The sequence below is a fragment of the Campylobacter concisus genome (genome assembly GCF_015229965.1).
Lineage (GTDB): Bacteria > Campylobacterota > Campylobacteria > Campylobacterales > Campylobacteraceae > Campylobacter_A > Campylobacter_A concisus_BD.
Genome location: NZ_JAAKZB010000009.1, coordinates 1 through 57,671 on the forward strand (window position 1 = coordinate 1; position 57,671 = coordinate 57,671).

Consider the following 57,671-nt stretch of genomic DNA (forward strand, 5'->3'; position numbering starts at 1 on the left):
TATCGATGTTTTCATTTATCGCTTTACTCATCTCGCCAAATTCATCATTTGATCTTACCTCTAGCTTGCTTGGTGCTTTTGCTTCGTAAGTTACAAATTTAAATAGATCATCAAGCTTAGACTGGATGGTTTTTATAGGGTTAAGAGACTTTTTAAGTAAGAAATAGACAAATGCTGAGAGGATAACGATAAATAGCACTGCTAGGATTAGTTGGATCTTTAGGAGGGGCATAGTATTTGTGGTAAATACATCTTTTTGCATAGCAGATATAGCCAGCCAGCCACGATCGTTTAGCTCTATAAAGTCAGCATATCTATCCTCGCCCTTTGTGTTTTTATAGGCAATTAATCCATTTTCATTAAATTCTTTATTTTTATATCTAGCGACTAGCTTGCTTGTGGTTGGATTGTCTTTGCCGACTAGTTCTTTGTCGGGGTGGATGATGATCTTGCCATCTTTATCTATCACGTAAGCATAACTATAATCAGTCTTGCTGATACTCATGATCTCTTCACTGAGGCTTGAAATATCAGCATTCATGGCAGCGACACCTTTATTGCCGATAGGTGCTGAGAACGCTATCATCATGGCATTTGAGCTTGATGATTTGTAAGGATCAGAAAAAGTTGCTTTTGCGCCTTTTGCGATCTTATACCAGTCTCTTGTTCTTGGATCATAGCCATTGTCTTTTGGCATCTCATTCTTGCCATTTGAGCGGTACATCGCACCATCGCTCTCGTATCCCACAAAAATTCTCTCTATCTCAGGCGATACGATAAGCTTGCCTGTGCTTAAAATTTCATTTATCTGACTTCTGTCCTCTAACTTTTCTAGCCTTTGGGCGATGCCATTTGCGGCATGTGTATTCTCGTCAAAAAATGTATTCATAGCGTTTTTTACATCTTTTAGAATTTGACGTTGAGATTGGATGACTAGCTCGATGGTTTTGTTTTGGGCAGTGTAGTAACTAGCGGCCGACATAGCCACAAACGAAATACATAGAGCAACTATTAGCATTAGTGCTATTTTATTGGTGATTGACTTCACACGAATTCCTTTACATATGATTTACATTGTCGCAATATCGGCTAGTTTAAAAAGAATTGTATAGCTGTTTAAGAAGTTTTTCTTTAAAAGTAAGAAATTTTGATCTAAAAGATAAATTTATGGTCTATCTTTTATCAAATTTAAAAGATTTTCTCTGATATTTTCGCTAGTTAAATTTGAAATTTCGCCGTAGAAATTTCCCTCTTTATCCAGCAGATAGATAGCAGAGCTGTGAGCGACAGAGTAGCCCATAGCAGAGTTTTTAAGATGCACTTTTTGGTATTTTACGCCGTAGTTTTTAGTGGCTTTTGGCAGATCATTCATCTTTAGTCCGTCTGCATCTTTGTAGAAATTTTTTGCCATTAGGGTTAAATTTTCAGGCGTGTCACGCTCAGGATCAAGAGTGATGAAAAGTAGCTCAAAGTCGTCTCTTTTTAGTTTATTTAGCTCATCGCCCACAAGAGAGAGCGTAGTAGGGCAGACATCGGGGCAGTAAAGATAACCAAAATATATCGCTTTATACTTGCCGTTATAATTTTTAAGGCTCACTTCGCCATGCTCTGAAAGCGCCTTAAAATCATACTTGTTTGGCTTTATAAAAAGCATCGCAAGACCAGCACATATTAAGATTATTATCAAGCCCCAAAGTGTCTTTTTCATCATTTGCCCTTACATTTTTAGATCAAGATCGACAAAAAATCCAGTATCCTTTTCGCCATCAAGCAGCTTAAATCTATACCTCATAAGATCGACCACACAAGCACTTAGCACGACTTGTGCTATTAGATTATCGCCTCTTTGATCAAGCCTTGCCTTTATAGAACCCATGTTCATGTTTATGCCATCGATTACAAGGTTTGGATCTTTTAGCCCTAAATTTTTGCCATTAATGATCTTAAAGCTAAACGGCCTCATCGCAAAGATCGGTCTTGGTGAGATCTCTATCTTTAGCTTAACGCCATTAAATTTTACCTCGCAAGCATCTTTGTTTAGATCGCATTTTAGAGGATCAAGCGATGTATTTACATCGGCAAATTCAGGCGGATCCTCTTTGCTGACCATAAATTTATGACCTATCCAAAAAGCGCCTGCTACGATAAAGATGAGTGAAAAAAGGATTAGAATTTTTTTCATTATTTAAAGTTTTTAGTTACTCCGATATTATCAAGCTTGATGCTTTCGCCGTTGCTAAATTTAAGCTCCAAATCAACATTATCGCCATCTTTTATAGGCCTATTTAGATCCATAAGCATGATGTGAAGACCGCCAGGTGCTAGCTTTGTCTCGCCATTTTTTGGGATAATGGCGTCTTCAACCTGGACCATAGCCATCATGCCATTTTCCATCTTGTGAGTGTGAATTTCAGTGCTTTTACAAACACTTGAATGAACGCCAACTAGCTTTACATCGGCATTTGAAGCATTTTTGATATTCATGAAAATAGCGCTGTTGTTTGTGCCAGGCTTTGTGTCTCTTGCTCTGACATTTTCTAGGCTGATGTCAGCCGCCATAAGAGTAGAAGCTGCAAGCAATGCACCAAAAACAAGTTTTTTCATATTTTTCCTTTATGGTAAATTAATAATGGTTTTCAGATTATACATATAAAGAAACTAAAATTCCCTTTAAAATTTAAAAATTGAAATTTTTTAGGTTATAATTACGCACTAAATTTTACTTTTTGGGACACTTCACTTGAAAAAGATACTATTTTTCTTCATCGCGTTAGCGCCTTGTCTTTTTGCCCAAAATTACGAAGAAATTTACTTAAAAAATGGCCCATCTGCCGTCATAGAAGCCATTGAAAAGAACATTTTAAGTAAGGACTACTGGCTAAACAAGCTCAAAGACAAGGACGTTAGATACGGATATTACGACAACGAGATACTTCTAAGCGTGGTTGATAAGACTGACAAAGAGCTTGAGGTCATCTCTTATAAAGACGGAGTTACAAAAAAACTCTTTAGCTCAAGCGTCATCGTTGGCAAAAATGGCGACAAACTGCTTGAGGGCGACCTAAAAACGCCAGTTGGTGTCTATCAGCTCACACGTAGATTTACGCCAAATGACAGATATCTTGGCCCACTTGCTTTTTCTCTTTCATATCCAAATTTACTTGATAAACTTGCCAAACGTAATGGCAGCGGCATCTGGATACATGGCTATCCGCTCGATGGTCAAAGGACAGATGAGCTAAAGACAAAAGGCTGCGTGGCTATGCAAAATGACATCTTGATGAAATTTGACGAAGTTATAGACCACAAAAAAACGCTCGCTTTTATCTACGAGGACAAGCGCCCAGAAGCAAGCGTGAACGACATAGCGGTGATCATCTCTGGAATTCTTAACTGGAAAAAGACTTGGAGCGAGAGCGACATCGATAGCTATTTGAAATTTTATGATAAAGATTTTGAGCGATATGACGGTATGAGCTTAGAAAATTTTAAAAATATGAAACGAGCGATCTTTTCTAAAAAAGAGAAAAAACATATCGCTTTTTCAAATTTTCTCATCACACCTTATCCAAATCTTAAAAACGACAAGCTCTTTCGCGTGAGTTTTTATGAGGATTACGCTGCTGATACACATAAATTTGCAGGTCAAAAGACCCTTTATGTCAAGCTTTATGGCGATGAGATGAAAATTTTTATAGAGGAGTAGAAGTGGAAAAATCTCAAGAAGTAAAAGAGAAGATAGAGAAAATTTTAGAGGCTAGGTCTGCGTTTTTTGCTGAGCTTGACCGCCAAGTGCCAAAGAAAAATGGCACTGATGTCTTTGACTTTAGCAAGGCTAAAGAAGCCGATCTAAAAGAAATTTACGCTAAATTTTATGCATTTGACTACAACGTAAGAAAGCTCTTGCCTGATGTTTATAAAGCTTATGATGTGAATTTCAATGTCTGAGATACGCCTAAACAAAGCAGCTTACATCCACAATCTAACTAAAATTTGTGATAAAGCTGGCGGAAAAGAAAATGTTATCGTCGTGTTAAAAGATAACGCTTATGGGCACGGCGCAAGGCTCATAGCTAGCGAGGCTAAGAAATTTGGCATAAAAAACTGCGCTGTAAAGAGCGAGTGTGAAGCAAATGAGATCGCTGATATCTTTGAAAATATCTTGATCCTCTCGCACATCCCAACAGGCGATGAGAGCGCTAAATTTACCTATGCCATAAACGACATAGACGCACTTTTAAAGATAAAAGAAAATACAAAAATCAACCTCGCCATCGACACTGGCATGCATAGAAATGGGCTTGATATAAACGAGCTTGATTATGCATTTGAAATTTTAGCCAGAAGAAATTTAGAGCTTCTTGGCGCTTATACGCACTTTCGCGCAAGTGATGAGCTAAATGCTGATTATTTCGTGCAAAGAGAGAATTTTAGCGCCGCAAAAGCGAAAATTTTAGTTCTTTGTGATGAGTTTGGTATAAAAAAACCGATCTTTCACTCTCACAACTCAGCCGCCCTTGAAAGAGCGAGTGAGATAAAAGATGAGATGGTGCGCGTAGGCATCGCTCAGTATGGATATGCTCAGTTTAATTGCTCTTTAAATTTAAAGCCAGTGCTTTCACTTTGGGCAAAGCGCGTTAGCAGGCGGGTCTTAAAAAGTGGTCAAAGCGTGGGATATGGGGCTAAATTTATAGCAAAAGATGATATAAACGTCGCTACTTATGATCTTGGATATGGCGACGGACTGCTAAGATACAATGGACTTGGTGAGCTAAGGCTTGCAAATGGCGAGCTGATACTTGGCAAAATTTCGATGGATAGCTTTAGCTGCAAAGATAGTGGCGAGTGGGTCTGTGTCTTTGAGGACGCAAATGTCTGGGCGGAGTTTTTTGGCACGATAAACTACGACATCTTAGTCAAACTCTCGCCAAATATCACTAGAAAATTTATATAAAGGTAATATGTGAAAAAGATCGTTTTATTAGCTCTTGCAAGCCTTGCTTTTGGTGTGCAAGAGAGTGAGTTTAAAGTTTATGAGCAGATACTAAATCAGCTTGATACAAAGCAGATCCCAGCCTTTGTCGTCCAAACCGCAAAGCCAAATTTGCCAAGCAGGGTCGATGAGATGATCACGCTAAAAGATGTAAGCAGCGATGGGCTAAACATACATGGCGAGTTTGTCTTAAACGAGACCAAGACAAAGAAGCTAAAAGGCTACAACAATGCTCAAATTTTGGCTTTAAAAGATGAATTTTATCAAAACGGAAAAGAGGCGCTTTGCAACTCAGGCATGGCAAGAGCTGCGCTAAATCGTGGCATCACGCTAAGTGGTAGCTACGGCTTTGAGGGCAGGCATCTTTTTGATTTGAAGCTGGATAAGAGTAGTTGCGAGTAGCCATTTTTGCGCTGTTTTTTTGCTCGCTAGCTCTGGCTCTTACACCAGATATGGCAGCGAAAAATCACGCAACATACTACAAAAAAAAGCTCCCATTTATCTGCACACCGACGCTAACGCTTAACGATATCTTAAACGTGGGCGATACGCTTATCTATAGATACGCCGTCAAACACGCAAGAAAGCAAGAGATCAAAAGGCTTGAAGAAAAAGAACTTTTGGAATTTATCGAGGCCATAAAAAAAGAGAATTTAAGAACCGCCTGCAAGGATAAAGAAATTTTAAATATGCTAAGCATCGGCGTTAGCTTGGATGAAATTTTCTACTCAGAAAACGGCGAACTAATCTTTGAATACATGATAAAAGATGAAGATTGCAAGAGACTGCAGTGAAATTTGGGGTTAAATTTCAGTTTTTGGGTTTTAAATTTTATTAGATTGCTTTGCAAATTTTAAAATCCTGCTCACTTACCTTAATAAAACACCAAATTTAGAGCTGAGATATGAACATTTGCAAATTTTAAAATTCCATTCACTCGCAAGAATTGACTACTGATTTTAGGTCTCGCAAAGCTTGCCACTAAAATCAGAGCCGAAATTACTCGTTCATGAAAATTTAAAATTTATCTGAGTTTGTCTGGCATAAAAATACATGCGGCACGATAGTGCTATCGCATGCACCTCTAACGTTGTCGGGGTTAGGGGATTGTTAAGGGGGAAGAGAGCGACTTCGTAATTCAAGCCTCTTCCCCCTTAACAAAGAAACAAACATTTAAATTTGATTAGATTGCTTTACAAATTTTAAAACTTTCATTCACTCGCAAGAATTGACTACTGATTTTAGGTCTCGCAAAGCTTGCCACTAAAATTAGAGCCGAAATTACTCGTTCATGAAATTTTAAAATTTACTAGAGTGTTTAACTGCATGCAGTGCGAAGCACAATTGCATGTCCCTCTAACGTGCGAGGGGTTTAGGGGATTTAAAAAGGGGGGATAAGGGGACGGCCTCGTAACTCGAGCCCCCTTGTCTCCCTTTTGATAAATAAAATTTATAAATTTCATTAGATTGCTTTGCAAATTTTAAAATTTACTCGACACCTTACTTGAGTTAATAAAGCAAATTTGCAAATTTTAAAATCTCACTCACTCGCAAGAATTGACTACTAAAATTTGGCTTCGATTAACGCTTAGCTCAAATTTTAGAGCTGAAATTACTCGTTCATGAAATTTTAAAATTTGACTATCTATATTTAAAATTTAAACCAAAAAACGAAAAATTTTGCCCAAATTTACTAAGGGCTAAATTTTTACATACCTCTTTTTATATCTTGCTCTAGTCTTTGAAGCTCAGCGATCCTGTCGCTAGTGCTAGGGTGCGTTCTAAAAAGCACACCAAGCTTGCTAGTTAGCGAGCCAAATGGATTTACGATAAACATATGAGCGCTTTGCTCGCTTGCATTTTGCATGACGTAAGAATTTGAGTAGTTTTCAAGCTTTCTTAGCGCGCTGGCTAGCCACTCTGGGTGTCCTGTGAGATAGGCTGCGCCTTTGTCTGCCTTGTACTCGCGCTCCCTTGAGATCGCCATTTGGATGATAGTAGCAGCTAGAGGCATCACAACGGCGATGATTAGCATAATTACTGGGTTGGCGTTTCTTTGTGAGTTTTGATTTTGACCAGCTACGGTGCCTATCTTGGCGAAATTTGCGACCATTGCGATAGCCCCAGCTAGTATGGCTGCGACTGAGCCAGTTAGGATGTCATAGTGCCTTACGTGGCTTAGCTCGTGAGCTAGCACGCCCTCGATCTCGTTTTCATTTAAAATTTTTAAAAGCCCCTCGGTTACTGCGACGGCTGCGTGGCTTGGGTTGCGGCCTGTGGCAAAGGCATTTGGCACCTCTTCTGGGATGATGTAAATTTTTGGCATCGGCAAATTCGCCTTTTGTGTGAGGCGAGAGACGATCTCGTAAAGGCCGTGAGCGTTGCTCTCATCGACTGGGATGGCGTTATATCTTTTTAGCACGAGCTTGTCGCTGAAAAAGTATGAAAATAGGTTCATGCCAGCTGCCATCAAAAAGGCGATCATCATGCCTTGCTCGCCGCCCACGTAGCCGCCAACAGCGATAAAAACTAGCATCAAAGCAACCATTAAAAAAGCGGTTTTGAAAATTTCCATTTTTGTCCTTATTCTTTTATAGCATTTGGCAGGATCGCCGCGTCGATCTCAAATTTTGCAAGCTCGCAAAGGCTTGTTTCACTTTCTATCAAAACAGCGATAAGTGCGTCAAATAGGTAGTTTTGCGCAACTTTTGCCAGATCTTTTGCTAGCGTAATATCGGCAATAATAAATTTTGCTCCAGCGGCGTTTGCGATGATAGCTTCGTTTATGTCATTTGCGATGATGCTAAAGCTTGCTCCAGCCTCTAACGCTCTTTTTATTAAATTTCTATCAAATTTAAAGAGATTTTGCCTGCCGCTTGAAATCTCATATTCGCTTTTGCAAAGATATAATGGCTCAAATTTGATCAACTCATCACCTAAAATTTTCATCTCTCACCCTTTATGCACTCTTTACAGATGTATTTTCCGTCCCTTAGCACCATTTGGTCGATGTCACTAAAGACACCGCATTTGCTGCACTCCTCGAAGTTGCTGGTGCTTATCTTGTCGTTTTTTTTTCTATTTTTAAAAAATATGATGTAAATCGCAACCAAAATCGCTACAAAAAGCAAGTATTTCAACGTATCTCCCTTCGGTTTTTGAGATTAAAATATATGTAGTTTCTATTTTTTTCATTATAAATTTGCGCATCTATGCCTGAAATTTCATCCATGACGCTAGAGCCCTTGTAGATGAGAAATTTAGTATTTTCATCGTAAAAACCCTCACAAATTTTTATAAGCTCTTTTGTCTTGCTAAGCGCCCTTGAGGTGATGAGATCAGCTGTAAATTTATCTGCAAGCTCGATCTTTTGGCTATGAACTTCTAAATTTTGCAAACCAAGCTCGATCTTAGCGTAGCTTAGAAATGATGACTTTTTGGCTATCGGCTCAAAAAGGTGCCACTTAGTGCGCGGCATCGCAAGCGCTAAAAATATCGCTGGAAAGCCAGCTCCACTGCCTATATCGATCGCCGTTTTGGCGCTTAGGTCAAAAATCTCAAGCGGTTTTATGCTATCAAGCACCTGTTCGCTTATATCTTTATAGTTGCTTAAGCTATGAACCTTGTTAAATTTAGAAAAGATTTGAGCGTAAGCCTTTACTTTTTCGTCAAATTCTGCTGGCAAGCAAAGCTCATTTTTTATCACAAGATGTGCCCCATTTGCTCTTTTTTGACCTTTAAGTAGCCTTCGTTAAATTTATTTGGTTTGATGACGATAGGCACGCGTTTTACGATCTTTGCTGAGCTTAGTCCGTGAAGTTTTAAAGGGTTATTTGTGAGTAAATTTACCTCTTTTATGCCGTAGTGATTTAGGATAAAATCAACCACTTCGTAAGTCCTCTCATCAGCCTTAAAACCTAGCTGGTGATTGGCTTCTATCGTGTCAAGGCCCTTGTCTTGGAGGCTATAAGCGTTTATCTTGTTTAAAAGTCCGATATTTCTGCCCTCTTGACGCAGGTAGATGACCATACCGCCATTTTCTTCGATATATTTTAGGCTCGCTTCAAGCTGGTCGCGGCAGTCGCATTTTAGGCTCCCTATAGCATCGCCAGTTAGGCACTCAGAGTGAATTCTAAGATTTACTACTTCGCTTAGAGGCTCTTTGTAGATCACGAGGTGCTCTTTTGTCCCTTCTTTGAAGGCTTGAACCTTATAAGTGCCAAATCTTGAGGGTAGATTTGCGGCGTTTGAAATTTCTATTTTCATTTTAAATTTACTCCAACTGTGCTAAACTAGCTAAAAATCACGCATTTTAACAAAGAAAAGGCAAAAATATGTTTAAACGTTTTAGAAGATTAAGAATAAATCCAGCTTTAAGAGACATGGTAAGAGAGACTAGCCTTAGCGTAAATGACTTCATCTATCCGCTCTTTGTGGTCGAGGGCAAAGGCGTTAAAAACGAGATCGCTTCGATGCCAGGCGTCTATCAAATGAGTATCGATGAAATTTTAAAAGAGTGCGAAGAGATAGTAAATTTAGGCATAAAATCGATCATTTTATTTGGCATACCAAGCCTAAAAGATAGCGTTGGCAGCGACGCACTAAGTAGCGACGGCATCATCGCAACTGCGCTTCGTGCCATAAAAGATAAATTTCCAAATTTAGTAGTCGTCACCGATCTTTGCTTTTGTGAATACACAGACCACGGCCACTGCGGCATAATCGATCACGTGCATAACACCATCGACAACGACGCAACGCTTGAAATTTCAGCTAAGCAAGCCTTGATACACGCTCAAAATGGCTCTGATATGATCGCACCAAGCGGCATGATGGATGGCATCATCGCAACGCTAAGAGAAGCGCTTGATAGCAATGGCTTTGAAAATTTGCCAGTGATGGCTTACTCAACCAAATTTGCCTCAGCATACTACGGACCATTTCGCGACGTGGCGCAAAGTGCACCAAGCTTTGGCGATAGAAAGAGCTATCAAATGGACAGCGCAAACCGCTTGGAGGCGATCAACGAGAGCTTGCAAGACGAGGCGCAAGGCGCTGATATCTTGATGGTAAAGCCAGCGCTTGCTTATCTTGACATCGTTAGAGAGCTTAGAAATTTGACACTTCTGCCACTTTGCGTCTATAACGTAAGCGGTGAGTACGCACTGCTAAAAGCTGGCGCAAAAGCTGGCATCATCGACTATGATCGCGTCATGATGGAGACATTAATCGGCTTTAAAAGAGCAGGGGCAAATTTGATCATCACCTATCACGCAAAAGAAGCGGCTAAAATTTTAAGGGGCTAAGATGAGGCACTTTTTGACGCTAAATGACTTTAGCAAAGATGAAATCGAGCAGATGATAAATTTAGCCCGCAAGATCAAAAAAGAGGCGAAGGCTAGAGAATTTAAGCCATATCTTAAAGATCAAAAGCTTGCGATGATATTTGAAAAAAGCTCAACCAGAACTAGAGTAAGCTTTGACGTGGGCATGCATGAGCTTGGCGGATATGCGCTATTTTTAAGTAAAAATGATATACAAATAGGCCGTGGCGAGCCTATACGTGACACCGCTAGAGTGATAAGCAGGATGTGCGACATGGCTATGCTAAGGGTTGATAGGCACGAGACACTAGAAGAATTTGCTAAATTTTCAAGCGTGCCAGTGATAAATGGCTTAAGCGATAAATTTCACCCAGTGCAGCTCATGGCGGACTATCTTACCATGCTTGAATTTAGCGCAGGTGAAAAGGTCGCATACGTAGGGGACGGCAATAATATGACTCACTCGTGGCTCATGCTAGCAAGCAAACTAGGACTTGAGCTAAGAGTAGCCACGCCAAAAGGCTACGAGGTGGATGCTGAAATTTTAAAAATGGCCAATGAAAACGCGAAAATTTCAGGTGCGAAAATTTTTATCACAAATGATATAAAAGAAGCGGTAAATGGTGCCGATGTAGTGACTACGGACACTTGGGTATCGATGGGTCAAGAGGCCGAGAAAGAAAAGAGGCTAAAAGACTTTGCTGGATACTGCGTGGATGAAAATTTGATGAGTTTAGCTAAAAAAGACGCGATATTTTTGCACTGCTTGCCAGCTTACAGAGGCTACGAGGTGAGCGAGGCGGTCTTTGAAAGGCACGCGGATGAAATTTTTAGCGAGGCGGAAAATAGACTTCATGCACAAAAGGGCGTGATGGTCTGGTTAGATGAGAGAAGAAGATGAGTGAAGAGAAAAATATATATGATGAGATAGATGAGATCGGTAATAACCTTGGGCTAAGCGAGCCTGAAAAAACGGTCTTTGAGATAGTTTCAACGAAAAATCCAAACGAGCACATTTTAAATTTAAAAAGTGGCTCTTGGGACTCGAAAGAGCCGTGGTTTGGTATTGATGAAAATCAAAATTTACACACGGTCATTTCTGTACAATCGTTCTCAGCTTTGATAGAGGCCTTAAAAGAGTCGCAAAAAGAGAATTTTGACCTAAGGCTTGAAAAGACGATCTGGCAAAATATCCCGGTTGATTTTAGCGATGTTTGGGTGGTTGCGATGGATGAGATCAAAAAGATCGCTCACGATAAAAAGAGCAGGCAGTTTAACATCGACCTTGATAAGCTGGTAAAAAATATCAAAAAAGAGCATCCAAATTTATTTGTAGATATAAAAGAGATGATCCAAATGGCAAGGAGCAGGGCAGATGATTGATTTTAGTGCGTATGTGAAGTATTCAAGGCCAGGGCCAAGATATACGAGCTATCCGACAGCACCGGAGTTTAGTGATAAATTTAGCTATGAGGCTTACGTAAAAGAGCTTGAAAACCGCGATAAAAAAAGGCCGCTTTCGCTTTATTTGCACTTGCCATTTTGCAGGAGTGCTTGCTATTTTTGTGGCTGTAACGTCATCTACACGAGCAAAGAGGACCGCAAAGAGAGATATATAAGATATATAGAAAAAGAGCTTGAAATTTTGGCTCGCCACCTAGATACAAGCACCGAGGTCTTGCAGATGCACTTTGGTGGCGGCACTCCGACATTTTATAACGCGGCTCAACTTGATGAGATTATCAAACTTATCAAGGCTAAATTTAAAAATTTCTCAAAAGAGGCTGAGATAAGCTGCGAGATAGATCCGAGATTTTTGACAAATGAGCAGCTTGATGTGCTCATATCTCACGGCTTTAACCGCATAAGCTACGGCGTGCAAGACTTTGATGAGAAAGTGCAAAAGGAAATTCATAGAATTCAGCCCTATGAGATCACTCAAAATGCCGTAAAAATGGCTAGGCAAAAGGGCATAAAATCAATAAATATGGACCTAATATACGGTCTGCCATATCAAAGCCTAGAGAGCTTTAAAAAGACGCTTGAGCTTGCTCTTACGCTTGATCCTGATAGGCTTGCAGTATTTAACTACGCTCACGTGCCGTGGATAAAAAAGTCGATGCGTAAATTTGATGAGACAACCTTGCCAAATCCAGAAGTAAAGCTTGAAATTTTAAAATTTACAGCTGAGTTTTTAACTAAAAATGGCTACAAAATGATAGGAATGGATCACTTTGCAAAGCCAAATGATGAGCTTTTTGCAGCTCTTGCAAATGGCACTTTGCATAGAAATTTCCAAGGCTATACGACAAAAGGTGGTGCTGATCTTATCGGTATAGGCATCACAAGTATCGGTGAGTGTAAAAGACACTATGCGCAAAATCATAAAGATATGGATGAGTATGAAAAAGCGATCGATAGTGGAAAGTTGCCATACGCAAAGGGAATTTATCTAAGCGATGAAGACTTGCTTAGAAAAAGTGTGATCATGAGTTTGATGAGTAATTTTGGGCTTAATATCAAGGCAGTCGAGGATGAATTTCATATAAATTTCTTTGAACATTTCAAAAATGAGCTTGAAGAGCTAAAGAATTTAAGTGAATTTGTCGATGTTGCGACAGATAAAATCAGCGTAAATGAGACTGGAACGCTGATAATACGAAATATTGCAATGTGTTTTGATGAGTATCTTAAGAAAATTCCAGAGAATTTAAGGCGATTTTCTAAGACGATATAAAAATTATTTTTTTGTCATAAGGTATTTAAAATACGTTTAATATTTCTTGGTGTATAATTCGCACTAAAAGTCGAGCCAAAGCTTGACAATAAAAAGGTAAAAGGATCTAGTTATGAAAAAGATGTTAGCAATTAGTGCTTTGGCCGCAGCAACGTTGCTGTCTGCTCAAGATGTCCCTTATAGGATTTTTCTAGCTTCATTCGCTCAAGATGATAGCGCTGCTAGAATCGATAGTGCTGTTAGCAAAGTAAACAGCAAAATATCAGATAGCAGACTAACTACTGGCGTTTATGAAGTTGGTGGAAGAAAGTTTTTATATGTTGATACAACTCCAGTTTCTGAAAATGAAGCTAATGAGTTGTTAGCTAAAGTTCAAAATGAGTCAGGTTATAAAGATGCTTTAATGAGAGCTAAGTCACCTGTAACAAATGCTCAGTCAGCTAAAAAATCTAATATAGAACAAACTATATCAGCAGAGCCTAAAGCAGCAGCTACAGCACAAGCTGATGATAGTGTATTGACTTTGGATCAAGTTGTAAAAACTATTTTAAATGAAAACCCAAGCTTAAAAGCTACAGAATTTAACTACTTACAAGTTGGTAAAGATCTAAAAATAGCTAAAAATGCCTACTATCCAACACTTGATGCAGCTGCTAGAGTAGGATATGAGAGAAAACGTCTTGATGATGGCATCTCAACAAGAAGAGGCGATGGCAGAGTATCTGGCGCATCTTTAACTTTAGTTGAAAACCTTTATAATGGTGGTGCTGATAAAAACAGAATCAACTCTCAAAGTGCAAGACTTGACTCAGCTGCTTACACAGTAGCTCAAGCTGCAGATAGACTAACACTAAGCGCAGCAAATGCTTACCTACAAGTTCTTCAAACAAAGAGAATTCTTGACATTGAAGAAGAAAACGTAAAAAGCCATGAAGAAATTTATAGCCAAATCAAAGATAGAGCAAGATCAGGTTACGGCGTAGCTTCTGAAGAGAGACAAGCTGGATCACGCTATACTTTGGCTCAATCAAACTATATAGCTGCAAAAAATAACTATGAAGATGCACTTTCTACATTTGAAAAACTATATGGAAGAAAAGTTGCAGCTAAAAACCTAGTAATGCCTGAATTTAACCTGCCATTACCAAGCACTAAAGAGGCCGTTTATGACAAAGCTGTTCTTTGTAACCCAACACTTCTAGTTCAAAGATCAAACATCGCTATGGCAGAGTCTGTTGTAAAAGAGAAAAATGCACCATTCTTACCAAAACTAGATCTTGTTGTGTCAGGTGCTTATGATCACTCAAATGTTTTATATGATGATTATGAAGAACAAACATTTGATGCTCTTTTAAGACTAAACTATAACCTTTACAACAAAGGTAATGATAAGCTTGATAAAGAGAAGAGCCAACTTGCTGTTCAACAAGAGCAACAAACTATGGATAACCTTGTAAGAGAGCTTAAAGAGTCTTTAGAATTCTCATGGCAAAACTATGTTCTTAACCAAGAGAAAATGGGATATCTAAATCAACACGTTGAATATGCAAAAGCTACTCTTGATGCATACCAAGATGAGTTTAGAATCGGTCGCCGTGACCTTATCAACCTACTTGATGCAGAAAACGAGTACAACACAGCTTTAAAAGAGATCGCTACAACTGAGACCGCACTATCTTATGCAAAATATAGATTGCTAGATAACATGGGTATGGTTTCAGATAGTTTTGAGCCAGGCTTTGCTAAGAGATATATTCAAGGCGCTTGCAGTATTCAAAACGACTTAAGATAAAAATTTAAAAAGTGATGACCATGAGGGTCAAAGCAAAATTCTGGACGCTTACTTTAAGCGTCCTTTTTTCGTTATTAGCATTAAATGCTGTCGGGGATTTTATAAAACAAACAACGATAGCAAAGGTGGCTAAAATTTATGGAGAAGATGCAAGAAGAAGGGCATCGGCATTAAATTCTTTAATGACTTCATTGCAAGATGCAACCGAACAAGAGAAATTAATAAAAGTAAATGATTTTTTTAACTCTTTTAGGTGGGTTGATGATATGCAACTTTGGCACAAAAAAGATTACTGGGCTACCAGAATGGAATTTGTAGGAAAAGGCGCTGGTGACTGCGAAGACTACGTTATCGCAAAGTATTTCACTCTAAAGCAACTTGGAATTCCAACTCAAAAATTATACTTCACATACGTTAAAGCCTTAAGATACAACCAAGCACATATGGTTTTGGCATATTATGATACACCAAAGTCTATTCCATTAATTTTAGACAACATAAATGGTAAAATAAAAATCGCAACTCAAAGAACAGACCTTGTGCCAGTTTATAGTTTCAACGGTGATTCGCTATACTTGGCAAAACAAGAAGGTCTTGGTCAGGCAATACCAGGTGGAAATAAAAAACAAAATCCTAAGTGGATGGAACTAATAGATAGGATAGGAAAAGAGGATTTATGACGCTATTTAAACAGATTATGATCGCTGTGATAGCTTTTGGCATCGTGATTTTTATGGCTGTTGGCTACTTAAATTTTAAGAGCCTAAATGGATACATCAACGACCAGCTCGGTGAAAACGCAAGGCACACAGCAAACTCACTTGGACTTGCTTTAAAGCCGATTGTTGATCCTGAGGATATGTCTTTGGCACAAACGATGATAAATTCTATGTTTGATAGCGGCAGATACAAGCTCATTAAACTTGAAGATGTCGATGGTAAGGTGCTTATAGAAAATTCTCAACAAACTATCGTTAAAGATATCCCTGAGTGGTTTTATAAGATCGCTAAATTTGAAGCTCCTGTTGCAACTAGCGAGATCATGACTGGCTGGGCTAAATTTGGCACACTCTATGTTCAAGGCAGCACAGCACTTGCCTACAATGAGCTTTACTCAAACTCAAAAAATATTTTTAACTTTCTAGCTTTAATGATCATCATCGCTCTTGTCGTGGCGTTTTTCGCCCTTAAGGCGATATTTAGACCACTTGCTAAGGTGCAAGATCAAGCTGAAGCGATACTTGATAATAAATTTATCATCCAAAAGAGAATTCCATTCACAACCGACCTTAAAAAGATGGTGCTCGCCATGAACTCGATGGTTAGCAAGGTTCAAGACATATTTGAAAGAGAGGCGGCTACGCTTAGCAAGTATCAAGAGCTTTTATATAAAGACTCTATGAGTGGTACTTACAATAGAAGATTTTTTCAAACTAAATTTAGCGAGTATTTAGCGAGTGAAGAGTATTCAAGCGGTGTTGCATCACTTGTTAGCTTTAAAGATCTAGCTGGGTTAAAAGGCATTCTTGGCTTTGAAAAATGGCAAAGTGTCATCATAAAAATAGCTCAAATTTTACAAGAAAAATCTACCGAAAATGACCAAAATGCGATCGTTGCAAGGCTAAATGACAACGACTTTATCTTGCTTTCTTACGGTAAAAACTCATCAAATTTCTCAGCTTTAGACGATAAGATCATGGCTGAGTTTAAAAAACTCTATGCAAATTTCTCTATAAATGATAGCGAATGCCCAGTCAATGCTGCTATTGTCGAGTACTCGCCAAGCACTGATATGAGGACACTACTTACATCAGCTGACGTCACTTTGGCTAGTGCAAGACTGGCTGGCTGCTTTACTTGCAAAGAATTTAATGCAAATCAAAACACCTTAGTCATCGGCAAAGAGAAATACAAAGAGCTTATCTTTGACTCTATAAAAGAGGATAAATTTAAATTTGCAGCTCAAAAAGTAGTTGGTTTTGACTCAAACTTTGAGCAGTATGAACTTTATCTAAGGCTCGTTGATAGCGAGGGCAAATGGCGCATGGCATCATACTTTATGCCAATGGTAAATGAGCTAAATTTAGGTGCGATGCTCGATCTTCACATCCTAAATAGAATCGCTAGAATTTTGCCTGAAAATGTCTTGCCTCATGGAAGCTTGGCGATAAATTTGGGTAAAGAGATATTAAGCTCGGACGAAAATTTCTCAAAACTTGAGGCCACACTTAAAAAAATCGCTCAAATTTCAAAATCTAAAAACTATATAGAAATTCCAAACAAAGACGATATTAGTATCGAAAGTATAGTTAGACTTACTAAAAAATTAAAAGAACTCGGCTTTGGTTTTGGATTTGACCACTTTGAACTCAGCGCAAAAGGCATTGAGAAGCTAAAAGAATTTAATCCAGACTACGTAAAGATCCAGTCAAGCGTCTTAATCGACTTTTTAAGTGATAAATCAGGAGCAAACACAAAACAATCACTAGATGTTGTTTTAAGCTCAAAAGATATCATTTTGATTGCGATCGGTGTTGAGAGCGAAGAGCAAAAGAGTAAGCTAATTGAGCTTGGCATTAAAAACATGCAAGGAATTTACATAGATGAAATCAAAAATATTGGATGATAGATGCATAGCGATAAGATAAAAGACGAACTGCTTCAATGTTTGGTGATCTTTACCAAACTTCATAACAACCCATATAGTGCCGATGCTTTGACTATCGGTCTGCCTGTAAAAGATGGCGAAGAGATCGAGCTTTTTTCACTAAAGAGCTCGAAGTCTTTATTTTCTCGTGCAGCTTCACGTGCTGGCTTTGCATCGACGCTTGTCAGAAAAGACCTTGATCAAATTTCGCCTTTAGTTTTGCCTTGTATCTTGATGCTTAGAGGCAAAAAAGCGTGCATCTTGCAATCTTTCAGCGAAGACAAAAAGATGGCAAACATCATCACGCCTGATCTTTCAACTGGCACTAGCACGATAGAAACAAGCAAGCTAAAAGATGAGTATCTAGGCTATGCTTACTACCTAAAACGTGAATTTGTCCCAGAAGATACAAGCTCGACAAAGCTTATCGACGCTGGTAATGACCACTGGTTTTGGGGCACTTTAAAGCGCTCTAAGAAAATTTACTTTGACGTCGTGATAGCAAGCTTTATCATAAACTTATTTGTCCTTGCAAGCCCGCTCTTTACGATGAACGTCTATGACCGCGTTGTGCCAAATAATGCAGTTGAGACACTTTGGGTTCTAGCGCTTGGCGTGAGCGTCGTTTATGGTATCGATCTATTTTTAAAATTTGTTCGTTCATATTTTCTTGAGATCGCAGGCAAGAAGAGCGATATCATTATGAGCTCGATCCTTTTTGAGCGTGTAATGGATATGAAATTTAGCAATAAGCCAAAGTCAGTTGGTTCATTTGCTAGCAACTTGAAAGAATTTGACACAGTTAGAAATTTCTTCTCATCTGCGTCGCTTGCTGCCATTGTGGATCTGCCATTTGCGTTAATCTTCTTGATAGTTACCTACTTTATAGGAAGCTACCTTGTGCTTGTGCCTATTGTTATCATGATAGCTATTTTGTGCTACACATTTTTTATAAAAGATCCGCTTCAAAACGCGATCAAGAGCACATTTGAGGCATCAGCTATGAAAAATGGAATTTTGATAGAGAGCCTTAGCAGCTTAGAGACCATTAAAACTCTTGGTGCTAGCGGTCACGTGCAGTGGAACTGGGAAGAGGCGACTGGCGAGATAGCAAACAGAAGTATCAAATCAAAGATCATCACTACTTCAATCACGACCGTGACTTCATTTTTAGTTCAGTTAAATACTATTGCCATCATCGTTCTTGGTGTTTATATGATACAAGATACGCATCTTACAATGGGTGGTTTGATCGCTGCTGTTATGCTTAGCTCTCGTGCGATCGCTCCTATGGGTCAAGTAGCCTCACTAGCTGCAAATTTCGAGCAGACAAAGACAGCTTATCAAAGCCTTAGCAAGATCATGCAGATGCCAGTTGAAAGACCTGAGGGTAAGAAATTTGTTAGAAGAAATTCTTTTGACGGCAAGATAGAGTTTAAAAATGTGAGCTTTACATATCCAGACACTACAAAAGGCTCACTTGATAGGATAAATTTTGTCATCCAGCCAGGTGAGAAAGTAGGCATCATCGGTAGAAATGGCTCTGGTAAGACAACCTTACAAAAGATAATCTTAGGCCTTTATGCACCGACTGAAGGCTCAGTGCTAATTGATGGTATAGATATCAACCAGATAGACCCAGCTGACCTTAGAAGAAATATCGGCTACGTGCCACAGGATGTTGTGTTATTTAAAGGAACGGTTAGAGAAAATATCGTTCAAAAAGCACCATATGTCGATGATATGCAGATAATTAAAGCTGCTAAGGTAAGTGGCGTAGATGAATATGTCAATGCTCACCCACTTGGATTTGATATGCCAGTATTTGAAAGAGGTGATGGCATTAGCGGCGGTCAGCGTCAAAGTATAGCCGTGGCTAGAGCATTTTTGCTTGACAGTCCTATCATCTTGCTTGACGAGCCTACAAATTCATTAGACAACACAGTTGAGAGCAAGCTAAAAGCAAATTTAAAGGTAAATACCGTAAATAAAACTATGATCTTAGTAACTCATAGAACATCGATGCTTGATCTTGTTGATAGGCTCATAGTGATGGATAACGGCAAAATTTTACTAGATGGTCCAAGAGACGAAGTTTTAGCTAGACTTAGTGGGAAGTGATTATGCACGAAGATATAAAAAATCAACAAAATGAAAATTTAAAGCCAGACGAAAAGCCAGTTCAAAAAAGCGACATAAAAGAGCAAGAGAGCGCTGGAGATCAAATTTTAAATAGCGTAGATGGCATCAAGTCAAACATCCAAGCTAAAAATTACGATGCCTATGACTTAAAATTTATGTCAAGCCTCTCAGAAGCGGTTTTGGCAAAGGCTCCATCAACCTCAAAAAAGATACTTTATGCAGTTAGTATAACTGTATTTTGGCTACTTTTGTGGGCTTCGTGGGCACAGATAGACGAGATAACAAGAGGTAGCGGCAAGATCATCCCATCAGGTAAAAACCAAGCGATACAAAATCTTGAGGGCGGTATCGTAGATCAAATTTTTGTAAAAGAGGGCGATGAGGTTAAAAAAGATCAGATCCTCATCAGGCTTGATAATAAAAACTTTACAAGTAGCTACGGCGAGTCAAAGCTAAGACTTGATGAGCTTCAGGCTAAATTTATGAGGCTTGATGCTGAAGCAAATGATAAAGAATTTGACTACAACGAAACAAGAGATGCGAACAATAGCAAAGCTGTAAGATACGAGATAAGTTTGCATAACTCAAACATCGATCACCTAAACGAGCAAATAGGAATTTTAACAGAGCAAATTCACCAGCGCCAAAGTGAGCTAACCGAGCTTAGAAACAAAATTTCTCAAACTCAAAATAGCTACAACCTTGTCTTAAAAGAAAAAGCGATCATGGAGCCTATCTTTAAAAAAGGTCTTGTTAGTGAGGTCGAGTATATCCAGCTTCAAAGACGTGTAAATGACCTAAAGGGCGAGCTTGACGCATCTGTGCTTGCCGTGCCAAGGGTCGAATCAACCATAAAAGAGGCGAAAAATAAGATAGAAGAGGCAAAGCTGGCGTTTAAAAATAATGCAAAAAAAGAGCTAAACGAAGTCTCTGCTGAGATCGCAAGGATAAACGAGTCGCAAATCAGCCTAAGTGATAGGGTTGAAAGAACTTATGTAAGATCTCCGGTAAATGGTATCGTTAGTAAAATGATGGTGCATACCGTCTCGGGCGTTATCAAGCCTGGTGAAAATATCGCAGAGATCGTCCCGCTTGAAGATAAGCTCATCGCAGAGGTAAAGGTTAAGCCAGCTGATGTTGCGTTCTTGAGACCTGGACTTGATACGATGGTTAAATTTACGGCGTATGATTTTAGTATTTATGGCGGTTTAAAAGGCAAAGTAACGCAGATCAGTGCCGATACTGAGACAAATGAAAAAACAGGCGAGAGCTACTATCTAGTCAGGATAGAAACTGAGAAAAACTATCTTGGTAGCGAAGAGAAGCCGCTTAGGATAAAGGTTGGTATGATAGTTTCAGCCGATATCATCACCGGTAAAAAGACGATACTTGACTATCTGTTAAAACCTATCTTAAAAGCAAAACAAAACGCTTTAACGGAGCGATAATGCAAAAGTCAGCTAGCTTTGAGCGAAATTTTAGTGAATATCAAATTTCAAGAGCAAAGCTGGCTGATGAATTTGTCATTGTAAATGATGGCAAAATATGCGATCTAATCGGAAGAGAGGTCGTTAAATTTCTCTTTAAAGACTGTGAAAAAAGCTTTGATGAGATGATAAATTTAAAAAAAGAAGAGCATGTCAGCTTAGCTGGGCTAAAGATAGAAGATGAGCTAGTAAGCAGCATTAAAATATCAATTAGTGGCTACGATGAAAGCAGCGATAGCTTGGATTTTGATCTAAATTTACTATCTCTTAGTGTGCCATATAGATACGCTATATCAAATGGTTGTTTTGAGATGAGTATCTTTTTAAAAGAAGACAAAGAAGTGGTTGAGAAATTCTTATCCACTTTTAGTTATAAATTTGAGGCAAATAGTGGCAAGGAGCGCTACTTGATCGTTTTCGTAAATGAGTCAAAAATTTACGAGCAAACCTATATGTGATATAAGGAAATATGGTTATGAATGTGGTTTTTTTTACTCAAAATGGTTCGCTTAATAATCTTTGGCGAGGGTACTTTTCAGATGAAGATGTGAAATTTACTCACAATAAAAAGGATTTTTTTGCAAATTTAAACGATGAGGTTGATATCGTTGGTATCGATACAAATGCTTTTAAAGATAGTCTTGATGAAAATATTAAAACCATTCATGAAAGTTTTCCAAATATAAAATGTCTAATCCTTGCAAACGAACCAAAATTTAGTGAAGGCAAACATTTGCTGGCTCTTGGTGTCAAAGGATATGCAAACTCACATATGAGAAAGACACACTTTGAAGATGCCTTTGAAACGATTTTAAATGGCAAAGTTTGGCTTTATCCAGAATTTATCCAAGCGATGATCGGAGAACTAACTGGCTCATATATAAATAATGAAAGTGAAACTTTAGAGAAAAAGTCTGATCTAAGCGAGCTTAGCTCACGCGAAAAAGAGATCGCAAACTTAATCTACCAAGGTCTAACAAACAATGAAATTTCAGAGCAAACAGGCATTACTTTAAGGACGGTAAAGGCGCACACTACGTCGATTTACAGCAAGCTAAATGTGAAAGATAGAATAGGTCTTGTGCTTTTGATGAAGCAGCTGCATGCGTAAAATTTTGCTTCTTTTCTTTTTTGTCTCTTCACTTTTTGCAAATAATTTTGAAATTTCTCCAAAAAATATATCTCAATGTAAAAATCAAATTTGCAAAAATATTTTAAATCACTATGCAAATTTTATGAAAAAAATAGAACACGAAAGCTTTATAAGAAAGCTAGAGCTCATAAATTCATACCTAAATTCTTTGATGCCAAGATATGATGATTTTTACAATACAAATGTCGATGTGTGGAGCACTAGGAGCGAGTTTTTAAGGCGAGGTGGTGGAGACTGCGAGGAGTACGCGATATCAAAGCGTGATAGCCTAAAAGATCTTGGTGTGGATAATCAAAAATGTCTTCTAGTCGTTCAGGAAAAAAATACGAAAAAATATCATATGGTGCTCGCTGTTTGGGAAAATTTACACAAAGAGCCTTTGATACTGGATAATCTAAGCTTTAGAGTTTTGCCGCTTTCGAAGCGCTACGACTTAGTGCCAGAGTATTGCTTGATGGATGGAAAATATTTTAAGATAAAAAAAGATGGCATAAATTTAGAGCCAGTAAATATAAGAATGCAAACTTACGAAAATTTGATAAAAAAGGAAAAAGAAGAGAAATTTTGGAAGAATTAATCTTCCAAGTCAATGTCTATTTTTTCAACATTTGTTGTAATATCTTTAGTATTTTTCTCAATGTTATGTTTATTTTTCTCGATTAGTGATCTGTTTTGACCTATAAGGTCTCTATTTTCTTTGATACCATCACTGTTTTGCTCGATCATTTTGCTTAGCGTCGCTATCTTTTTTTCATAGCGGATCATTAAGAAGTAGATCACATAAATTAGCAGTAAAATTACCGCCCAAGGTAAAAATTGCATATTAAATCCTTTGTAATTTTTCGTAATTATAGAAATTTTAGCTTTTAAAAAAAATAAAACTATGAAAATATGAAATTTTATATATGTAAAATTTATCTTTGTTTTTTGGTAAAAGCGGCTTAGTCTAGCGGGTGTTTTTGAAATTTTTTATAAATTCTATAGATTTTTGATTACAAAAAAATTAGATAAAATATTTTTCAAAATCTCCTTGACTTTTATTTTATTTTGGGCTATAATTGCCACTTCACAAAACAGGTGCTGGTGTAGCTCAGTTGGTAGAGCTACTGCCTTGTAAGCAGTGGGTCGGCGGTTCAAGTCCGTTCACCAGCTCCATTTTGTAACAGTGTTTGACCAGAAAATACCAAAATAACTTATTAATGTTTAAGGTGAGATACTCAAGCGGCCAACGAGGGCAGACTGTAAATCTGCTGACTATGTCTTCCGTGGTTCGAATCCACGTCTCACCACCATTGTTATGCGGGAGTAGCTCAGTTGGCTAGAGCATCAGCCTTCCAAGCTGAGGGTCGCGGGTTCGAGCCCCGTTTCCCGCTCCAAAATTTGGGAAAGTAAACTGGGAGCTGTATCTAGATTTTACTAAACACAGTTATTCCATCTTTATTTTCATGAATTTTTAGTTGTTTGTATGTTGATTAAAATCATCTCAGCCAAGCGTTTTTCGCTCATATGGCTCAGAGGTAGAGCACTTCCTTGGTAAGGAAGAGGTCGCGGGTTCAAGTCCCGCTATGAGCTCCACTGGTTTATATGATTTTATATTACTATACGAATTTGAATTAGATAAGACACATATCATAACGGAGGAAAAGATGGCTAAAGAAAAATTTTCACGCAACAAGCCACACGTAAACATAGGCACTATCGGTCACGTTGACCATGGTAAAACTACTTTAACAGCTGCAATATCTGCTGTTCTTTCACGCAAAGGTCTTGCTGAGCTAAAAGATTATGATAATATTGATAATGCTCCAGAAGAGAAAGAGCGTGGTATTACAATTGCTACTTCACACATTGAGTATGAGACAGAAAAACGTCACTATGCTCACGTTGACTGCCCAGGCCACGCCGACTATGTAAAAAACATGATTACAGGTGCTGCTCAAATGGACGGTGCTATTCTAGTTGTTTCTGCAGCAGACGGCCCAATGCCACAAACTAGAGAGCATATCTTGCTATCTCGCCAAGTTGGTGTTCCTTATATCGTTGTTTTCATGAACAAAGCAGATATGGTTGATGACGCTGAGCTACTTGAACTAGTTGAAATGGAAATTCGCGAACTACTTAACGAGTACAACTTCCCAGGTGATGATACTCCAATAGTTTCTGGTTCAGCACTTAAAGCTCTTGAAGAGGCAAAAGCTGGACAAGATGGCGAATGGTCAGCAAAAATTATGGAACTAATGGATGCAGTTGATAGCTATATCCCAACTCCAGTTCGTGCTACAGATAAAGATCTTCTTATGCCAATCGAAGACGTTTTCTCAATTTCAGGTCGTGGTACAGTTGTAACAGGTAGAATTGAGAAAGGTGTTGTAAAAGTTGGTGACACAATAGAAATCGTTGGTATCAAACCTACGCAAACAACAACAGTTACTGGTGTTGAGATGTTTAGAAAAGAGATGGATCAAGGTGAAGCTGGCGATAACGTTGGTGTTCTTCTTCGTGGTACTAAAAAAGAAGACGTTGAACGTGGTATGGTTCTTTGCAAACCTAAATCAATTACTCCTCATACAAAATTTGAGGGTGAGGTTTATATTCTAACTAAAGAAGAGGGCGGTCGCCATACTCCTTTCTTTAACAACTATAGACCACAATTCTACGTAAGAACAACTGACGTTACTGGTTCTATTACATTACCAGAAGGCACAGAGATGGTTATGCCAGGTGATAACGTAAGAATTTCTGTTGAGCTTATAGCTCCAGTTGCACTTGAAGAAGGTACTCGTTTTGCTATCCGTGAAGGTGGTAGAACTGTTGGTTCAGGTGTTGTTTCAAAAATACTTGGTTAATTTATAAAATTATGCCAAAGGGGAAACCCTTTGGCTTTCTATAAGGAATATATATGAGAATTAAAATTGGTTTAAAATGCTCTGAGTGTGGTGATATTAATTATACTACTACAAAAAACAGTAAAACCACTACAGATAAGGTTGAGCTCAAAAAATATTGCCCAAGATTAAAAAAACATACTGTGCATAAAGAAGTTAAGTTAAAAAGTTAATTAAGAATAAGTAGCTATTAGGGCAATAGCTCCAACGGTAGAGCGCTGGATTCCAAATCCAATGGTTGGGGGTTCGAATCCCTCTTGCCCTGCCACAATTAAGGTTAAGATTATGGAAAAATTTATAAATTATATAAAGCTATCTAAATTGGAAATAATGAAGGTTATCTTTCCTACCAAAGAACAAATTAGAAATGCTTTTATTGCAGTTTTTATCGTGGTCGCTGTTGTTTCACTTTTTTTAGCTCTTGTTGATGTTATTATGTCCTTTGTTCTTTCTAAAGTTATATAGGATGAGGAAAAAATAATGTCGCATAAATGGTATGCTATACAAACTTATGCTGGTAGCGAAATGGCAGTAAAAAGAGGAATTGAAAATTTAGTTAGAGATCACGGTATTGAAGATCAACTAAAAGAAGTTATAGTTCCTACAGAAGACGTAATAGAGATAAAAAACGGTAAGCAAAAAATTAATGAAAGAACTCTTTATCCTGGATATGCTTTTGCATGTTTAGATCTTGATACAGCTCTTTGGCATAAGATTCAGTCTTTACCAAAGGTTGGACGTTTTATCGGTGAGGCTAAAAAGCCTACGCCACTGACTGAAAAAGATATAAATACTATCTTGGAGAAAGTTCAAAAAAGAGCGGCACCAAAACCTAAAATATTTTTTGAGGATGGTGAAAGCGTTCGCATAACAGAAGGTCCTTTTGCTAACTTTACAGGTATCGTTGAAGAATACGATATGATACATGGCAAGCTTAGACTCAATGTTTCTATTTTTGGTAGAAGTACCCCTGTTGATATTTTGTATTCACAAGTTGAGAAGATAATTTAAGGAGCAAGAAATGGCTAAAAAAGTTATAGGTGAAATAAAATTACAAATTGCCGCAACAAAAGCAAATCCTAGCCCGCCAGTTGGTCCAGCATTAGGACAAAAAGGCGTTAATATTATGGAATTTTGTAAAGCCTTTAATGAAAAAACAAAAGATATGGTTGGATTTAATATCCCAGTTGTTATTACTGTTTATGCTGATAAAAGTTTTACATTTATCACAAAACAACCACCTGCTACGGACCTTATCAAAAAGGCTGCAGGTATAACAAAAGGAACAGATAATCCTTTAAAAAATAAAGTAGGTAAATTAACAAAAGCTCAAGTTTTAGAAATAGTTGAGAAAAAACTTGTTGATTTAAATACAAATGATAAAGAGCAAGCAGCTAAGATTATTGCTGGTTCAGCTCGTTCAATGGGTGTCGAAGTAATAGACTAAAACCTTTACCGTCAGGTTGATTTTCAAAAGACGGAAGCAATTTATATGCGGAGAAATTTATGGGAAAAACTAGTAAGAGATTTCAAGAATTGCTCAAAAAAGTAGAGCAAGATAAAATTTATAACCTTAGCGAGGCTATCGATACAGTTAAAACTCTAGCTTCTGCTAAATTTAATGAGACAGTTGAGATTGCGTTAAAATTAAATGTTGATCCAAGACATGCTGATCAAATGGTTCGTGGTTCTGTTGTTTTACCAGCTGGTACAGGCAAAGTTGTAAGAGTTGCAGTTATAGCAAAAGATGCTAAAGCTGATGAGGCAAAAGCTGCTGGTGCTGATATAGTTGGCGCTGATGATCTAGTTGAGGATATCCAAAAAGGTATAATGAACTTTGATGTTCTTATAGCTACTCCAAATTTAATGGGTCTTGTAGGTAAAGTTGGTAGAATTTTAGGACCTAAAGGTTTAATGCCAAATCCAAAAACTGGAACAGTTACAATGGATGTTGCGCAAGCTGTTAATAATGCAAAAAGTGGTCAGGTAAATTTCCGTGTTGATAAGCAAGGAAATATACATGCAGGTCTTGGTAAGGTCAATTTTACTAAAGAACAATTAAATGAAAATATTTCAACATTTATTAAAGCTATTAATAAACATAAACCTGCGACTGCAAAAGGTAGATATGTAAAAAATGCTTCATTGTCTTTAACAATGAGCCCTTCTGTAACTCTTGATACTCAAGAAGTTATGGATTTAAAATAAGAATTTAAAGAAAATTATATCTTAGATTGGAGATAGCCGAGGCCATTGGGCTTAATTGATTCGACCCGCTCTGCTTGAAATTACCGGTCGGAAAGGAGAAAAAGTGACACGTAACGAAAAAACTGAAGTTGTTGCAAAATTAGAGAGTGAATTTAAAACTGCTGAAGCTATTGTAGTTTGTGACTATCGTGGTCTTTCAGTTAAAAAACTTGAAGTTTTAAGAAATTCTGCTAAAGAACAAAATGTAAAAGTTCAAGTTATTAAAAATACTCTTGCAAATATTGCTCTTAAAAATTCTGATAAAGTCGGAATGGAACTCAAAGATACAAATATCTATCTTTGGAGTGAAGATCAATTAGCAGTAACTAAAGTAGCCGCAAAATTTGAAGAGTCAAATTCTGATCTTTTCAAAATTAAAACAGCTTATATTGATGGCGAAGTTGCAAGCGTTGATAAAGTTAAAGCTCTATCTAAAATGCCTAGCCGTGATGAGCTTATTGCGATGCTTTTGCAAGTTTGGAATGCGCCAATTCAAAATTTCACAATTGGTTTGAATGCGCTTAAAGAGAAAAAAGAACAATCAGCTTAATTAAATTAAAAAAATAATAAGGATAAAAAATGGCAATTACAAAAGAAGACGTATTAGAGTTTATATCTAATCTTTCTGTACTTGAACTTAGCGAACTTGTAAAAGAGTTTGAAGAGAAATTTGGTGTTAGCGCAGCTCCTGTAATGGTAGCTGGTGGTGCAGTTGCTGCTGGTGGTGCAGCTGCTGCTGAAGAAAAAACAGAATTTAACATCGTTCTTGTTGATTCTGGTGATAAGAAAATTAACGTTATTAAAGTTGTTAGAGCACTTACTGGTCTTGGTCTTAAAGAGGCTAAAGACGCAGTTGAAGGAACTCCATCTGTTCTTAAAGAAGGCGTTAGCAAAGACGAAGCTGAAGCAGCTAAAAAAGAGCTTGAAGAGGCTGGTGCTAAGGTTGAACTTAAATAATTTTTTATTATTTAGGCTTAATATTTCAAGAGAGAGCAGAGGCTCTCTCTTTTTTAAATTTTAGATGCCTTGTTAAAAGGCTATACTTTTCTTTCAAAATTACCACGAGGTAGATGCAATGTTAAATAGCTTATACTCAGGAAATCGTCTTAGAGTTGACTTCTCTAATGTCGTTAAAGAGATAGACGTTCCGAACCTACTACAACTACAAAAAAAGAGCTTTGATAATTTTTTAAATCTAAATAACAATCAGACAGAAAGCGGTATCGAAAAAGTTTTTAAGTCGATTTTCCCTATACATGATCCGCAAAATCGTTTGACTTTAGAATATGTTAGCTCAGAGATTGGAAAACCAAAATATACAATCAGAGAGTGCATAGAAAGAGGTCTTACATACTCTGTAAATTTAAAAATGAAAATACGCCTTATCGTTCATGAAAAAGATGATAAGACTGGTGATAAAGTTGGCGTTAAAGATATAAAAGAGCAAGAAATTTTCATACGTGAAATTCCGTTGATGACAGATAGAATTTCATTTATTATAAATGGTGTTGAGCGTGTTGTTGTAAACCAACTTCATAGAAGCCCTGGTGTTATCTTTAAACAAGAAGAGAGTGCAACTGTTGCAAATAAACTTATCTATACAGCTCAAATAATCCCAGATCGCGGATCTTGGTTGCACTTTGAATATGATACAAAAGATATTTTATATGTTAGGATAAATAAGCGCAGAAAAGTGCCTGTAACTATCTTGTTTAGGGCATTAGGATATAAAAAACAAGACATTATTAAGCTATTTTATCCGATACAAAATTTAGTTATTAAAAATAATAAATTTTTAACTCTTTTCAATCCAGAGGATTATCTAGGAAGAGTTGAGTATGATATAAAAAATGAAGAGGGCGATGTTCTTCATCAAGCTGGCAAGCGTCTAACAAAGAAAAAAGCTGATAAATTAATCGAAGATGGCGTTAAATTTGTCGAGTATCCGATCGAAGCACTTATAGGTAGATATTTGGCAAACCCTGTGATAAACACAGAAAGCGGCGAAATTTTATATGACACACTATCTGCTCTTGATGAGAATAAACTTGCAAAAATTTTAGCTGAGCATGAAAGTATTGATATTATAAACAACTCTGCTGCTGGCGTTGATGACGCTATCATAAATTCATTTATAGCTGATAATGATATGCTTAAGGTTTTAAAACAAACTGAGGGCGTTGATGATGAAAATGACCTTGCTGCGATTAGAATTTACAAGGTCATGAGACCTGGCGAGCCGGTAGTTAAAGAGGCTGCAAAAAGCTTTGTAAATGATATATTGTTTAACCCTGAAAGATATGACCTAACAAAAGTTGGTCGTATGAAGATGAACCACAAGCTCTCGCTTGATGTGCCAGAGTATGTTACTTTGCTAACTAGCGAAGATATCATCAAAACTGCAAAATATCTTATAAAAGTTAAAAATGGACAAGGCCACATTGACGACCGCGATCACCTTGGCAATCGCCGTATAAGATCGATCGGTGAGTTACTTGCTAGTGAGCTTCACCTTGGTTTTGTTAAGATGCAAAAGGCTATCCGTGATAAATTTACAAGTCTAAGCAACAATACTGACGAGATCATGCCTTATGATCTTATCAATCCAAAAATGATCACAGCGACAATTATGGAATTTTTCACAGGCGGTCAGTTAAGCCAGTTTATGGATCAGACAAACCCACTTAGTGAGGTTACTCATAAGCGCCGTCTATCTGCGCTTGGCGAGGGTGGCTTGGTAAAAGAGCGTGCTGGCTTTGAGGTGCGTGACGTTCACCCAACTCACTACGGCAGAATTTGTCCGGTTGAGACTCCAGAAGGTCAAAATATCGGTCTTATTAACACCCTTTCAACTTATGCAAAAGTAAATGAGCTTGGCTTTGTTGAGGCGCCTTATAAAAAGGTCGTCGATGGCAAAGTGACTGATGAGATAGTCTATCTAACAGCGACACAAGAAGAGGGTAATGTTATCGCTCCAGCATCAACTAAGCTTGATGAAAATGGACATATTGTTGAGGATTTGATCGAGGTTAGAAAAGAGGGCGAGATGATGCTTGCTCGTAGAGAAGATGTTACCTTGATCGACCTTTGCTCTGGTATGATAGCTGGCGTTGCAGCTTCGCTTATTCCATTCCTAGAGCACGACGACGCTAACCGTGCGCTTATGGGTTCAAATATGCAACGTCAAGCAGTGCCACTACTTCGTTCAACTGCTCCTATCGTTGGAACAGGTATGGAAAGTGTTATCGCAAGAGATGCTTGGGAGAGTGTAAAAGCAAAACGAGGCGGCGTAGTTGAAAAGGTTGATAATAAAAACATCTTTATCCTTGGTGAAGATGAAGCTGGTCCATATATCGATCACTACTCTTTAGAGAAAAATTTAAGAACAAACCAAAATACGACATTTTCACAACATCCGATCGTTAAAAAAGGCGACGAGATCGAGGCTAATCAAATCATAGCTGATGGTCCAAGTATGGAAAAAGGCGAGCTAGCTATCGGTAAAAACGCACTAATCGCATTTATGCCTTGGAATGGCTACAACTACGAGGATGCGATCGTTATTAGTGAAAAAATGATACGTGAAGATGCCTTTACGAGCGTTCATATCTATGAAAAAGAGATCGAGGCTCGTGAGCTAAAAGACGGTGTTGAAGAGATAACAAAAGATATACCAAACGTCAAAGAAGAGGAGCTTATGCACCTTGATGAAAGTGGTATCGTTAAAATCGGTACAGAGATCAAGCCTGGCATGATCCTTGTTGGTAAAGTATCTCCAAAAGGCGAAGTTAAACCAACCCCAGAAGAAAGATTACTTCGTGCTATCTTTGGTGAAAAAGCTGGTCACGTTGTAAATAAATCGCTCTATGCTTCAGCTTCAATGGAGGGTGTGGTTGTTGATGTTAAAATTTTCACCAAAAAAGGTTATGAAAAAGATAGTAGAACAAACAAGGCTTATGAAGAGGAGAAGACACTTTTAGAAAAAGAGCACCACGATAGATTGCTTATGCTAGACCGCGAAGAGATGCTAAAAGTTACAGCGCTTCTTTCTAAAAACCCACTAGCGAGTGATCAAGAGGTAAATAAAAAAGAGTATAAAAAAGGCTCAAAGATCAATAAAGCTGACTTTGAGAATATCAACAGATTTACTTTAAATGCTATCGTAAAGAGCTTTTCAAAAGATATCCAAAAGAAATATGATGAGCTAAAAAATTACTTCCAAAATGAGAAGAAAAAGCTTAAAGAAGAGCACGACGCTAAGATAGAAATTTTAGAAAAAGATGACATTTTACCAAGCGGTGTTGTAAAACTTGTAAAAGTTTATATAGCTACAAAACGCAAACTAAAAGTTGGCGATAAGATGGCTGGACGTCACGGTAACAAAGGTATCGTTTCAAATATAGTTAGAGAAGTCGATATGCCTTATCTTCCAAGCGGTCAGATCGTAGATATCGTGCTAAACCCACTAGGCGTTCCAAGCCGTATGAATATCGGTCAAATTTTGGAGAGCCACCTTGGTCTTGTTGGCTACCGCTTAGGCGAGCAGATCAATGAAATTTTTGAGACCAAAAAAGGCGAATGGATAAAAGAGCTAAGAGCTAAGATGATAGAGATCGCAAGCGTTGCTAAGCTAATGGACGCTAAAAAAGCTCTTGGTAAGATGAGCGATGAGAAGCTTCTTGAGTATGCAAAAGATTGGAGCAATGGCGTAAGATTTGCAACTCCGATTTTTGAAGGCGTTAAAGCTGACGAATTTGCAAAACTATTTGAGATGGCAAAGATAGATAGCGATGGTAAAACTGAGCTATATGACGGACGCACAGGCTCAAAGATAAGAGAACGCGTTAATGTTGGTTGTATGTATATGCTAAAACTTCACCACTTGGTTGATGAAAAAGTTCACGCAAGAAGTACTGGACCATACAGTCTTGTTACACAACAACCTGTCGGCGGTAAGGCGCTATTTGGTGGTCAAAGGTTTGGTGAGATGGAGGTTTGGGCACTTGAGGCTTATGGTGCTGCTCATACACTAAGAGAGATGCTAACTGTAAAATCAGACGATGTTGAGGGAAGACTCTCTGCTTACAAAGCTTTAACAAGAGGTGAAAACGTTCCTGAGACTGGTATCCCTGAGACGTTCTTTGTTCTAACAAACGAGCTAAAATCACTAGCTCTTGATGTGGAAGTATATGATGAGGATGAGACAAATGAAACTAACTAATTTAAAACCAGTTGAGATAAAAGAAGAGCATAGACCTCGTGATTTTGAAGCTTTCCAACTTCGTTTAGCAAGTCCTGAGAAGATAAAATCTTGGAGCTATGGCGAGGTTAAAAAACCAGAAACTATCAACTACCGCACGCTAAAACCTGAGCGCGACGGCTTGTTTTGTGCCAAAATTTTCGGACCGATCCGCGACTACGAGTGTCTTTGTGGTAAATATAAAAAGATGCGCTACAAAGGTATCAAGTGCGAAAAGTGCGGCGTTGAAGTAACAACATCTAAGGTTCGTCGCTCTCGCATGGGTCACATCGAGCTTGTAACTCCAGTGGCTCATATCTGGTATGTAAATTTCTTGCCAAGCCGTATAGGTGCGCTTCTTGGTATCAAGATGAAAGACCTTGAACGCGTACTTTACTATGAGGCATACATTGTTGATAATGCTGGCGAGGCTTATTATGACAATGAAAATTCTAAAAAAGTTGAAAAATATGACGTTTTAAACGAGGAGCAATATCAAAGCCTAGCTTCAAGATATGAAGAAACTGGCTTTAGTGCTAGAATGGGTGGCGAGGTCATCTATGATATGCTAGCTGAGCTTGACCTAACTCAAATTTTAAATCAGCTACAAGAAGAGATGGAGGCTACAAATTCTGAGGCCAAGAAAAAGACTATCGTAAAACGTCTAAAGGTTATCGAGAGCTTTTTAAATTCAGGCAACCGCCCAGAGTGGATGATGATAACAAATTTACCAGTTCTTCCACCTGACCTTAGACCACTTGTTAATCTTGATGGCGGTAAATTTGCTGTTTCAGACGTAAATGATCTATATCGCCGTGTAATAAATAGAAATAGCCGTTTAAAACGCTTACTTGAGCTTGACGCACCTGAGATCATTATCAGAAATGAAAAGAGAATGCTTCAAGAGGCTGTTGATGCGCTATTTGACAATGGTCGTAGAGCAAACGCTGTAAAAGGTGCAAATAAACGCCCACTAAAATCACTAAGTGAGATCATCAAAGGTAAGCAAGGCCGCTTCCGTCAGAATTTGCTAGGTAAGCGTGTTGACTTTTCTGGACGTTCTGTTATTGTCGTTGGTCCAAAGCTAAAGATGGATCAGTGCGGTCTTCCAAAGAAGATGGCTTTAGAACTATTTAAGCCACATTTGCTTGCTCGCCTTGAAGAAAAAGGCTATGCGACAACCGTTAAGCAAGCTAAAAAGATGATAGAAGATAAGACAAATGAGGTTTGGGAGTGCCTAGAAGAGGTTGTTAAAGACTATCCAGTTATGCTAAACCGTGCTCCGACACTTCACAAGCTTTCTATCCAGGCGTTTCACCCAGTGCTTGTTGAAGGTAAGGCGATCCAGCTTCACCCACTAGTTTGTGCGGCTTTCAACGCTGACTTCGACGGTGACCAAATGGCTGTTCACGTGCCACTATCTCAAGAGTCTATTGCTGAGTGTAAAATTTTGATGCTTAGCTCAATGAACATCTTGCTTCCTGCTAGCGGTAAGGCTATCACAGTCCCTTCACAAGATATGGTTTTAGGAATTTATTACCTAAGCCTAGAGAGAAACGATGAAAAAGGTGCAAATAAAATTTTCTCAAGCGTTGATGAAGTAATGATCGCTGAAGAGGCTAACACTCTTGGCCTTCACGCTAAAATCAAAACTATGGTTGATAACAAGATCATCTTTACAACAGCTGGTCGCTTGATCCTAAGAGCGATACTACCTGATTTTGTCCCTGAAAATATGTGGAATAAGATCATGAAGAAAAAAGACATTGCAAATTTGGTTGATTATGTTTATAGAAATGGCGGCCTTGAAGTAACGGCTGACTTCCTTGATAAGCTTAAAAATTTAGGCTTTAGATATGCTACAAAAGCGGGAATTTCTATCTCTATCGCAGACATTATCGTGCCAGATAGCAAGCAAAAATATATCGACGAAGCTAAGAAAAAAGTTCGTGAAATTCAAAAGCAATACGGCGCTGGTCTTTTAACAGATAGTGAGAGATACAACAAGATCATCGATATCTGGACAGATACAAACAACAGCGTTGCAAGCGAGATGATGAAGCTTATCCAAAGTGATAAGGGTGGATTTAACTCAATTTATATGATGGCTGACTCAGGTGCGAGAGGTAGTGCAGCGCAAATTCGCCAGCTAGCTGGTATGCGTGGTCTTATGGCAAAACCAGACGGCTCGATCATCGAAACACCGATCATTTCAAACTTCCGTGAAGGTCTAAATATAATGGAGTACTTCAACTCAACCCACGGAGCTAGAAAGGGTCTTGCAGATACCGCGCTAAAAACTGCCAACGCTGGTTACCTAACAAGAAAGCTAATCGACGTTGCTCAAAACGTTAAAGTCACTATGCACGACTGCGGTACGCACGAGGGCGTTGAGATCACAGATATCACAGAGAGTGGCGAGCTAATAGAGAGCCTTGAAGAGAGAGTATTAGGCCGTGTTTTAGCAGATGATGTGATCGATCCTATAACAAATGAAATTTTATTTAGTGAAGGCACTTTACTTGATGAAGAGAAAGCCAAGGCCATAACAGAAGCTGGCATAAAATCAGTAAGCATTAGAACGCCTATCACGTGCAAAGCGCCAAAAGGCGTTTGTGCAAAATGCTACGGCTTAAACTTGGGCGAGGGCAAGCTTGTAAAACCAGGCGAGGCTGTTGGTATTATCTCAGCTCAATCAATCGGTGAGCCAGGTACTCAGCTAACGCTTAGAACATTCCACATCGGTGGTACGGCTTCTACTGAGCAGCAAGATCGCCAAGTCATCGCTCAAAAAGAGGGCTTTATTAGGTATTACAACCTTAGTACGTACGAGAATAACGGCAAAAAAATCGTTGCAAACAGAAGAAGTGCAGCTGTGCTACTTGTTGAGCCAAAGATAAAATCAACAATTGATGGTAAAATCGAGATCGAATATGCTCACGAAGATGTAAATATCGTTATCAAAGGTAAAAAAGAAGAGATCAAATATACTATCAGAAGAAACGACCTTGCTAAACCAAACGAACTAGCTGGCGTTAGCGGTAAGATCGAAGGCAAGATGTATATCCCTTATGCAAATGGCGATAAGGTAAAAGAGAATGAGAGTATCGTCGAGATCATAAAAGAGGGCTGGAACGTTCCAAATCGTATCCCTTATGCTAGTGAGCTTAAAATTTCAGATGGCGATCCAGTAACTAGAAAGATCACCGCAGATGCAAATGGTGTGGTTAAATTTTTCATACTAAAAGGTGACTTCCTTGATAGACTAAAAGACATCAAAAAAGGTCACAAAGTAACTGAAAAAGGCTTCTTTGTTGTCGTTTCTGACAAGGACGGACGTGAGGCAGTTCGCCACTACATCCCAAGAAATTCTATCATCCAAGTATCAGATAATGATGCGGTAGAAAGAGCGACAGTGGTCTCACTACCTGAAAAAGATGACAAGCTAATAATCGCTGAGTGGGATCCATACTCAACTCCAACTATCGCAGAAGAGGCTGGTGTGGTTAGCTTTGAAGATATCGAGCCAGGATATAGTGCGACTGAGCAAGCTGACGAGGCAACTGGTCAAAGACGTCTTGTTATCAACGAGTATTTGCCAAGTGGCGTAAAACCAGCGATCATTATCACTACAAAGAGCGGACATTTGATAAAGTATCCGCTTGATCCAAAAACTGCGATCTTTGTTTCAAGTGGCGACGAAGTAGCTCAAGCTGACATTTTGGCTAAGACTCCAAAAGCTGTTGCTAAGTCAAAAGACATTACCGGTGGTCTTCCAAGAGTTAGTGAGCTATTTGAAGCAAGACGCCCTAAAAATACAGCTATCGTTGCAGAGATCGATGGCGTTGTTAGATTTGACAAGCCACTTCGCTCAAAAGAGCGCATCATCATCCAAGCAGAAGATGGCACGACAGCTGAGTATTTGATAGAAAAGAGCCGCCAGATCCAAGTAAGAGACGGCGAATTTGTTCATGCTGGTGAGAAACTAACAGACGGACTTATCTCAAGCCACGATATCTTAAGAATTCTTGGCGAAAAGGCACTTCACTACTATTTGATCAGTGAAATTCAGCAAGTTTATCGTCGCCAAGGTGTTGCAATCGCTGATAAGCATATCGAGATCATCGTCTCTCAAATGCTTCGCCAAGTCAAAATCGTCGATAGCGGAAATACAAATTTCATCGTTGGCGACATGGTTTCAAGAAACAAATTTAAAGAAGAGAACGAGCGCATTATGAAGATGGGTGGCGAGCCAGCTATTGCTGAGCCGATCCTTCTTGGTGTTACAAGAGCGGCCATCGGAAGTGATAGTGTGATCTCTGCTGCGTCATTCCAAGAGACAACTAAGGTCTTAACAGAAGCGTCAATCGCTGCTAAATTTGACTATCTTGAAGATCTAAAAGAGAATGTCATCCTTGGACGTATGATCCCAGTTGGTACTGGTTTTTATAAAGATAAAAAGATAAAGATCAAAGAAAACTAATATATTAAGCCCCGCTGGGGCTTAATCCTCTTATAAATTTACCTACTCAAATTTACAAAATTTCAAAATTTACAAGCCGTTAATCAATATTAAATAAAATCCATAACTAAAAATATGTAACGGAGATATTATGAAAAATGTCGATCTTGGACTTTTATTTCTGCGCTTAGGTCTTGGAATTTGCCTTTTTATGCACGGCTTTGGCAAAATTTTACACGGAGTTGGCGGCGTAAAGAGCATTTTAGTTGATGCTGGACTACCTAGTTTTCTGGCGTATTTTGCCTATATGAGCGAGGTTTTAGCCCCTATAATGATCGCTGTTGGTTTTTACTCAAGGCTTGGCGCGCTCCTAGTTTTTGGCTCAAGTCTTGTCATTTTGTATTCGTATTTTGGCTTATCAAATCTACTTGAGCTAACTAATGTAAATGGCTTTAAAGCAGAGCTTATATATCTTTATATCGCTATGTCACTTTGCATCATCTCGACTGGTAGTGGCAAATACGCTATCAAACAAGACTGATCTAAATTTAGCACACATTAGATGTGCTAAATTTTCACACATTTTATTTAAAATTTAAATTTATTTTATTTTTTTATAACAATTTAAGTTTGTAGCCTTTAAATTCAAAAAATATCTCAAATTTAAAGGACGCATGATGAACTCTACAAAAAAAGAGCCTTCGTTTCTGCTAGCCCTTACGCCTATCTTGGTTATGATCGTAGGTCTTGCACTTGGCGTTGGTTATATGAAGCTAAAGGTTGAGCCGATCATTTTGATAGCAGCCCTAGTGGCTGGTGGCATCGCTTGGAGGCTAGGATATAGTTGGAGTGAGCTTCAAGAAGGGGTGATAGAGAAAATTTCAAGCTCATTGCCAGCGCTTATGATACTTTGGGCAGTTGGTCTGCTTATTGGCTCGTGGGTATTTTCAGGCACCATCCCTATGATCATCTACTACGGCGTAGATCTTATAAGTCCGCAGTATCTAGTCCTAACAGCTTTTGTCATCGCAGCTATCATCTCAACCGTAACTGGCACATCTTGGGGTTCTGCTGGCACAGTCGGTGTCGCCATCATGGGCATAGCTCAAGGTCTTGATGTAAATTTAGCAGCAACTGCTGGCGCGGTAGTCGCAGGAGCATACTTTGGCGATAAGCTCTCCCCACTCTCAGACACGACAAACCTAGCTCCGATAGCAGCTGGCTCAGAGCTTTATGAGCACATCAGACATATGTTTTATACGACTATCCCAGCAACTATCGTTGCGATAGCAGCTTATCTATTCTTTGGTAGCGAGGCGGCAAGTAGTGGTGCAAATGTTTCAGAGTCGGTTTTGGCGCTTCAAGGTCAGCTTGATAAAATTTTTCACTGGAACATCATCTTGCTTTTGCCTGTGTTTTTTGTCTTGGCTGGCTCGGTGCTAAAGTGGCCAACGATACCTGTCATGATCATAGCTTCGCTATTTTCAGTCCTTCTTGGCGTTATCGTTCAAGATTTTAGCTTTAAAAATGGCTTTATCTCAGTGATGACTGGCTTTAACGTCACGATGAGCGGCATTAATATGGAGTTTTCAAAGGATATCACTAAGCTTCTAAATAGAGGCGGCGTGAGCTCTGTAAACTCAACAACCATCCTAGTCATCTGCGCTATGGGCTTTGCTGGTATCATCTCAAAAACTGGCATGCTTACAAAGGTACTTCACACCATTATGGCAAGGGTCAAATCAACAGCAGGCGTCATCATCTCGACTATCGGCTCATGCCTAACTGTAGCATTTGTCACAGGTAGCTCATATCTTTCTATCCTCATCCCTGGTGAGATGTTTAAAGACTTTTATAAAGAGAAAAATTTAGCAGCCAAAAACCTATCAAGAACACTTGAAGACTCTGGCACCGTTATCGTCCCACTCATCCCTTGGTCAGCAGCAGGCGCATATATGACTGCTACACTTGGAGTGCCAACGGTAGAGTACTTGCCATGGGCGATACTAAACTACATGGGCGTTGTCTTTGCTATCATTTTAGCACTCACTGGCATCGGCATAGCTAAGATAAACAAGGACGCCAAATGTTACTTATAAAAAACGCCAAAATTTACTCGCCAAAATTTCTTGGTAAAAAAGATATATTTATATGTAATGGCAAGATCGTCTGCATAGCTGAAAATTTAGAGCCAAATTTACCAAATGTAAAGGTGATCGACGCTTCAAATTTCACGGCGATACCAGGCCTCATCGATAAACACGTGCATATCACTGGAGGCGGCGGAGAGGGTGGCTTTAAGACTAGGGTGCCTGAGATCATGCTATCAAATTTAATAGAAGCTGGCATAACGACAGTCGTAGGACTACTTGGAACTGACAGCACGACAAGAAGCGTTGAAAATTTAGTCGCAAAAGCACACGCGCTAAATGACGAGGGCATCACATGCTACGCTCACACTGGCGCATACAGCTCTAAAACGCCAACTATAACTGGCGAGATCGAAAAAGATATCGTCTTTGTTGATCCGATAATCGGCATCAAGCTAGCCATAAGCGACCACCGCTCATCAAGCGTGAGCAAAGACGAGCTAGCTCACATAGTCTCAGCTGGCAGGGTGGCTGGCATGATCAGCTCGAAGTCAGGCCACACCACGCTTCACATGGGTGACGGTAAAAAGGGCTTAAATTTGATCTATGAAGTGCTAAATGAGTATGACATGCCAATCACGCTATTTCAGCCAACGCACGTAAATAGAAACGAGGAGCTTTTTAAACAAAGCTTTAAATTTATAAAAGATGGCGGATATATCGACTTTACCTGCATGCCAGGACTTACGCCACTTGAGGCTGTAAAGAGCGTCAAAAAAGAGAATTTACCGACAAATAAGATAACCATTAGCTCGGACGGCTTTGGTAGCTACTCTAGCTATGATAGCGACGGAAATTTACTAAAAATTGGCATCGCTAGCGTCAAGAGCTTATATGAAGAGTTTATAAATTTCGTAAAAGATGGCTTTGGTATCGAGGAAGCGTTGCCATATTTTACGACAAACGTGGCAAGAAGTGTGGCATTACAAAATAAAAAAGGCGAGATAAAAGAAAATTTCGATGCAGATATTTTGCTAATCGATGAGAAATTTGAGATTAAATTTGTCGTTGCAAAGGGTGAAATTTTAAAAGATGACAGCGGTTTTATAAAAAAAGGAACGTATGAATAAGTCCAACTTATTAACCGTTATTTAAGCTTTTTTTAAATAAAATTAGGTCTTTTTAATAAATTTAGTTGAAAGGAATTATTGTGCCAACCATAAATCAATTGGTCAGAAATGAACGCAAGAAAGTGACTGTTAAGTCAAAATCTCCAGCGTTAAAAGAGTGCCCTCAAAGAAGAGGAGTTTGCACTAGGGTTTATACTACAACTCCTAAAAAACCAAACTCAGCTTTGAGGAAAGTTGCCAAAGTTAGGCTTACAAGCGGTTTTGAAGTCATCAGCTATATCGGCGGTGAAGGTCACAACCTACAAGAACACAGTATCGTTTTAGTTCGCGGCGGTAGGGTTAAAGACTTACCAGGTGTTAAATATCACATCGTTCGTGGTGCACTTGATACTGCTGGTGTTGCAAAAAGAACAGTTTCTCGTTCTAAATATGGTGCAAAACGCCCTAAAGCTGGCGCTGCTGCTCCAAAAAAGTAAAAAATTAGGTTCGCAGACGTTGCTTAAATTTGCAAACGTTTGAGTAAAATTTCATAAAAATTTGAAGGAAAAATCAAAATGAGAAGAAGAAAAGCTCCTGTAAGGGAAGTTTTACCTGATCCGATTTACGGAAATAAAATAATCACTAAATTTATTAATTCTCTTATGTATGATGGCAAAAAAAGCGTCGCTACAGAGATAATGTATGGTGCTATTAAAGCTATCGAAAAGAAAAATGCTGAGGTTAAAGGCATTGACGTTTTTAACGACGCTATCGAAAATGTAAAACCTATTTTAGAAGTTAAATCACGCCGTGTTGGTGGCGCTACTTATCAAGTACCAGTTGAGGTTCGCCCAGCTCGCCAACAAGCTCTTGCTATCCGCTGGCTTATAACTTTTGCTAGAAAAAGAAGCGAAAGAACAATGGTTGATAAATTAGCAAATGAGCTTTTAGATGCGGCAAATTCAAAAGGTGCATCTTTCAAGAAGAAGGAAGATACTTACAAGATGGCAGAGGCTAATAAAGCATTTGCTCACTACCGCTGGTAAGAAAGAATTAGTATGGCAGAGAGAAAAACGCCTTTACATAAGGTAAGAAATATCGGTATTGCGGCTCACATTGATGCTGGAAAGACAACTACAAGTGAGAGAATTTTGTTCTTCACTGGTATGAGCCATAAAATAGGTGAGGTTCATGATGGCGCTGCTACTATGGACTGGATGGAGCAAGAAAAAGAGCGTGGTATTACTATTACATCAGCTGCAACTACAGCGTTTTGGAAGGGCTACCAAGTAAACCTAATCGACACTCCGGGACACGTTGACTTTACTATTGAAGTTGAGCGTTCTATGCGTGTTCTTGATGGTGCTGTTGCAGTATTTTGTTCTGTTGGTGGTGTTCAGCCACAGTCTGAAACTGTTTGGAGACAAGCAAATAAATATCATGTACCAAGAATCGTTTTTGTTAATAAAATGGACAGAATTGGTGCAAATTTCTTTAGAGTTGAAGAGCAGATCAGAGAAAGATTAAAAGCAAATCCAGTACCTATCCAAATTCCTATCGGTGCAGAGGATAACTTTAAAGGTGTGGTTGATCTTGTAAGAATGAAAGCATACGTTTGGAATGACGAGAAAAAGCCAACTGACTATGTAGAAGAAGAAATTCCAGCTGAAGTTAAAGATAAAGCTGAAGAATACCGCGCAAAACTAATCGAAGCTGTTTCTGAAACAGATGATAGTTTGATGGAGAAATTCTTTGCAGGCGAAGAACTAACTGAAGAAGAGATCAAAAAAGGTATAAAAGCAGGCTGCTTAAGAATGACTATCACACCTATGCTTTGCGGAACTGCGTTTAAAAACAAAGGTATCCAACCTCTGCTTGACGCAGTAGTTGATTATCTACCAGCTCCAGATGAGATTGCAGCAATAAATGGTGTTTATGAAGATGGCACTGAAGTGACTGTTGAAAGTACAGATGATGGCGAATTTGCCGCTCTTGCGTTTAAGATTATGACTGACCCATTTGTTGGACAGCTAACATTTATCCGTGTTTATAGAGGAAGCCTTGAAAGCGGTAGCTATGCTTACAACACAGTTCAAGACTGCAAAGAGAGAATCGGCCGCTTACTAAAAATGCACTCAAATAAACGTGAAGAGATTACTGAGCTTTTCGCTGGTGAAATCGGCGCTGTTGTTGGTCTAAAAAATACTCTAACAGGCGATACTCTTGCAAGTGAAAAAGATAAAGTTATCCTTGAGAGAATGGACTTCCCAGAGCCAGTTATTAGCGTTGCGGTTGAGCCAAAAACAAAAGCAGATCAAGAAAAAATGGCGATCGCTCTTCAAAAACTAGCTCAAGAAGATCCAAGCTTTAGAGTTAGCACTGACGAAGAGAGCGGACAAACTATCATTAGTGGTATGGGTGAGCTTCACCTTGAGATCATTGTCGATCGTATGCTTCGTGAATTTAAAGTTGATGCTGAAGTTGGTCAGCCACAAGTTGCATACCGCGAGACTATCCGTAAGGCAGTTGAGCAAGAGTATAAGTATGCTAAACAATCAGGTGGTCGTGGTCAATACGGTCACGTATTCTTACGCATCGAGCCACTTCCAGCTGCTAGTGGATTTGAATTTGTTAACGACATCAAAGGTGGTGTTGTTCCAAAAGAGTACATCCCAGCTGTTGAAAAAGGTTGTAAAGAAGCGCTTCAAAGTGGTGTTCTTGCAGGATATCCAGTTGAAGATGTTAAAGTTACACTTTTTGATGGTAGCTACCACGAAGTTGACTCATCTGAAATGGCATTTAAGCTTGCTGCTTCTATGGGCTTTAAAGAGGGCGCTAGAAAAGCAGGTGCGGTTATCCTTGAGCCTATGATGAAAGTTGAAGTTGAGACTCCAGAAGAGTATATGGGTGATGTTATCGGTGACCTTAATAAGCGCCGTGGCCAAGTAAATTCAATGGATGATAGAAATGGTATAAAAATCATTGCAGCTTATTGTCCACTTGCTCAAATGTTTGGCTACTCAACAGATCTTCGCTCAATGACTCAAGGTCGTGCGACTTACTCTATGGAATTTGATCACTACGAAGAAGTTCCTAAAAACGTAAGTGAAGAGATTATTAAAAAGAGAAATGGCTAATTAGCCAAAATAGGGCAGAGCGATCTGCCCTTTAAAATTTAACTACTTGAGTAAAAATTTAAACTAACTTGCAAATTTGTCCTCATAGCTCAGCTGGATAGAGCGCAGAATTCCTAATTCTGAGGTCGTGAGTTCGAACCTCGCTGGGGACACCACTCCTGCTTTTAATACCATGCAATAACAATCTTTTATAGAGTGCTTTAAATCATTTATATTTAGAATTCTTATTTTTATAAGTAGTTGTGTTTGGCATATAAATAAATTTATTTTTTTAATGAATTATTTGTATGATCTCATTAACAATAAAATTTATCAACAAAAATTTTATATATTTAATAATCCATGCTAACATTTCAAAAATTTATTTAAGGAGAGTAGATGAAAAAAATTTTACTTTTAGGAGCCGTTTGTTGCATGTTGTCAGCTGATGTTAAAACTGTTAATATAAGTCCAGATGAGATCAAAAAATATGATCAGATCGTCGATATTAGAACTCCATCTGAATGGCAAGAGACTGGCATCATAGCTGGTGCGAAGACCATCACTTTTGATCCAAGTAATAAGAGTGCATTTTTAGATGAGCTTTCAAAAGCGGTTGATATCAAAAAGCCTATCGCTCTTGTTTGTAGAAGTGGTAGAAGAAGCACAGCAGCAGCTGCAGCGATAGATAGCTCAGATCTTAAGATTATAAATTTAGATGGTGGTATGAGTAGTTTGCTCGAGCAAGGCTACAAAACTACACCTTATAAAAAATAGACAAACCTCTAAATTCTACATTTGACTACAAGATAAATTTATTTTGTAGTCAAAATTTATACTAAATAATAAATTTTATTATTTGATTAACCACTGATTAACTCTAAGTCAATATAATTTCATCACATTTAAACAATAAAGAAGGAGACAAAATGTCAAAAGTTATTTTACAGTTAAACACAATTCAGGCTGATGCAAATGCACTTTATATCAAATTTCATGATCTTCACTGGAATGTAAAAGGTATTCAATTTTTTAGCGTCCACGAGTACACTGAAAAAGCTTATGAGGATATGAGTGAGATTTTTGATGATGCAGCTGAGAGAGCTCTTATGCTTGGTGGCAGGCCTATCGTCAAGGCTGAGGAGCTAGCAAAAGTCGCTCACATAAAACACGAGCCAAAAGAGAGCTACACTCCAACTGAAGTTTTGGATATTGTTTTGGCTGATTACAAGCACCTTTTGGGTGAGTTTAAAAAGCTTGATGAGCTTGCAGAGGGTGACACAACAACTCAGATGTACGCACAAGATCAAATAGCTAAATTTGAAAAAGCCATCTGGATGCTAAACGCAACACTTGGCAAATAATCACAGCGGGAGCTCTCCCGCTTTACTCTAAATAAATTCCACCTTTTGGCGATATAGTTTTTATAAACTTATAGGAGCCAAATATGCAAATCAGTCAAATCGTAAGCTCATACAACACTTCAAGCGTAAAAGAAAATGTAAAATCAGAAATTTCACTTCACAAAGATGAAAAAGAGGTTTCTAAAAAGCAGCCTGATGTTTCAAATTTAAGCGCAAAAGAGATCTCAAATAGCTACTTTTTGCAGTATCAAAAAGATATTACTCAAAATGCTAGTTCAAATTTACTAGCTCAAGGTGGTCTAAGCTTTAACGTGCCTGAAAATTTATCAGACATTTTAGCTGGACTTGATCTAGCAGGTATCGGCTATAACGGCAAAGCTCTAGGAGAGCTAAGCAGCGATGAGGCGAGCGAGCTAGTTAGCGAAAATGGCTTTTTTGGCATCGCAAATACAGCTGATAGGATAGCCGGCTTTGTGCTAAATGGTGCAGGTGATGATGTAGAGAAACTAAAAGCTGGTAGAGAGGGCGTGGCAAAGGGTTTTGAGGATGCAAAGAAAATTTGGGGCGGTGAGCTTCCTGAAATTTCACAAAAGACTATCGAAAAGACCCTTGAGACGCTCGATAAAAAGATCGCCGAGCTTGGCGGTAACGTCTTAAACGTATCAGCTTAAATTCCTTGGGGTCTCTCCCAAGAAATTTATATATTAATGTAAGCACAAAACTCAAATTTTAAAACTCACAAATTTTATTTAATCTTAAAAGCTATACTTTTCTCTTTATATTAAGGAGAAAAGATGAAAGCTAAAATTTTATTTCCTCTAGCAGTAGCTACTATGTTTTTGGGATGTTCATTTTTTGATGACAACCCACCAGTCCGCAAGCAACCAAGGCAAGCTACTAAAACTATGCCTGCAAAAAGCTCCATCAAAGGCTTCATAAAAGATGTCAGCTATAAAGATTCGAAATACTGCTACGAGATAGTAGCCAGCGATGTGAAAAATCATAAACTAAACAAAGCAAATTTTTGTGCAAACAGATATTATTACGATAAGGGAGATCTTGTCTATGCGACTTTTTACGCAGATAAGCTCATAGACATGCTTCTTATAAAAGAGGGCGGCTCTAGAGGCGCATATAATGGCATAAGAAAACCACAAAATGAAGTAGTCGTAAAAAGAAAAAATATAAAAACGAATATCGATGTGCCAAAAGAGGAGAAAATTTCTTTTTAGATTACCGTTGATTTACTGCTAGCATATATAATTTCATCAGCAATCAAAACTAGAACTCCTTTTAAGGGGCAAAGCAACGGCCCCTTTTTCCTTTTATCCCTTTTTTAAAAGTCTCATTTGTAAAAGTTAAATTATCAAAATATACCTCTTTTTGGTTAAAATCGGTAAACGATCGGTAACAAAAATGCAAAATTTTATGATTTTTTAAGCTTCATCTTAAAATTTATTGATTATAATCGTCGACACAAAAACCTTAAAAGGAGAAAAAATGAAACTAACAAAAATTAGTTTAGCCGCTTTGGTTGCTTTAGGCGCATTCTCAAGTGTAGCAAGTGCTACTCCACTTGAAGAAGCTATAAAAAATGTTGATCTTTCTGGTATGGCAAGATACAGATATACTCATGTACATGATTATGACAAAACACAAAAAAATGTTAAAAAATCAAATGAGGCTGGCCATAACTTTAAAATGATCACAAATTTTAAAGCTGCTATCGATGATAACTTCTTTGGCGTTGTTGGTTTAAGATACAATGCTACTGATGGCTCAGGTGATAATGCTGGTGCTGGTACAGATAAAACAAACACAACTGGAACTTTTGGTGTTCACCAATTCTATCTTGGCTATAAGATCGGCGGTACTACTATAACAGCTGGTAAACAAACTATTGACTCATACTTTACTGATGACGCAATCGGTACTGGCGTAAGAGTAGTAAATGAAGATATTGAAGGTCTTACTCTAACAGCTTTAGCTTTTGATGCTCTTGAAGGCAATGGCGAGAGCGATGGCAAATTATATGATGCAGCTGTAACTAATAAATTAGATAGATATGATGTTGGTAACTTATATGCAGCTGGTATTGCTGGTTCATTTAATCCAGTTAGCTTCCAACTATGGTACGGTACATTAACTAATCTAGCTGATGTACTTGCAGCTGATGTTTCAGCTAAATTCGACATCACTAATGACTTTGCCCTAGGTGCAAGACTTAACTATGCAAATAGCACAGCTGATAAAGAAGCTAAAAACATCCTTGGATACAATGATGGTAACTTCTATGCTGGCGAACTTTCAACTTCACTATTTGGTTTTGACCTAGCTGCTGGTTATATCGGCTGGAAAGCTCAAGATAAAGGTATATCAGCATTTACATTTGAAGATCAAGGTAGCCTAATAACTGCTGGTGAAGATGTATTTGACTGGACATATGCAGAGGGTAAAGGTAACTTCTTCTATGCAACAAGTGCATATACATTTGATAAATTCAAAGTTGGTTTAGATTATGTTAAAGGTACTCAAAAAACTTCAGCTGGTGCTGGTAACCCAGATGTAAAAGATAAAGTTGAAGAATTTGTTCCAAGATTTGCTTACCAATACAACAAAAAGCTAACATTTAGCTCATTCTACTCTTTCCAAACTCACAAACTACCTAATGATGTGAAGACAAAAGAAGACAAATTTAGATTTGAAGCTAAATACTCATTCTAATTCATAGCTCGTTAATCAACTTATGATATAATCCCGGGTCGGAGCAATCTGATCCGGGATTTTTAAATTTAGAGCAAAATTTCAAGGAAACTCATGAAAAATATCAAAATTTCTTTTTTGGCGTGTTTTTTGGTGGCAAATGCCTTTGCAGCTTCTCAGGTTTATTATATAGAAGCTCGTGGCGAGTTTGGTAAAGAGCTTGCCGAAATGGCAAAAAAGCAGGCTAATGACAGAAATGAAAAAGTAAATGTCTATGTCGATGAAGATCCAAGGCGCTATAAAGACAATAGAATTTTAAAATTTGGCGTTGATAGAAAAGGTAGATATAGTGTCTCTTTAGGAAAAGAGCTTTATGATAAACAATGCGCTAGCTGCCATGGTGAAAGCGCAGACAAAAGACCATTTGGCTCAACACCACTTAAAAACATGGATGCTAAAGATATAGAAGATAGCATCATCTCTTATAGAAGCGACTCAAGCTTTGGTGGTAGCGGTAAAAACGTGATGCAAAACCAAGCTAAGATCGTCTCAAACAATGATCTAGGTGCAATACTTGCTTATCTAAAAGGTAAAGATGCACTTGCAGATCAAGATACAAACGAAAATAAACCAGTTTCAACCGAAACAAAGCAAGGCAGTTATTTAAGATAAATTTCACTTCGGTAGCTTTGCCACAATATAAATAAAAGGAAGCAGATGTTAAATCCAAAAACATTATTTTTAAGTATGGGCTCAGCTATCGTTTTGATGATAATCTTTGCCGTAGCTAGTGGAGCCGCCACAATAATAGAGAGCAAAACCAGCACTGAAGCAGCTTGGTACTATGTTTATGGCGCTGGCTGGTTTGCGCTTATCCAACTACTGCTCGGTATAAATTTAGCCTTCAATATCTTTAGATACAACCTAATCGATCCTAAAAAACTCCCATCTCTCATCTTTCACTTAGGTTTTATCGTCATCTTAATCGGTGCTGGCATCACAAGATACCTTGGTTTTGAAGCTGATATGCATATACGTGAAAACACCGCTTCAAACGTTGTTAGTACGAAGGTTTCATATATAAATTTAACAGCGCTTAACGACAAAGGCGAGGAGATCAGCTCGGCTATGCCTTTGGGACTTGCTGATGTGAAGAAGGGCTTTGATCTAAAGCTAAAAACAGCAGATGGCGAGGCTAGTTTAAAATTTAAAGAATTTGTGCCAAATGCAAGCTATAAATTTGTAAATGATGATAGCGGGAAGCCTGTCGTTGAATTTGTAGTATCAAACGAGAGCGAAAGCGAAGAGATATTTTTACTTGAAGAAGAAGAGGCAAGGGTTGGAGATATCAGCTTTATCTTTAATGCCAAACCAGATGAAAATAAAAAATACGTTCTTTTTAGACTAAATGATGGAAATTTCACAGTTACTTCAAATGCTGATCTTTCAAAATTTACTATGGCGGATAGCTCAAAAACTGAGCTAAAAGCTGGCAGTGTGAATGAATTTGGCACAGGTAGCTTATATACTATCTCAAATATAAATTTCGCCCCAAGACTAGTCTCAGCGCACGCTTCAAGAAAGCTAGTCAGCTCAAAGGATAGCGAGTTTAATGCGTTGATAGCTGAGCTAAACTACAAAGGTGAGAGTAAAGAGATGCATGTATTTTACAACCTAATGGAGCCTTCACGTATCGCCGTGGCTGGACAGAAATTTAACGCCTCATGGGGAGCTCAGCAGATAAAACTCCCATTTAGCCTCTACCTAAAGGACTTTGAGCTAAAAAGATATCCTGGCTCAAATTCGCCTATGAGCTACTCAAGCGAGGTTGTGGTAAAAGATGGCACAAATGATCCGGGGTTTGATTATAGAATTTATATGAACCACGTGCTTGATTATGATGGATATAGATTTTTCCAAAGCTCATACGATACTGACGAGAAAGGCACGATCCTCTCTGTCAATAAGGACCCAGGCAAGATCCCGACATATATCGGCTACTTTTTGCTAGGTCTTGGCTTCTTGTTAAATGTCATAAATCCTAACAGCCGCTTTAGAAAGCTAGCCAAACTAATAGATAATGAATCAACAAAAAGTGGCAAAAAAGTAGCTACTCTCATAGCGGTCTTGCTTTTAGGCTTAAATTTTGGCTCGCTAAAGGCGGAGGATTTCTTGCCGCATATCAGCAAAGAGCATGCAGACAAGCTTGCTAGGCTTATCGTGCAAAGTCCAGATGGTAGGATGAAGCCATTTGATACGCTTAGTAAAGAGGTTTTAAACAAAATCCACAGAGGCGAGAGCATAGGTAGTCTAAATTCAAATCAAGCGATGCTTTCTATAATGGTAACACCTGATTTTTGGCGAAATGAGAAGATCATCGCGCTTGGTCAAAGCAAGGAGCTAAAAAAAGAGCTAGGCGTCGATGAGAATGCAAGATACGCAAGCTTTGATGAATTTTTTAAAGCGACAAAAGATGGTGGAAGCGAATATAAACTAACAAAATTTGCCGAGATAGCAAACCGCAAACACCCAGGCTCACGCAATACATTTGACAAAGATGTGATAAAGATCGATGAGAGACTAAATGTATTTTATATGATATTTATCGGTGAAATTTTCAAAATTTTCCCAAAACAAGATGATCCATCAAATTCTTGGTATTCGCCTGCTAGCGCGATGATGTACTTCTCGCCAAAAGAGGCTGAGCTAGTCGTTGGCATGATGAGAGAGTATTTCTCAGCTGTTGATGCAGCCTCAAAGGATAATGACTGGAGCAAGGCGGATGCGGCGCTTGAGAAAATTTCAGCCTATCAGCACAAATACGGCGCTGCTGTCATGCCAAGTGAGAAAAAGATAGATATAGAAATTTTATTTAATAAATTTCAAGTATTTGACCGCTTGACACCGATATATCTTTTGGCTGGACTTGCACTTTTACTATTTGTTTTTGTCAAGATGCTAGCACCAAAAGTGCAGATAAATGGCATAGTTAAAGCTGTATATATTATAAATTTACTAGCCTTTCTTGCGCACACAGCTGGCCTTGGGCTTCGCTGGTACATCGCTGAGCACGCCCCTTGGAGTAACGCCTACGAGTCGATGGTCTATATCGCTTGGGCGCTTGGTCTATCTGGCATCATCTTTGCAAAACGCAGTCCGATCGCACTTGCACTTACATCTATATTAGCTGGCGTTACGCTGTTTGTTGCGCACCTTAGCTGGATGGATCCGCAGATCACGACGCTTGTGCCTGTGCTTCAGAGCTACTGGCTAACTATCCACGTCTCTATCATAACTGCAAGTTACGGATTTTTAGGCCTTTGTGCGTTGCTTGGTGGATTTACTTTGCTGCTTATCATCTTGCAAAACAAGAAAAAGCCAAATGCAGAGATCGCACGCAATATCACTGAAGCGACACGTATAAATGAGATGGCGATGATACTTGGCCTTAGCTTACTTACGCTTGGAAACTTTTTGGGTGGCGTCTGGGCAAATGAGAGCTGGGGTAGATACTGGGGCTGGGATAGCAAGGAGACTTGGGCGCTAGTTTCGATCCTTGTCTATGCGGCGGTGCTTCACATGAGATTTATACCAAGACTAAATAACCAGTACGCGTTTGCTGTGGCTTCGTTTTTCGCATATTGGGCGATCATAATGACCTATTTTGGGGTAAATTTCTATCTAGCTGGCATGCACTCTTACGCAGCTGGAGATCCGCTTCCAGTGCCTGATTTCGTCTGGATAAGCATCGCCATTATGATAGCGATGAGCGTTCTTGCATTTATGAAACGCTCTCTTTGCACAAGGCTATAGATGCTTCTTAAAGGCTTGATAGTCTTTTTTGTCTTTTTGCTTATAGTGGCCATTTGCGCGCTAGTCTATCTTTTGCTAAAAAACAAAGATCATCAAGCCTTGGCAAGAGGGCTAGAGCCTGAGAGTGAAGAAGAGATCACGATCGAAAAGCTTGAAGAACTTGCTGGTGATAAAACTCTAAGCAAAAACGAGCTTTTCGAGCTTATACAAATTTTTGGAGAGAAATTTATAATACCAGCGAAAAAAAATCAGATCGCTCCAAAAGAAGCTAGCCACTACATAAATTTTATAATTCTAATCTGCTCTCATCAAAATGCCGATGCAAAGCTTATTAGCTTTTTAGACAAAGAGGCTAAAAAGAAAAATCCAAGCTATGTTGCAGAGATAGAAGAGAGTGAAAAGATCGGCATCGAAAACCGCAAAAATCGTAGGTAAATTTAGCTCTATTTTTAAATTTAAGAGCACAAAATATCGTTAGCAAAACTCAAATTTACAAAGTAAAATAGGAGCGCAACTTGGACATCAATGATCTCTATTCTAGTTTGGTATTTGCGCCGATAGTGCTAGCTATTTTGTTGATGATCTTTGCTGGCAGGCGAAATATCAAAGTCTATGTGAGTAAATTTGACCTAGTTGGACTGCATCTTATTTTTCCGCTTGTAATATTTCCCACCTTTGTGGCTATCTTTTGTGAGGTATGCGAGTATTTTGACGTTTCAAACGATGATGGGCTAACTTATATTTTTTACACTATACTTTTTATAATAGCCATTTACGCCATTTTTGGTTTTTATGTTTGCATTAAATACAATCACGGCTTCTTAAACTGCTTTTGGGCGCTTCTTTTAAGATTTAACTTCATGACCACGCTTGTTTATTCGCTATTTTTAGGTGGCAAAGGACGTGACAAAAATGGCAATGAGATAACCCCTGAAAATGCAAAAAATTTAAGCCTTTTTGGAAAGCTTAGATTTTCGCTTTATAATATGATCGTCTTTAGAAAAAATTATGACAAAGATAAAGTTGCAGGCAGGGATGAGGAAAAATCTAGCGACAAAGTTTTAATCTCAAAAGAAGAGTGGGATGAATTTTTAAAATGGGAAAATAGTAGAGAGAGTTAAATTTAAAAAAGAGCCAGCAAGATAGCTAGCTCAGCTTACGGCAAAACTACGCCAAATTTCATAGCGACGCCATATATCATCGCGCTAATAATGCCAGCGAAAAATCCAGCAACCATATCATCGCCCATGACGCCAAGTCCGCCCTTTACGTTGCGGTCGATCCTGCCAATGATCGATGGTTTTTTGATATCAAGCACTCTAAAAAGCACGAGTGAGAGAACTAGCTGTGAGATCGTCGCTCCGCTAATGGCGATAGCAAGCCAAACGCCAGCAACTTCGTCGATCACGATAAAGCTCTCGTCGTGTGAATTTACCTTTTTTTCAAAATCATCAATGACGCTGATGCTCACCAAAAATAATAAAATGCTAGCTAGCAAAAGCGTGGTAGATGAGAAAAAATATAACACAAAATAAGCCACCACAGCTCCAGCCACCGAGCCCCAAGTGCCAGGTGCCTTTGGTAAAAGTCCAAATCCAAAAAATGTTAAAAATAGCTTTTGCATAAATTTCCTTAAGTGAGTGATGATGTCTGATAGAGCTTCATGAGCTCTTCGTAAAAGTCGCGGTCGGTCTTGTTTTCAAGCAGTCCAGAATTTACAAAAAGATCATCACAGAGCTTTTGTATATCTTTAAAGCGATTTACATAGAGCTTGCTTAAGATGAGCGCTGAAATTTCAGGTCTAACGAGTATGGCTGGTGGCATGATGCCGTTAAATAGCAGCTCTTTGATCACGTCTGGGTGGTATTTGATCTGGTGGTGCTGTCCGTGCGGGCAGCTCTTGGTGCTAACTAGCGTCTTACACTTGTTGCAATAAACCAGCTCAGGCAGGACGATCACGTCTAAATTTAGGTCGTTTTTGTAGATATCAAGTATCGTATGAACTTCGTTGTGGTCAAAAAACATGCCGATACCAGAGTGGTTTTGTCCGATGACTAGCTTGTTTGCGCCAAGTCTTGAGGCTGCGATGCACTCAAGCGTTGGGTTGGCGTGCGAGCTAAAAAGGGTTGTGTTTTTTAGCGCAAAGACAAATACCTTTTTTGTTGGCAGATAGTTTTGGTTAAAAAAGTCAAGCACCTGCTTTCTTATCTCGTAATCAATATGCCTCTCTTCGCGCGTTCTGATGAGAAAAACAACCACGAGATCGGCCTTGTCGATGGTCATCCTAACTAGGCGTTCATGCGCGCGGTTAAATGGATCAGCCGTTAAAAAGACAGCCGTTATTTTCTTGGCGCCACTCTCTTTTATCAGCTCATTTAGCGCATCTTTGCTTATTTGTAGGCTCTCATCATATAGCTCAAACTCGCCGCTTATGCCGTATTTGCCTAAATTTAGTGACATTTCGCTGTTTGATTCATTTGCTAAAAATATATTTTTAGCTCGCATGCTCTCGTCAAATTTAAAGACCTTTGCCACGTCGATGTGCCCAACGATCTTGCCGTCCATATTTAAATTTACTCTTTGTCCAGCATGCAGCTTGCTAGCGATATTTTGATTGACCTCGCCAAATGGAGCAAAGCCAAAAGAGTAGGGCATCGGCTCGCCGTTAAAGTAGCCCTTTTTTGCCACCTCTTTGATCTGCTCGTCGTCCATCAGGGCGCTAAAATTTGAGAGAATTTTGTTTTTGATAAGCTCTAAGGCGCCATAAACTTCGGTGTTTATAGAAATTTCACTATTTTTTCTTGCTGACGTCATATTTCTTTCTCTTTTCCCAAAGTGATTTTCTAGAAATTCCAAGCTTTTTGCTAAGCTCGGTGTCGGGGAATTTATCTTGATAATTAACTATGATATATTTTATATATTCATCGATCGTGACGATCTCGCCGATGTCAAAGTTTTTATCTCTAACCGAGAGTTCAAGCTCCTCAAATGGCGCACTTTGCGCAAAATCACTAGTTTGTATAGCCACTTTTTTCTTTTTGCAAAGCTCTAAAATTTTCTCTTTTTCATCCTCTTTTAGCTCTTCAAGATTTGTGATGTATATTAGCTCGTCGCCACTTTGAGCAAGTGCTTTTTCAAGCTCGCTAAAACAGGCTTTGCCTAAAAACAAAAATGGCAAATTCCCAGCCTTTGCGTAGTTAAAGATAAATTTATCGCTATAGCCATTTTTGCTTGATTTTAAAAGAAGTGGAAATTTGATCTTTTTGGCTTCAAAACAAGGTATCTCGTAGTCTTTTAGAGCGAAATTTATATAGTTTTCGTAGTTTTTTATCTCGTTTTTAAAGCCTCTAAACTCTTCAAAATGTCTTATCTTTCTAACAAGCTCTTCTATCATAAATGGCTTTTGGATGTAATCCACCGCGCCCGCTTGTATCGGCTTTAGCACGGTGTCGCTGTTGATGTAGGCGATGAGTAAGATGATGATAGAGCTTTTAAATTTCTCTATGACTGGGTAGAAGTCCTGCCCAGGAAGTGTGGTAGAAAGTAACACTACGTCAAAATTTTCAAATTTCAAAGCCTCTTTGACGCTCTTTGCGATCTCGCAGTCGTAGCCAAAGTCAGCTAGTTTGCTAGCCATCGAGCCAGCTAGGTAAATTTCGTTTTCTACTATTAAAATTTTCATATTTGTGTCCAGTTGTAAAATTTAAGGCTCGCACTTGCCATGACAGCGATCCCTTCGCATCTGCCCACAAAGCCAAGTCCCTCAGTCGTCGTCGCCTTTACATTTATGCGGCTTTGGCTTAAATTTAGAGCCTGCGCGATGTTTGCCTCCATTTTTGATTTTAGCTTTGAAAGTTTTGGCTTTTGCGCCATTATCGTGATATCAGCGTTTGTTAGCACAAAGCCCACGCTTTGCACCCTTTTATAAGCTTCTTGCAGCAAATAAATGGAGCTAATATCTTTAAATTTAGCGTCCGTATCAGGGAAAAGTTCGCCTATGTCGCCAAGCCCAGCAGCTCCCAAGATAGCGTCTGTTAGCGCATGAAGTGCCACATCGCCGTCGCTGTGAGCCTTTAGCCCAAACTCATAGTCGATCTTTTCGCCACAAAGCACAAGCGGACGGCCCTTTTCAAACTCATGCACGTCAAAACCATTACCTATAAAGAGCTCGTTTTCTGGTGCTTTTAGGGCTGAAATTTTGGCAAGATCCTCTTTAAAAGTGATCTTTCTAGCCATCTCATCGCCCAAAATGTGCCAAACGCTTGCGCCAATGGCTCTCATAGCCGAGCTATCATCTGTGTAAATTTCGCCGCTACTAAGAGCCTTTTTAAGAAGTGCTGTGCGCGAGAGCTGCGGTGTTTGGATAAGTTTTACCTTTTCTCTGTCTATTGCGTTTTCGCCAAGATAGGCAGTGTCAGCGATCTTTAGCGCAGGCACCACGCAGTCAGCCTGAGCGGCCGCCTCGATGATCTTGTGAAAGAGCTCGCTTGATATGCAAGGGCGCGCGATGTCGCTAACTAGGACAAATTCGCTATTTACTAGCTCAAGTGCGTTTTTTAGGCTATCTTGTCTTGTCTCGCCGCCATCAACAAATTTATAATTTGGAGCAAATTTAGACATATATTTGCACTCTTTACTAACGACGATGATCTCTTTAAATGTGTAAAAGTTACTCAAATTTTTAGTGGCAAATAGCCAAAGTGGGTCACTGCCGATGCGAAGCCATTGCTTCTTTACAGGTAGCTCAAAACGGCTAGAATTTCCGGCTCCTAGCATTATAAGTGAGATATCAAGCAAGGTAGCTCCTTTGAAGATTGTTACGGAATTATACATTCTAAAACTTGAAAAAATCTTTTTAAAAAAGAGTAGAAATTTAGATTTATTTAGTTAGTTCAAATATAAAAAGGACTAAAATTAGCTTTTTTATAAATTTAAAAAGGCTACTTATGAGAGATAAGACGCAGATGTACTATGCTAGGCGTGGCGAGCTCACAAAGCAGATGAGCTATGTGGCAAAAGTCGAGGGAGTGAGCGAAAATTTAGTGATGGATGAGGTGGCAAAAGGCAGCATCATCATCCCAGCAAATGTAAATCACACAAATTTAAAGCCAATGGGTATAGGCAGAAAGCTAAAGACAAAGGTCAATGCAAATATCGGCAACTCAAGCCTAAGTAGTGACATTTGCGCGGAGCTTAGAAAGCTTGAAATTTGCTTAGAATTTGGCGCTGATACGGTTATGGACCTAAGCACGGATGGCGATTTAGACGCCATTAGAAGTGCTATAATAGAGCATTCAAGCGTGCCAGTTGGAACGGTGCCTATGTATGAAATTTTAAAAGAGGCAAAAGAGGTTACAAATATCACAAATGAGCTAATTTTAAGCGTGCTAGAGAAGCAAGCAAGGCAAGGGGTTAGTTACTTTACGATACACGCTGGCTTTTTGCGTGAGTTTTTGCCGCTTGTTAAAAAGCGTAAAATGGGCATAGTTAGCCGTGGTGGTAGCTTGAGCGCGAGCTATATGTCAAAGCTAAATAGGCAAAATCCATTTTATGAAATTTTTGATCAAATTTTAGAAATTTGCGCAAAATACGACGTCTCGCTCTCGCTTGGCGACGGACTTCGCCCAGGTTGCCTTTATGACGCGACAGACGAGGCACAGCTTAGCGAGCTAAAGGTGCTTGGAGAGCTTACGCTTAGGGCGTGGGAAAAAGATGTGCAAGTGATGATAGAGGGCCCTGGTCATGTGCCATTAAGTCAAATTGAGTATAATATGAAAATCGAACAAGAGCTCTGCCATGACGCCCCATTTTACGTGCTTGGACCGCTTGTTAGCGATATCGGCGCAGGGTATGATCACATAACCTCAGCGATAGGTGGTACGATGGCGGCATATCACGGCGCTAGCATGCTTTGCTACGTGACGCAAAAAGAGCACCTTGGCTTGCCAAATGAAAATGACGTAAGAGAGGGGATCGTAGCTCACAAGATAGCAGCTCATGCCGCAGACGTCGCGCTTGGCAAGGCTGGAGCTATCGAAAAAGACCATGCGATGAGTGACGCTAGATATGCATTTGACTGGAACAAGCAGTTTGAGCTTAGCTTTGATCCAAAAAAGGCTAGAGAGCTTCACGATGAGAGCTTGCCAGAAGATGCGTTTAAGAGCGCTCATTTTTGTTCGATGTGCGGACCAAAATTTTGTGCATATAAAATTTCAAAAGATCTAGAAAAAGGAGAAAAATGTTAAATAAAGAAGAGGTCTTAAATAGACTAAAAGGTGTCATATATCCGGGATTTGAGAAGGATATAGTTAGCTTTGGCTTTGTAAAAAACGTGGAGATCGGCGAGAAAATTTTAATAGAAGTCGAGA

Annotated in this window: 58 protein-coding genes and 6 tRNA genes (1 of these 64 running past the window's edge); 50 read left to right on the forward strand and 14 right to left on the reverse strand. The window is 38.8% G+C overall.

Annotation, left to right across the window (positions count from 1 at the left end; translation table 11 throughout):
* The 4 genes from G6W43_RS05175 to G6W43_RS05190 form a co-directional block, all read right to left on the reverse strand.
* Positions 1-1,048: cache domain-containing protein (locus G6W43_RS05175; RefSeq protein WP_194169303.1), on the reverse strand; the 1,048-nt coding region annotated here is incomplete at its 3' end.
* A gap of 117 nt (positions 1,049-1,165) precedes the next feature.
* Positions 1,166-1,708: an SCO family protein gene (locus G6W43_RS05180; protein WP_194169304.1), complete on the reverse strand. Its 543-nt coding sequence runs from the start codon at positions 1,706-1,708 to the stop codon at positions 1,166-1,168.
* Between the two features lie 9 nt (positions 1,709-1,717).
* A complete protein-coding gene (locus G6W43_RS05185; protein ID WP_103570806.1) occupies positions 1,718-2,182 on the reverse strand; it encodes a hypothetical protein in 465 nt (154 codons plus the stop codon).
* Positions 2,182-2,604 (reverse strand): copper chaperone PCu(A)C, encoded by a 423-nt coding sequence (locus G6W43_RS05190; RefSeq protein WP_149712132.1) that lies wholly within the window; start codon positions 2,602-2,604, stop codon positions 2,182-2,184. Before G6W43_RS05190 ends, G6W43_RS05185 begins: the two co-directional genes overlap by 1 nt.
* Positions 2,605-2,740: 136 nt before the next feature.
* Between G6W43_RS05190 and G6W43_RS05195 the strand changes: the two genes are divergently transcribed.
* The 5 genes from G6W43_RS05195 to G6W43_RS05215 are packed head-to-tail and all read left to right on the forward strand — an operon-like array spanning position 2,741 to position 5,787.
* Positions 2,741-3,706 (forward strand): L,D-transpeptidase family protein, encoded by a 966-nt coding sequence (locus G6W43_RS05195; protein ID WP_004317576.1) that lies wholly within the window; start codon positions 2,741-2,743, stop codon positions 3,704-3,706.
* 2 nt (positions 3,707-3,708) lie between these two features.
* Complete coding sequence (gene cmeU, locus G6W43_RS05200; protein WP_194169305.1) at positions 3,709-3,948, forward strand: CmeU family protein; 240 nt, start codon at positions 3,709-3,711, stop codon at positions 3,946-3,948.
* On the forward strand, positions 3,941-4,954 hold the full coding sequence (locus tag G6W43_RS05205) for an alanine racemase (RefSeq protein WP_194169306.1): 1,014 nt from the start codon (positions 3,941-3,943) through the stop codon (positions 4,952-4,954). Before cmeU ends, G6W43_RS05205 begins: the two co-directional genes overlap by 8 nt.
* A gap of 9 nt (positions 4,955-4,963) precedes the next feature.
* On the forward strand, positions 4,964-5,395 hold the full coding sequence (locus G6W43_RS05210; protein WP_194169307.1) for a hypothetical protein: 432 nt from the start codon (positions 4,964-4,966) through the stop codon (positions 5,393-5,395).
* Positions 5,386-5,787, forward strand: a complete 402-nt coding sequence (locus tag G6W43_RS05215; RefSeq protein WP_149712134.1) for a flagellar protein FlaH — start codon at positions 5,386-5,388, stop codon at positions 5,785-5,787. Before G6W43_RS05210 ends, G6W43_RS05215 begins: the two co-directional genes overlap by 10 nt.
* A gap of 914 nt (positions 5,788-6,701) precedes the next feature.
* Here the strand turns inward: G6W43_RS05215 and htpX are convergent.
* Genes htpX through ribA form a run of 5 tightly spaced genes read right to left on the reverse strand, consistent with a single transcriptional unit; the run spans position 6,702 to position 9,259 of the window.
* Complete coding sequence (htpX, locus tag G6W43_RS05220) at positions 6,702-7,568, reverse strand: zinc metalloprotease HtpX (protein WP_103570811.1); 867 nt, start codon at positions 7,566-7,568, stop codon at positions 6,702-6,704.
* A gap of 8 nt (positions 7,569-7,576) precedes the next feature.
* Positions 7,577-7,942 (reverse strand): hypothetical protein, encoded by a 366-nt coding sequence (locus G6W43_RS05225; RefSeq protein WP_194169308.1) that lies wholly within the window; start codon positions 7,940-7,942, stop codon positions 7,577-7,579.
* Positions 7,939-8,133, reverse strand: coding sequence for a hypothetical protein (locus G6W43_RS05230; protein WP_103646685.1), 195 nt, complete (start codon positions 8,131-8,133; stop codon positions 7,939-7,941). Before G6W43_RS05230 ends, G6W43_RS05225 begins: the two co-directional genes overlap by 4 nt.
* Positions 8,130-8,696 (reverse strand): 16S rRNA (guanine(527)-N(7))-methyltransferase RsmG, encoded by a 567-nt coding sequence (gene rsmG, locus G6W43_RS05235; RefSeq protein WP_194169327.1) that lies wholly within the window; start codon positions 8,694-8,696, stop codon positions 8,130-8,132. The genes G6W43_RS05230 and rsmG overlap by 4 nt, the downstream gene beginning before the upstream one ends.
* The gene (ribA, locus tag G6W43_RS05240) at positions 8,696-9,259 is read right to left on the reverse strand and encodes a GTP cyclohydrolase II (RefSeq protein ID WP_194169309.1); all 564 of its coding nucleotides are present in this window, start codon (positions 9,257-9,259) and stop codon (positions 8,696-8,698) included. The genes rsmG and ribA overlap by 1 nt, the downstream gene beginning before the upstream one ends.
* A 68-nt stretch (positions 9,260-9,327) precedes the next feature.
* Between ribA and hemB the strand changes: the two genes are divergently transcribed.
* From hemB to G6W43_RS05300, 12 genes are all read left to right on the forward strand, one after another.
* Positions 9,328-10,299, forward strand: coding sequence for a porphobilinogen synthase (gene hemB / locus G6W43_RS05245; protein WP_194169310.1), 972 nt, complete (start codon positions 9,328-9,330; stop codon positions 10,297-10,299).
* 1 nt (position 10,300) lies between these two features.
* A complete protein-coding gene (gene argF / locus G6W43_RS05250) occupies positions 10,301-11,218 on the forward strand; it encodes an ornithine carbamoyltransferase (protein WP_194169311.1) in 918 nt (305 codons plus the stop codon).
* Positions 11,215-11,700, forward strand: a complete 486-nt coding sequence (locus G6W43_RS05255) for a DUF2603 domain-containing protein (protein WP_087583684.1) — start codon at positions 11,215-11,217, stop codon at positions 11,698-11,700. The genes argF and G6W43_RS05255 overlap by 4 nt, the downstream gene beginning before the upstream one ends.
* Complete coding sequence (gene hemN / locus G6W43_RS05260) at positions 11,693-13,054, forward strand: oxygen-independent coproporphyrinogen III oxidase (RefSeq protein ID WP_194169312.1); 1,362 nt, start codon at positions 11,693-11,695, stop codon at positions 13,052-13,054. Before G6W43_RS05255 ends, hemN begins: the two co-directional genes overlap by 8 nt.
* 112 nt (positions 13,055-13,166) lie before the next feature.
* Positions 13,167-14,846, forward strand: coding sequence for a TolC family outer membrane protein (locus G6W43_RS05265; RefSeq protein WP_103574048.1), 1,680 nt, complete (start codon positions 13,167-13,169; stop codon positions 14,844-14,846).
* A gap of 20 nt (positions 14,847-14,866) precedes the next feature.
* Positions 14,867-15,526, forward strand: a complete 660-nt coding sequence (locus tag G6W43_RS05270) for a transglutaminase-like cysteine peptidase (protein WP_012001497.1) — start codon at positions 14,867-14,869, stop codon at positions 15,524-15,526.
* A complete protein-coding gene (locus G6W43_RS05275) occupies positions 15,523-17,472 on the forward strand; it encodes a bifunctional diguanylate cyclase/phosphodiesterase (RefSeq protein ID WP_194169313.1) in 1,950 nt (649 codons plus the stop codon). The genes G6W43_RS05270 and G6W43_RS05275 overlap by 4 nt, the downstream gene beginning before the upstream one ends.
* Before the next feature lie 3 nt (positions 17,473-17,475).
* Entirely contained in the window at positions 17,476-19,614 is a 2,139-nt protein-coding gene (locus G6W43_RS05280) for a type I secretion system permease/ATPase (protein WP_021085509.1), read from the forward strand.
* 2 nt (positions 19,615-19,616) lie between these two features.
* Positions 19,617-21,083, forward strand: coding sequence for an HlyD family type I secretion periplasmic adaptor subunit (locus G6W43_RS05285; RefSeq protein WP_194169314.1), 1,467 nt, complete (start codon positions 19,617-19,619; stop codon positions 21,081-21,083).
* Positions 21,083-21,580 (forward strand): DUF5416 family protein, encoded by a 498-nt coding sequence (locus tag G6W43_RS05290; RefSeq protein WP_103617683.1) that lies wholly within the window; start codon positions 21,083-21,085, stop codon positions 21,578-21,580. Before G6W43_RS05285 ends, G6W43_RS05290 begins: the two co-directional genes overlap by 1 nt.
* A gap of 17 nt (positions 21,581-21,597) precedes the next feature.
* Entirely contained in the window at positions 21,598-22,233 is a 636-nt protein-coding gene (locus G6W43_RS05295) for a response regulator transcription factor (protein ID WP_103567739.1), read from the forward strand.
* 124 nt (positions 22,234-22,357) lie between these two features.
* Positions 22,358-22,852 carry a transglutaminase-like cysteine peptidase gene (locus G6W43_RS05300; RefSeq protein ID WP_223228736.1) on the forward strand — a complete coding sequence of 165 codons (495 nt, stop codon included), beginning with the start codon at positions 22,358-22,360 and terminating at the stop codon, positions 22,850-22,852.
* Here the strand turns inward: G6W43_RS05300 and G6W43_RS05305 are convergent.
* A complete protein-coding gene (locus G6W43_RS05305; RefSeq protein ID WP_002941090.1) occupies positions 22,849-23,097 on the reverse strand; it encodes a hypothetical protein in 249 nt (82 codons plus the stop codon). The genes G6W43_RS05300 and G6W43_RS05305 overlap by 4 nt on opposite strands.
* Positions 23,098-23,354: 257 nt before the next feature.
* Between G6W43_RS05305 and G6W43_RS05310 the strand changes: the two genes are divergently transcribed.
* The 31 genes from G6W43_RS05310 to G6W43_RS05460 all read left to right on the forward strand — a co-directional run bounded on the left by G6W43_RS05310 (position 23,355) and on the right by G6W43_RS05460 (position 52,424).
* Positions 23,355-23,430: transfer RNA gene (locus G6W43_RS05310), tRNA-Thr, on the forward strand.
* 52 nt (positions 23,431-23,482) lie between these two features.
* A tRNA-Tyr gene (locus tag G6W43_RS05315) sits at positions 23,483-23,567 on the forward strand.
* Between the two features lie 7 nt (positions 23,568-23,574).
* Positions 23,575-23,651, forward strand: a tRNA-Gly gene (locus G6W43_RS05320).
* Between the two features lie 124 nt (positions 23,652-23,775).
* Positions 23,776-23,850: transfer RNA gene (locus G6W43_RS05325), tRNA-Thr, on the forward strand.
* Positions 23,851-23,921: 71 nt separating this feature from the next.
* Entirely contained in the window at positions 23,922-25,121 is a 1,200-nt protein-coding gene (tuf, locus tag G6W43_RS05330) for an elongation factor Tu (protein ID WP_002941132.1), read from the forward strand.
* Positions 25,122-25,174: 53 nt separating this feature from the next.
* Positions 25,175-25,333, forward strand: a complete 159-nt coding sequence (gene rpmG, locus G6W43_RS05335; RefSeq protein ID WP_002941157.1) for a 50S ribosomal protein L33 — start codon at positions 25,175-25,177, stop codon at positions 25,331-25,333.
* Between the two features lie 19 nt (positions 25,334-25,352).
* Positions 25,353-25,428: transfer RNA gene (locus tag G6W43_RS05340), tRNA-Trp, on the forward strand.
* Positions 25,429-25,445: 17 nt separating this feature from the next.
* A complete protein-coding gene (gene secE, locus G6W43_RS05345; protein WP_002941070.1) occupies positions 25,446-25,625 on the forward strand; it encodes a preprotein translocase subunit SecE in 180 nt (59 codons plus the stop codon).
* 12 nt (positions 25,626-25,637) lie between these two features.
* Entirely contained in the window at positions 25,638-26,171 is a 534-nt protein-coding gene (gene nusG / locus G6W43_RS05350; protein WP_180385147.1) for a transcription termination/antitermination protein NusG, read from the forward strand.
* A 10-nt stretch (positions 26,172-26,181) separates the two neighbouring features.
* The gene (gene rplK, locus G6W43_RS05355) at positions 26,182-26,607 is read left to right on the forward strand and encodes a 50S ribosomal protein L11 (RefSeq protein ID WP_021092996.1); all 426 of its coding nucleotides are present in this window, start codon (positions 26,182-26,184) and stop codon (positions 26,605-26,607) included.
* Between the two features lie 59 nt (positions 26,608-26,666).
* Positions 26,667-27,368, forward strand: a complete 702-nt coding sequence (rplA, locus tag G6W43_RS05360) for a 50S ribosomal protein L1 (protein ID WP_002941167.1) — start codon at positions 26,667-26,669, stop codon at positions 27,366-27,368.
* Positions 27,369-27,471: 103 nt separating this feature from the next.
* Positions 27,472-27,957 carry a 50S ribosomal protein L10 gene (gene rplJ, locus G6W43_RS05365; protein ID WP_009294520.1) on the forward strand — a complete coding sequence of 162 codons (486 nt, stop codon included), beginning with the start codon at positions 27,472-27,474 and terminating at the stop codon, positions 27,955-27,957.
* Positions 27,958-27,986: 29 nt separating this feature from the next.
* Positions 27,987-28,364 carry a 50S ribosomal protein L7/L12 gene (rplL, locus tag G6W43_RS05370; protein WP_012001504.1) on the forward strand — a complete coding sequence of 126 codons (378 nt, stop codon included), beginning with the start codon at positions 27,987-27,989 and terminating at the stop codon, positions 28,362-28,364.
* A gap of 118 nt (positions 28,365-28,482) precedes the next feature.
* Positions 28,483-32,628, forward strand: coding sequence for a DNA-directed RNA polymerase subunit beta (rpoB, locus tag G6W43_RS05375; protein WP_103617076.1), 4,146 nt, complete (start codon positions 28,483-28,485; stop codon positions 32,626-32,628).
* Complete coding sequence (gene rpoC / locus G6W43_RS05380) at positions 32,615-37,129, forward strand: DNA-directed RNA polymerase subunit beta' (RefSeq protein WP_194169315.1); 4,515 nt, start codon at positions 32,615-32,617, stop codon at positions 37,127-37,129. The genes rpoB and rpoC overlap by 14 nt, the downstream gene beginning before the upstream one ends.
* A 130-nt stretch (positions 37,130-37,259) precedes the next feature.
* A complete protein-coding gene (locus G6W43_RS05385) occupies positions 37,260-37,649 on the forward strand; it encodes a DoxX family protein (RefSeq protein ID WP_103569363.1) in 390 nt (129 codons plus the stop codon).
* A 136-nt stretch (positions 37,650-37,785) separates the two neighbouring features.
* Positions 37,786-39,207, forward strand: a complete 1,422-nt coding sequence (gene nhaC / locus G6W43_RS05390) for a Na+/H+ antiporter NhaC (protein ID WP_194169316.1) — start codon at positions 37,786-37,788, stop codon at positions 39,205-39,207.
* The gene (gene iadA / locus G6W43_RS05395; protein ID WP_194169317.1) at positions 39,195-40,328 is read left to right on the forward strand and encodes a beta-aspartyl-peptidase; all 1,134 of its coding nucleotides are present in this window, start codon (positions 39,195-39,197) and stop codon (positions 40,326-40,328) included. The genes nhaC and iadA overlap by 13 nt, the downstream gene beginning before the upstream one ends.
* An 80-nt stretch (positions 40,329-40,408) precedes the next feature.
* Positions 40,409-40,804 (forward strand): 30S ribosomal protein S12, encoded by a 396-nt coding sequence (gene rpsL / locus G6W43_RS05400; RefSeq protein WP_002941121.1) that lies wholly within the window; start codon positions 40,409-40,411, stop codon positions 40,802-40,804.
* A 78-nt stretch (positions 40,805-40,882) separates the two neighbouring features.
* Positions 40,883-41,353 (forward strand): 30S ribosomal protein S7, encoded by a 471-nt coding sequence (gene rpsG / locus G6W43_RS05405; protein ID WP_002941142.1) that lies wholly within the window; start codon positions 40,883-40,885, stop codon positions 41,351-41,353.
* 12 nt (positions 41,354-41,365) lie between these two features.
* A complete protein-coding gene (gene fusA / locus G6W43_RS05410; RefSeq protein WP_103572176.1) occupies positions 41,366-43,444 on the forward strand; it encodes an elongation factor G in 2,079 nt (692 codons plus the stop codon).
* Between the two features lie 78 nt (positions 43,445-43,522).
* Positions 43,523-43,599 (forward strand) — tRNA-Arg (locus G6W43_RS05415).
* Between the two features lie 223 nt (positions 43,600-43,822).
* Positions 43,823-44,200 (forward strand): rhodanese-like domain-containing protein, encoded by a 378-nt coding sequence (locus G6W43_RS05420; protein WP_002941080.1) that lies wholly within the window; start codon positions 43,823-43,825, stop codon positions 44,198-44,200.
* A 152-nt stretch (positions 44,201-44,352) separates the two neighbouring features.
* Complete coding sequence (locus tag G6W43_RS05425) at positions 44,353-44,787, forward strand: Dps family protein (RefSeq protein ID WP_002941158.1); 435 nt, start codon at positions 44,353-44,355, stop codon at positions 44,785-44,787.
* 83 nt (positions 44,788-44,870) lie between these two features.
* Positions 44,871-45,458: a hydrogenase-4 component G gene (locus G6W43_RS05430; RefSeq protein ID WP_194169318.1), complete on the forward strand. Its 588-nt coding sequence runs from the start codon at positions 44,871-44,873 to the stop codon at positions 45,456-45,458.
* A gap of 123 nt (positions 45,459-45,581) precedes the next feature.
* Positions 45,582-46,019, forward strand: a complete 438-nt coding sequence (locus tag G6W43_RS05435; protein WP_103574037.1) for a hypothetical protein — start codon at positions 45,582-45,584, stop codon at positions 46,017-46,019.
* A 268-nt stretch (positions 46,020-46,287) separates the two neighbouring features.
* On the forward strand, positions 46,288-47,511 hold the full coding sequence (locus G6W43_RS05440; RefSeq protein WP_103613939.1) for an OprD family outer membrane porin: 1,224 nt from the start codon (positions 46,288-46,290) through the stop codon (positions 47,509-47,511).
* Between the two features lie 93 nt (positions 47,512-47,604).
* The gene (locus tag G6W43_RS05445; protein ID WP_103608319.1) at positions 47,605-48,162 is read left to right on the forward strand and encodes a c-type cytochrome; all 558 of its coding nucleotides are present in this window, start codon (positions 47,605-47,607) and stop codon (positions 48,160-48,162) included.
* A 45-nt stretch (positions 48,163-48,207) separates the two neighbouring features.
* A complete protein-coding gene (ccsA, locus tag G6W43_RS05450; protein ID WP_194169319.1) occupies positions 48,208-51,303 on the forward strand; it encodes a cytochrome c biogenesis protein CcsA in 3,096 nt (1,031 codons plus the stop codon).
* Entirely contained in the window at positions 51,304-51,738 is a 435-nt protein-coding gene (locus G6W43_RS05455; protein ID WP_103608317.1) for a fatty-acid--CoA ligase, read from the forward strand.
* Positions 51,739-51,818: 80 nt separating this feature from the next.
* The gene (locus tag G6W43_RS05460; protein ID WP_103608316.1) at positions 51,819-52,424 is read left to right on the forward strand and encodes a hypothetical protein; all 606 of its coding nucleotides are present in this window, start codon (positions 51,819-51,821) and stop codon (positions 52,422-52,424) included.
* Positions 52,425-52,459: 35 nt separating this feature from the next.
* Here G6W43_RS05460 and G6W43_RS05465 read toward each other — a convergent pair whose 3' ends face one another.
* The 4 genes from G6W43_RS05465 to G6W43_RS05480 are packed head-to-tail and all read right to left on the reverse strand — an operon-like array spanning position 52,460 to position 56,100.
* Positions 52,460-52,927 carry a phosphatidylglycerophosphatase A family protein gene (locus G6W43_RS05465; protein WP_103601499.1) on the reverse strand — a complete coding sequence of 156 codons (468 nt, stop codon included), beginning with the start codon at positions 52,925-52,927 and terminating at the stop codon, positions 52,460-52,462.
* Between the two features lie 8 nt (positions 52,928-52,935).
* Positions 52,936-54,117, reverse strand: coding sequence for a sulfate adenylyltransferase (locus G6W43_RS05470; RefSeq protein ID WP_103596762.1), 1,182 nt, complete (start codon positions 54,115-54,117; stop codon positions 52,936-52,938).
* The gene (locus G6W43_RS05475) at positions 54,095-54,985 is read right to left on the reverse strand and encodes a response regulator (RefSeq protein ID WP_148819486.1); all 891 of its coding nucleotides are present in this window, start codon (positions 54,983-54,985) and stop codon (positions 54,095-54,097) included. The genes G6W43_RS05470 and G6W43_RS05475 overlap by 23 nt, the downstream gene beginning before the upstream one ends.
* Positions 54,982-56,100, reverse strand: a complete 1,119-nt coding sequence (locus G6W43_RS05480; RefSeq protein ID WP_107944808.1) for a bifunctional 2-C-methyl-D-erythritol 4-phosphate cytidylyltransferase/2-C-methyl-D-erythritol 2,4-cyclodiphosphate synthase — start codon at positions 56,098-56,100, stop codon at positions 54,982-54,984. The genes G6W43_RS05475 and G6W43_RS05480 overlap by 4 nt, the downstream gene beginning before the upstream one ends.
* A gap of 149 nt (positions 56,101-56,249) precedes the next feature.
* Here G6W43_RS05480 and thiC point away from each other — a divergent pair, with 149 nt between their 5' ends.
* Complete coding sequence (thiC, locus tag G6W43_RS05485; protein WP_194169321.1) at positions 56,250-57,548, forward strand: phosphomethylpyrimidine synthase ThiC; 1,299 nt, start codon at positions 56,250-56,252, stop codon at positions 57,546-57,548.
* Positions 57,542-57,671 carry the 5' portion of an Mrp/NBP35 family ATP-binding protein gene (locus tag G6W43_RS05490; protein WP_149712148.1) on the forward strand. 971 nt of this gene lie beyond the right edge of the window, so the window shows 130 of its 1,101 coding nt (coding positions 1-130); it begins with the start codon at positions 57,542-57,544; its stop codon lies off the right edge, out of view. Before thiC ends, G6W43_RS05490 begins: the two co-directional genes overlap by 7 nt.

What these genes read in the sequence shown, in the direction of transcription:
- G6W43_RS05180 (WP_194169304.1), bottom strand. Translation starts at nt 1,708, where the DNA reads ATGAAAAAGACACTTTGGGGCTTGATAATAATCTTAATATGTGCTGGT.
- G6W43_RS05185 (WP_103570806.1), bottom strand. Translation starts at nt 2,182, where the DNA reads ATGAAAAAAATTCTAATCCTTTTTTCACTCATCTTTATCGTAGCAGGC.
- G6W43_RS05190 (WP_149712132.1), bottom strand. Translation starts at nt 2,604, where the DNA reads ATGAAAAAACTTGTTTTTGGTGCATTGCTTGCAGCTTCTACTCTTATG.
- G6W43_RS05205 (WP_194169306.1), top strand. Translation starts at nt 3,941, where the DNA reads ATGTCTGAGATACGCCTAAACAAAGCAGCTTACATCCACAATCTAACT.
- htpX (WP_103570811.1), bottom strand. Translation starts at nt 7,568, where the DNA reads ATGGAAATTTTCAAAACCGCTTTTTTAATGGTTGCTTTGATGCTAGTT.
- G6W43_RS05225 (WP_194169308.1), bottom strand. Translation starts at nt 7,942, where the DNA reads ATGAAAATTTTAGGTGATGAGTTGATCAAATTTGAGCCATTATATCTT.
- ribA (WP_194169309.1), bottom strand. Translation starts at nt 9,259, where the DNA reads ATGAAAATAGAAATTTCAAACGCCGCAAATCTACCCTCAAGATTTGGC.
- hemB (WP_194169310.1), top strand. Translation starts at nt 9,328, where the DNA reads ATGTTTAAACGTTTTAGAAGATTAAGAATAAATCCAGCTTTAAGAGAC.
- argF (WP_194169311.1), top strand. Translation starts at nt 10,301, where the DNA reads ATGAGGCACTTTTTGACGCTAAATGACTTTAGCAAAGATGAAATCGAG.
- G6W43_RS05255 (WP_087583684.1), top strand. Translation starts at nt 11,215, where the DNA reads ATGAGTGAAGAGAAAAATATATATGATGAGATAGATGAGATCGGTAAT.
- hemN (WP_194169312.1), top strand. Translation starts at nt 11,693, where the DNA reads ATGATTGATTTTAGTGCGTATGTGAAGTATTCAAGGCCAGGGCCAAGA.
- G6W43_RS05265 (WP_103574048.1), top strand. Translation starts at nt 13,167, where the DNA reads ATGAAAAAGATGTTAGCAATTAGTGCTTTGGCCGCAGCAACGTTGCTG.
- G6W43_RS05270 (WP_012001497.1), top strand. Translation starts at nt 14,867, where the DNA reads ATGAGGGTCAAAGCAAAATTCTGGACGCTTACTTTAAGCGTCCTTTTT.
- G6W43_RS05275 (WP_194169313.1), top strand. Translation starts at nt 15,523, where the DNA reads ATGACGCTATTTAAACAGATTATGATCGCTGTGATAGCTTTTGGCATC.
- G6W43_RS05280 (WP_021085509.1), top strand. Translation starts at nt 17,476, where the DNA reads ATGCATAGCGATAAGATAAAAGACGAACTGCTTCAATGTTTGGTGATC.
- G6W43_RS05285 (WP_194169314.1), top strand. Translation starts at nt 19,617, where the DNA reads ATGCACGAAGATATAAAAAATCAACAAAATGAAAATTTAAAGCCAGAC.
- G6W43_RS05290 (WP_103617683.1), top strand. Translation starts at nt 21,083, where the DNA reads ATGCAAAAGTCAGCTAGCTTTGAGCGAAATTTTAGTGAATATCAAATT.
- G6W43_RS05295 (WP_103567739.1), top strand. Translation starts at nt 21,598, where the DNA reads ATGAATGTGGTTTTTTTTACTCAAAATGGTTCGCTTAATAATCTTTGG.
- G6W43_RS05300 (WP_223228736.1), top strand. Translation starts at nt 22,358, where the DNA reads ATGAAAAAAATAGAACACGAAAGCTTTATAAGAAAGCTAGAGCTCATA.
- G6W43_RS05305 (WP_002941090.1), bottom strand. Translation starts at nt 23,097, where the DNA reads ATGCAATTTTTACCTTGGGCGGTAATTTTACTGCTAATTTATGTGATC.
- tuf (WP_002941132.1), top strand. Translation starts at nt 23,922, where the DNA reads ATGGCTAAAGAAAAATTTTCACGCAACAAGCCACACGTAAACATAGGC.
- rpmG (WP_002941157.1), top strand. Translation starts at nt 25,175, where the DNA reads ATGAGAATTAAAATTGGTTTAAAATGCTCTGAGTGTGGTGATATTAAT.
- secE (WP_002941070.1), top strand. Translation starts at nt 25,446, where the DNA reads ATGGAAAAATTTATAAATTATATAAAGCTATCTAAATTGGAAATAATG.
- rplK (WP_021092996.1), top strand. Translation starts at nt 26,182, where the DNA reads ATGGCTAAAAAAGTTATAGGTGAAATAAAATTACAAATTGCCGCAACA.
- rplA (WP_002941167.1), top strand. Translation starts at nt 26,667, where the DNA reads ATGGGAAAAACTAGTAAGAGATTTCAAGAATTGCTCAAAAAAGTAGAG.
- rplL (WP_012001504.1), top strand. Translation starts at nt 27,987, where the DNA reads ATGGCAATTACAAAAGAAGACGTATTAGAGTTTATATCTAATCTTTCT.
- rpoB (WP_103617076.1), top strand. Translation starts at nt 28,483, where the DNA reads ATGTTAAATAGCTTATACTCAGGAAATCGTCTTAGAGTTGACTTCTCT.
- rpoC (WP_194169315.1), top strand. Translation starts at nt 32,615, where the DNA reads ATGAAACTAACTAATTTAAAACCAGTTGAGATAAAAGAAGAGCATAGA.
- G6W43_RS05385 (WP_103569363.1), top strand. Translation starts at nt 37,260, where the DNA reads ATGAAAAATGTCGATCTTGGACTTTTATTTCTGCGCTTAGGTCTTGGA.
- nhaC (WP_194169316.1), top strand. Translation starts at nt 37,786, where the DNA reads ATGAACTCTACAAAAAAAGAGCCTTCGTTTCTGCTAGCCCTTACGCCT.
- iadA (WP_194169317.1), top strand. Translation starts at nt 39,195, where the DNA reads ATGTTACTTATAAAAAACGCCAAAATTTACTCGCCAAAATTTCTTGGT.
- rpsG (WP_002941142.1), top strand. Translation starts at nt 40,883, where the DNA reads ATGAGAAGAAGAAAAGCTCCTGTAAGGGAAGTTTTACCTGATCCGATT.
- fusA (WP_103572176.1), top strand. Translation starts at nt 41,366, where the DNA reads ATGGCAGAGAGAAAAACGCCTTTACATAAGGTAAGAAATATCGGTATT.
- G6W43_RS05420 (WP_002941080.1), top strand. Translation starts at nt 43,823, where the DNA reads ATGAAAAAAATTTTACTTTTAGGAGCCGTTTGTTGCATGTTGTCAGCT.
- G6W43_RS05425 (WP_002941158.1), top strand. Translation starts at nt 44,353, where the DNA reads ATGTCAAAAGTTATTTTACAGTTAAACACAATTCAGGCTGATGCAAAT.
- G6W43_RS05430 (WP_194169318.1), top strand. Translation starts at nt 44,871, where the DNA reads ATGCAAATCAGTCAAATCGTAAGCTCATACAACACTTCAAGCGTAAAA.
- G6W43_RS05435 (WP_103574037.1), top strand. Translation starts at nt 45,582, where the DNA reads ATGAAAGCTAAAATTTTATTTCCTCTAGCAGTAGCTACTATGTTTTTG.
- G6W43_RS05440 (WP_103613939.1), top strand. Translation starts at nt 46,288, where the DNA reads ATGAAACTAACAAAAATTAGTTTAGCCGCTTTGGTTGCTTTAGGCGCA.
- G6W43_RS05445 (WP_103608319.1), top strand. Translation starts at nt 47,605, where the DNA reads ATGAAAAATATCAAAATTTCTTTTTTGGCGTGTTTTTTGGTGGCAAAT.
- ccsA (WP_194169319.1), top strand. Translation starts at nt 48,208, where the DNA reads ATGTTAAATCCAAAAACATTATTTTTAAGTATGGGCTCAGCTATCGTT.
- G6W43_RS05455 (WP_103608317.1), top strand. Translation starts at nt 51,304, where the DNA reads ATGCTTCTTAAAGGCTTGATAGTCTTTTTTGTCTTTTTGCTTATAGTG.
- G6W43_RS05465 (WP_103601499.1), bottom strand. Translation starts at nt 52,927, where the DNA reads ATGCAAAAGCTATTTTTAACATTTTTTGGATTTGGACTTTTACCAAAG.
- G6W43_RS05470 (WP_103596762.1), bottom strand. Translation starts at nt 54,117, where the DNA reads ATGACGTCAGCAAGAAAAAATAGTGAAATTTCTATAAACACCGAAGTT.
- G6W43_RS05475 (WP_148819486.1), bottom strand. Translation starts at nt 54,985, where the DNA reads ATGAAAATTTTAATAGTAGAAAACGAAATTTACCTAGCTGGCTCGATG.
- thiC (WP_194169321.1), top strand. Translation starts at nt 56,250, where the DNA reads ATGAGAGATAAGACGCAGATGTACTATGCTAGGCGTGGCGAGCTCACA.